This is a genomic window from Flavobacterium sp. J372, assembly GCF_024699965.1.
Taxonomy (GTDB): Bacteria; Bacteroidota; Bacteroidia; order Flavobacteriales; family Flavobacteriaceae; genus Flavobacterium.
On record NZ_JAJOMZ010000004.1, the window covers coordinates 1910782 to 1968452 of the forward strand.

The following is a 57671-nucleotide window of genomic DNA, read 5'->3' on the forward strand; positions in this document are numbered from 1 at the left end:
GAACAGATAAACGACCCTGGACATTACTCTGCGCCGGATAAAATTTCTGTACATGCCACATTAAAAGATGTATGGCTGGATTATTTTAACAATAAACAGTACTTGATTTCTCAACTGGTAAGTGGCGATACGTTACGGATTAACGGAGATGAATGCCTGAATGGAAATGGGCAGTCTGTTTTGAAATTTTCAAAGGATTTTCTCAAAAAAATTGATGAAATGAAATCAAGACGTTATGAATTAAAAAGCGTGACAGTGAATTTCATTGTGTACTGGCTTAAAGAAGGAGCAGCTCAGGAAATTAAAATAATTCTGCCCGAGCTATATTTTGAAAAAAGTACTTAAAATCAATTCATTTTAATATCATTACATAGTTAGCCTGTCTAATATTTTTTTGTATCTTTGCATAAATTTTTAATTTAAATTTCTTGCATTGGTATGTGATTTTCAATATCTTTATTTAAAGAATAACACGATGAAAAAATCAACAGAACTCAAAAAACATCTTAGGCGAGGGAACGTATATAGACGAATAATCTTGAAAAATGGTCTAATTCGGTTGATAGACACCTCACTGAACTTGTAAGTGAAGGAACGTTACAAAAGCTTTCGCAAGGCCTATATTATTACCCAAAAGAAACAGCTTTTGGAATAGTCCCCCCTGATGAGAAAGTTTTGGTTCGTAGTTTTCTAAAGGACAGTAAATTTCTCCTCACATCGCCGAACGACTATAACAGGCTTGGAGTTGGTACAACTCAGCTTTACAACAAAAGGGTTGTTTATAACAAGAAACGACATGGCGAACTTGGAATTGGGAGGTCGAAAGTTTTTCTTTCATATAAAACCCCGTTTTCCGAAAGAAGTAACTCAGGAATTTTTACTTGTGGATTTGGTTAATAATCTTGATGCGCTTGCCGAAGACACTAACCTGGTTTTATCAAAAGTTCAAAGTAAGGTTAGGACATTGGATATGGAAAAACTTCGCCAAAACGTGAAAGCCTATGGTAGTGTGAAAGCGAAAAAGCTATTTCTACCGATGCTAAACACACAATGTAATCAAAACTATGCCTAAGAAGTATCTTCATGAACATCCGGATTTTGTAAGCCTACTGGAAATTATAGAAAAAGAAACAGGAATTCAGATTCAGCTAATCGAAAAAGATTACTGGATCATGCACGTGCTTTATGGGTTGCAAAAGCAAGGTTTAAATTTTGAATTAAAAGGAGGTACATCATTATCAAAAGCATATAAAATAATAGACAGGTTTTCGGAGGACATGATATACACATCAAACCGCCTGCGGATTTAGCAGTAGACGAAAATCCGAAGAAGATTAAAGATGAAAGTGTTCAGTCACGGAAAGAATATTACGATTGGCTTGCAAATAATATTAAAATCGATGGTATTATTTCGGTAGAGCGGGACTATGATTTTGATGACGAGTCTTATTATCGTAGCGGCGGCATCAGGTTATACTATGAGTCAAAAAAAGGTTATGTAAAAGGCCTAAAAGATGGTATTTTGCTTGAAGCTGGCTTTGATACGGTAACACCTAATTCAAAAATCTCAATAAGTTCTTGGGCATACGACAAGGCTGAAGCCAATGCAAAAGTTTCTGTTCTCGACAATAGAGCATTTGAGGTCGCCTCTTATCATCCTGGTTATACTTTTGTTGAAAAATTACAAACAATTGCGACAAAATACAGGCAGTAACAAAATGGTGCCGAAGTTCGCCCAAACTTGATGCGCCAATATTATGATGTATATTCTTTATTAGCGAATAAAGAGGTTCAGGAATTCATCGGTACAGTGGAATATTTTGAACATAAGAAGACCCGCTTTCCAAAAGCTGACCTTGAAATACCAATTGTAAAAAATGAGGCCTTTCTTTTAAATAATCCTGAAATCAGGGATGCATTTAGAAAACGCTATATAGCAACTGCTTCATTATATTATAACGGTCAACCTGAATTCAATGATTTATTGGAGCGCATAAAATCGAATATTGAAAAATTATAATGTCTTGGAAATAGATTCAATATGAAAGCATATAATAATCATTAAATTCAATGTATAAAATCAGTACCTTTGTGTATCGATTTAGTTCATTCAACATCAGATTTGCAGGCTTGCTTAAAAGATATTTAGTTGATTTGTGGCAATTTCATGGCAATAATGCTTTACGAAATTCAAAAAATACAGCATTGACGCGGGTTTAGAAAATAGGTTCTAATCCCTCATCGCCCACCATAAAGGACAAAGAAGTTTTTTTACTCTTTGTCCTTTTTTTATGCTTGTCTAACAGTATTACAATCTACAAACCCAATTCAGCTATCACTTTCTTCGGCAACTTAGCCTTAACTAGCTCATAAGATTGTTTTATAAGAAACTCCGTTTCAAATTGTTTTAGTCTTTCAATATCAATAACCGTGACCCATTTATTTTTGGCGAAGTAGGGGGCAGGCTTGAAGTTTTCGCGGGTGCTGATTCGTCATAGTCGTCAGCGTGGACCTTAAACGCGATAGATGTCGGCAGGGCTTCAAGGTCAATCACACAGAACATTTTGCGCGCAATCATAAAGACCAAGTCACTCTTCCATTTAATTTCGCTTTCCACATGTGGCAGGGCGTTGCAAATCTGCTGAATCTGATTGATGTCCATTACAGCATTTAAAACACAATCAGGTTAATATCAGCATACTTTAATCCAAACCAGTCGGCAATCGAGCGATTGGTAAGCAGCCCGTGGTAATTGTAAATGCCATGCTTTAATCCCGGGTTGCAGCGTATGGCACTTTCTATGCCGCCGTCTTCTGCAATTTGCAATAAAAACGGACTAATAATATTGCTGATAGAAATAGACGCTGTTTTACTGTAACGTGACGGAATATTAGGAACACAGTAGTGTATGACGTTATTTTTTACAAATGTCGGCTTTTCGTGGGTTGTAACCTCGCTGGTTTCAAAACAGCCACCGGTATCAATGCAAACATCTATGATGACCGACCCGCGTTTCATGTGTTCCACCATCGTTTCGCTTACTATTATCGGCGTACGGTTTTTGCCGCGCATGGCGCCAATGGCCACATCACAACGCATAAGGGCTTTAAGTAATGATTTTTCCTGGATGGTTGAAGTAAATATACGTTGGTTAAGGTTATTCTGCAGGCGGCGCAGTTTCGTAATGCTGTTATCAAACACCTTGACGCTGGCGCCAAGACCTAATGCAGTCTTTGCGGCAAATTCAGCAACAGTACCTGCGCCGATAATCACGACTTCGGTAGGTGGTACCCCCGTAATATTACCCAACAACAGGCCTTTACCTATTTTCTGGTTGATCATAAGCTCGGCAGCAATGAGTACAGAGGCCGTACCTGCAATCTCGCTAAGTGATTTTACGGCGGGGTAGGAGCCGTCTTCGTCTTTTATAAACTCGAAGGCCAGGGCGGTGATTTTCTTTGCTGCAAGGGCCTCAAAATACTCTTTTTTCTGTGTTTTTAATTGTATAGCGGATATGACAATTGTTTCCGGGTTCATCATCCCAATCTCTTCCAACGTAGGCGGTTCAACCTTTAATATCATAGGGCAGCCCAGTACTTTTTTTGTATCGTGTGTAATTTCTGCACCGGCGTCGCTGTAATCTTTATCACAGTAGCTTGATGTAAGGCCTGCACCTGCTTCAATCATCACCCTGTGTCCGTGTGATGTAAGTGAATTTACAGCATCTGGAGTGAGGCAAATGCGGCGTTCCTGGTATGATGTTTCTTTGGGTATGCCAATAAACAGGTCACTGCGCTGCCTGCCCACTTCAAGTTTCTCTTCCTGTGGCAGCAATTGTTGTTTTGTAAATGGTGTAAGCGACATGGTTGGTTTTGCTTTGGTGGCTTCTAATTTACAGAAAAAAAGTATAGGTTATGTAACTATTTTACAGTAAGATGCCTCTTGCCGTCGGGTAACTGTTTTATGGTTATAGAGGTATGGTCAAGCGGGATAAGGTTGGGCGTTTTCTCGGGCCATTCTATAAGGCATAAATTTCCGGAATAGAAGTATTCGTCAAGCCCCATATCATAAGCCTCTGTTTCACTGTTTAACCGATACAGATCAAAATGGTACAGCGTATCACCTGCCTCGGTTTCGTATTCGTTCACAAGCGAAAAAGTCGGGCTTGATGTCATTGAGGTAACGCCAAGCTGCCTTGCTATTGCCTTGATTAGCGTTGTTTTGCCAACACCCATGCCTGCATGAAAAAGCATGGTTTTCTTTACGTTATGTGACAGTATCTGTTTTGCTGCACTGTCTATCTCCTCTAGTGAGAATGTGATTTCCATATAATATCCCTGCTTATTTAGGGTTGAACACCAGGAACGGAATTATCATCTCCTCAAGCGAAATACCTCCGTGCTGGTAAGTATTACGATAATAGCTTACATAATGGTTAAAATTATTCACATAAGCCAGGAAGAGGTCCGTTTTTGCAAAGATATAAGAACTGCTCATGTTTATGGTAGGCAGCTGTATGGTTTTTGGGTCTTTTACATGATAAACATCACGGTCTTCAAACGTAAGGCTGCGGCCGGTTTTATAGCGCAGGTTCAGGCTGGTGTTACGGTCGCCGATAACCTTGCTTGGGTTCTTTACATTAATGGTGCCATGGTCGGTAGTCAGGATGAGCTTCATGCCAAGTTGCTGCGCCTGCTGAATCATTTCAAGCAGCGGCGAATTACGGAACCAGCTCAGCGTAAGCGAACGGTACGCTTTATCATTGCTGGCGAGTTCTTTCACCACATCCATTTCTGTCTTGGCGTGAGACAACATGTCAACAAAGTTGTAAACTATTGTAGTAAGGTCATTGTCCTTCAGCCCGCGGAAATTCTCTACAAGCTTTCTTCCATCGCGGAAGTTTGTAATTTTATAATACTCCTGCTTAAGGTTGCTAAGTCCCAGGCGGCGCAGCTGATCGGTCAGGAATTCAGCTTCATAGAGGTTCTTACCGCCTTCATCAACATCATTTTTCCAGTACTGTGGTAGTTTTTTCTCCATTTCAAGCGGAGTCAGGCCTGAAAATATAGCATTACGCGCATATTGTGTAGCTGTTGGAAGGATTGAGAAGTAGGCAGACTCTTTTTCTAATTTGTAATGGTTCGCTACAACACTTTCAAAAGCTTTCCACTGGTCATAGCGAAGGTTGTCAATAACCACAAATAGTATAGGCTCTTTCTTCTTCAGTTCCGGAACAACAAGCTCACGGAAAAGGTTGTGCGAGAGTACCGGTTTGTCGGCTTTCGGCTCAAACCAGTCTTCGTAATTGTTTTCGATGAATTTAAAAAACTGTGAGTTTGCCTCAAGCTTTTGTGATTCCAGTATCTCTACCATGCTTTGGTCTTCAATACCTTCCAGTTCCATTTCCCAGAATATCAGGCGGCGGTAAAATTCAACCCACTCTTCATAGGTGCGCACCATCGACATATCCATAGATATCTTCCGGAATTCCTTTTGGTAGTCAAGCGTAGTCTTTTCTGAAACAAGCCTTGAATTATCAAGGTTTTTCTTCAGAGAAAGCAATATCTGGTTAGGATTCACTGGCTTTATGAGGTAATCGGCAATTTTAGAGCCTATGGCTTCCTCCATAATGTATTCTTCTTCGCTTTTAGTGATCATCACCACCGGAACCGAAGCCTTTTTTTCTTTTATTTCGGCAAGAACTTCAAGCCCGCTAAGGCCCGGCATATTCTCATCAAGGAAGACGATGTCAAAGTTATCCTCATCAAACATATCTATGGCATCCTGGCCATTATTAGCTGTGGTGACCTTATAATTTTTCTTTTCAAGGAAAAGTATGTGGGGTTTCAGCATGTCTATTTCATCATCAACCCAAAGTATCTTTATCTCATTCATATTTATGAGGAATTTCTGTAATAAATAACTACGCTAAGGTAGATTTATTTTATGCTTTTTGTGCTAATTTTTTTATAAAAAGAGAAATAGCTTTTTAGCTGCTAAGCCACTAAGCTTTAACGAGAGGCTAAGGAGCTTAGAAGCTGAAAGCTTAGCAGCTTCCTCTCGAAAAAAAAGGCCTGCAAATATTTCTTTGCAGACCCTTCCTTCAATAACCTAAGTAACAAAAAATAACGTTATTATTGTTTTCCGGTAGTTGAAGTGTTTTTATTTGTAGTTGTGGCGGGCTCTGTTTTTGGCGGCCTTGCGGCATCACGCCTGTTAGCTTTCATATCCTCAGTCTGCTGTTTTTGCAGTTGCCGGGAGTTGTCTGGTAGCTTATCATTATCGGCCCGTACCTCTGCTGCAACTTTAGCGTCGCGCTGCACCTGCCTCTCTGTAACCACGGGTGGTTCCTGGTTTAGCCTTTCCTGTTCTTCATTTATCTGGGCTGCTGCTGCCAGTGAAAGTAATAACGCAGCTGTTACGAGTATATTTTTCATGTCGCGTGTGTTTACGTATATAAAATTAAGCAGAAGATTTTACAGCTTATACCTTGATATTCAACATTAACCAATCTTTAACGGTATCTATTAAATTAACTTAAAGCTTCTTACAGCCCACTGAACCAATATTATTATCTTTGTTTAAAATTGCCTGAAGTGAGCGAAATCAATAAGCTTAAGATACTCAATGACCCAATTTACGGGTTTATATCCATTACTAATCCTCTTGTTTACGACCTGATACAGCACCCGTATTTCCAGCGGCTGCGCAGGATATCCCAAATGGGTATGACTTATCTGGTATATCCCGGGGCGCACCACACGCGTTTCCATCATGCGCTGGGATGTATGCACATCATGCAGAAGACCGTTGCGGTGCTTCGCTTTAAAGGTGTTGATATATCAGATGAGGAAGAAAACGCGCTTTGCATTGCTATACTTTTGCACGATATAGGTCACGGGCCGTTCAGCCACGCCATGGAACACAGCATTGTAGAGAATGTAAGCCATGAAAGCATTTCGCTGCTGTTTATGGACAGGCTTAATGAAATATTTGACGGACAGCTATCTCTCGCGATAAAGATTTTCAGGGGGCAATACCACCGCAAATTCATGTTGCAGCTTATCTCCAGCCAGCTTGATATGGACCGTATGGACTATCTTAAACGCGACAGTTTTTATAGTGGTGTAGCTGAAGGCAATATAAACAGCGAGCGCCTTATCCAGATGCTGAATGTGCAGGACGATATGCTTGTGATAGAGGAGAAGGGAATCTATTCGGTTGAGAAATTCCTTGTGGCACGCAGGCTAATGTACTGGCAGGCTTACCTGCACAAAACCAGCGTAGCGGCAGAGCTTATGCTTACCAAAGTGTTGAAACGCGCTAAGCAGCTTACCCAGCAGGGCATATCGCTGGAGTGCAGCAGGCCGCTGAAGTTTTTCATGGAAAACCATATTTCCCTGGAAGATTTTGATAATACAATTCTCGATACTTTCTCACGCCTGGATGATTTTGACGTAATTTCAGCTATTAAAGAATGGCAATACCACGACGATTATGTACTGGCCGAACTTTGCCGGATGATTATAAACCGTGACTTGCCCAAAATCAAGCTCCATGCCCAAAAAGTTAGCAAAGAAGAGGTAGTGAGGTTAAGGTTGCAGCTAATGGAAAGAACCGGGCTTACAGAAAAAGATGCTGCTTATTTTGTTTACCGTGGCACTATTAAAAACCAGGCGTATAATAAAAAGGAAGAACCTATACACATCCTTAAAAAAGACGGCACTATTGAAGACGTAGCCGAAGCGAGCGACCAGCTGAATCTAAAGGCACTTTCTAAGCCGGTTACCAAATATTACCTGTGTTATCCAAAATCCCTTAACTTTTAATTAAATTTTATATTTTTGTCGGGATGAAATTTACAGCAGCGCAAATAGCAGGTATTTTGGAAGGCGACGTGGTGGGAAACCCTGGGGCTGAAGTATACAAGCTGGCTAAAATTGAAGAAGGCACTGACGGTTCGCTTACATTTCTGGCAAATCCAAAGTACCAATCCTATATATATTCTACAAAAGCAACTATTACAATAGTTAACCGCACTTTTGAGCCTGAAAGTGAAATAACTACTACACTTATAAAGGTTGACGACGCCTATAAAGCATTTTCTAAGCTGCTTGAATACTACAATCAGGTAAAGCTCATGAAATCAGGTATTGAGCAGCCTTCTGTAATTTCAGAAAATGTTACTTACGGTACAGATCTTTACCTGGGCAGTTTTTGTTACCTTGGCAAAAATGTAAAGATTGGCAACAACGTAAAAATATACCCCAACACTTTTGTTGGCGATAATGTAACCATTGGCGATAACTGCATATTATTTGCAGGTGTACGTGTTTACAGCGAGACCGAAATTGGCAATAACTGCACATTTCATTCAGGCGCCATCATAGGCTCAGACGGGTTTGGCTTTGCCCCTAACGAAAACGGGGAATACAACAAAGTGCCGCAAATAGGCAATGTGATCATAGAAGATAATGTTGACATAGGCGCATGCACTACTATTGACAGGGCAACGCTTGGCTCAACGATCATAAAAAGAGGCGTAAAGCTTGATAACCAGATACAGATAGCACACAATGTTGTTATTGGCGAGAATACCGTAATAGCATCGCAAACAGGTGTTGCCGGCTCTACGAAGATTGGCAAGAACTGCATTATCGGCGGGCAGGTAGGTATTGTAGGGCACATTACAATTGGCAATAATGTACGTATACAGGCGCAATCTGGTGTTGGTAAAAGCATTCCTGACGGTGAGGCTGTACAGGGAAGCCCGGCGCTCGGCTATTCAGATTTTAATAAATCATACGTACACTTCAGGAATCTTCCTAAAATAGTATCTGATATTGAAGACCTTAAAAAAGGAAATGAGTAATATAAAGTTCATATAATGGTTAAACAAACCACAATCCAAAACGAAGTTTCATTAAAGGGCGTAGGGCTGCACACCGGTAAAGAAGTAACAATCACCTTTAAGCCCGCACCGGTAAACAACGGTTATACTTTTGTACGTGTTGATCTTGAAGGACAGCCTGTTATAGAAGCCGATGCCAATTATGTAGTAAACACGCAGCGCGGCACCAACCTTGAAAAGAAAGGTGTAAAAATCCAGACATCAGAGCACGTGCTTGCAGCATTTGTAGGTTGTGATGTTGACAATGTGATAATAGAGCTTGATGCCAGCGAACCGCCTATTATGGACGGTTCTTCAAAATTCTTTGTGGAAGCCATTGAAAAAGCCGGGGTAGTTGAACAGGATGCCGAGCGTAATGTATATGTTGTAAAAGAAGTTATATCTTATATTGATGAGGCCACAGGCAGCGAGATCATCGTTATGCCGGCTGATGATTACCAGGTAACGGCGATGGTAGATTTTGGTACTAAAGTGCTTGGTACACAGAATGCTACAATGAAGAATATCAGCGAATTTAAGTCGCAGATTGCTGACTCGCGTACATTCAGCTTCCTGCATGAGTTGGAAACATTGCTGAACAACGGACTTATAAAAGGAGGAGATCTTAACAACGCCATTGTGTATGTTGATAAGGAAATTTCGCCTGAAACAATGGAAAGCCTGAAGGTGGCTTTTGGTAAGGATAATATATCGGTAAAACCAAACGGAATACTTGATAACCTTACGCTGCATTACCCTAATGAGGCTGCAAGGCACAAGCTGCTTGACGTAGTGGGCGACCTGGCGCTTATCGGCACAAGGATAAAAGGTAAGGTTATTGCCAACAAGCCCGGGCATTTTGTGAACACGCAGTTTGCCAAGAAATTAAATAAAATCATCAAGATAGAACAGCGCAACCAGGTACCGGTGTATGACCTGCACAAAGAGCCGCTAATGGACGTGAATAAGATCATGACCATGCTCCCGCACCGCCCGCCGTTCCTTCTTGTAGATAAGATACTGGAAATGAGCGACAGCCATGTAGTTGGGCTTAAGAACGTGACCATGAATGAGAGTTTCTTCGTGGGCCACTTCCCGGGTGCTCCGGTAATGCCGGGCGTACTTATTGTGGAAGCCATGGCACAAACGGGTGGAATCCTGATATTGAGCAGTGTGCCTGACCCGGAGAACTACCTGACATATTTTATGAAGATTGACGGTGTGAAGTTTAAGCACAAAGTATTGCCGGGCGATACCCTGGTTTTTAAGTGCGACCTGATATCACCTATACGCCGCGGAATATGCCACATGCAGGCCCATGCCTATGCCAACGGCAAGCTTGTAGCCGAAGCCGAACTAATGGCGCAAATTGTAAAAAACAGCTAACCTGAGAGTTTTATGAATCAACCTTTAGCATATGTACATCCCGGCGCCAAAATCGCTAAAAATGTAGTGATTGAGCCTTTTACAACTATACACAACAATGTGGAGATAGGCGAGGGCACCTGGATAGGCAGCAACGTAACTATTATGGAAGGTGCCCGTATAGGCAAAAACTGTAATATATTTCCCGGTGCGGTAATAAGCGCACCACCGCAAGACCTTAAATACCAGGGCGAAGAGACCACAGCAGAAATTGGCGACAACACTACAATAAGGGAGTGTGTAACTATAAACCGCGGTACAACCGACAGGATGAAAACCGTAATTGGCAAAAACTGCCTTATCATGGCCTACTCTCACGTAGCACATGACTGCCTTGTGGGTAATTACTGTATTTTCTCAAACAATACCAACCTTGCCGGCCATATCACTGTAGGAGATTATGTAGTGCTTGCAGGTATGGTGGCAGTACACCAGTTCTCAACAATTGGCAATCATGCTTTTGTAACAGGCGGCTCGCTTGTGCGTAAAGATGTTCCGCCGTATGTTAAGGCTGCACGTGAGCCGCTTAGCTATGTGGGTATCAACTCGGTAGGGCTTCGCAGGCGTGGCTTTACATCAGAGAAGATTACTGAAATTCAGAACATTTACCGTATTCTTTACCAAAAGAATTACAACGTAAGCCAGGCAGTTGAAATCATTGAAGCAGACATGGAGGCGACTCCCGAACGTGATGAGATTATCATGGCAATACGCAACTCGCCTCGCGGTGTAATGAAAGGTTATACAGGCGGTAACATATAAGTTGGCTGATGCTTTGAATTCAGCAATAAATTGAACGCAAACAAATTAAACATAAACTAAGAAATGGCAACTACAGCAGATATAAGGAACGGCCTGTGCATTAAATTCAACCACGATATTTACAAAATTATCGAATTCCTTCACGTAAAACCAGGTAAAGGCCCAGCTTTCGTAAGGACAAAACTTAAAAGCCTTACCAATGGCAAAGTGCTTGACAATACATTTTCAGCCGGCCATAAGATTGATACTGTGAGAGTTGAAACGCATAAGTTCCAGTTCTTATATGCTGAAGGCGACCAGTTCCACTTCATGCACGCTGAAACATACGAACAGATTTCACTGAGCAAAGATATTCTTGATGCACCGGATTTATTAAAAGAAGGTGAGCAGGTAATGGTAATCTGGAACACGGAGACTGACGCACCGTTATCTGTTGATATGCCTGCATCAGTAGTTCTTGAAGTGACTTATGCTGAGCCGGGAGTTAAAGGCAACACGGCTACCAACGCCACCAAGCCTGCAAAGGTAGAAACAGGAGCATCGGTAAACGTTCCGCTTTTTATCAATGAAGGCGACAAGATCAAGATAGATACTGCTACAGGACAGTACATGGAGCGTATTAAAGAATAAGTTAATTTGAAAATTTGGAAATTTGCTAATTTGAAGATTCAGAACCAGCATTTCCAAATTTTCAAATATTATAATTTTCAAATTAAAGAAAATGAAATTCCCAAAGACATATCCCCTTCATGAAATAGCCAAAATCATTAGCTGTGAATACGTTGGCGATGCTTCATTCCCTGTTGAAGGCATGAATGAAATTCATGTGGTTACGCCTGGTGATATTGTATTTGTGGATCATCCGAAATATTATGACAAAGCTTTGCAGTCGGCGGCTACCATCGTCCTCATCAATAAGGAGGTGGAGTGTCCTGAAGGAAAAGCATTGCTGATTTCAGACGATCCATTTCGGGATTTCAACAAACTGTCGAGGCATTTCAGGCCTTTTCAGGCGTCAAACGTATCGATAGCTGCTTCCGCAGAAATAGGCGAGGGTACTGTTATTCAGCCCAATACATTCGTAGGAAATAATGTAAAGATTGGCAGAAATTGCCTTATTCACAGCAATGTTGCGATTTATGACAATACTATAATTGGTAATAACGTAATTATACACGCGGGTACAGTACTTGGAGGCGATGCATTTTACTATAAAAAGCGACCTGAAGGATTTGACCAACTACTTTCAGGCGGGCGTGTAGTGATTGAAGATAATGTCGGGATTGGAGCACTATGTACTATAGATAAAGGGGTTACGGGTGACACAACCATAGGTGAAGGCACTAAACTGGATAATCAGGTACATGTAGGCCATGATACCATAATTGGTAAAAAATGCCTGATAGCAGCGCAAACAGGTATTGCAGGATGTGTGGTGATTGAAGACGAAGTAACGCTTTGGGGTCAGGTAGGTACAACCAGCGGCATAACCATTGGAAGTAAGGCAGTTGTACTGGCTCAAACCGGTGTAAGTAAGTCGCTTAAAGGAGAGAAAGTATATTTTGGGACACCTGTTGAGGAATCCCGGGAGAAGCTAAAACAGATGGCCAACGTAAAGCGTATACCCGAAATTTTAGAAAAGCTGAAGTGATATGAATGCAAAAGAACTTGTAACGGAATATTACAAACTTGAAGGTTTCAGGGATGTTGCCGCAAGTGAGCGGTTTATTCATGACGACCTTCAACTAAAATGGCACAGCTCTAAAGGTTACCTTGAGCTTGACAAAAATGACTTCATCGCCCTTGTTACCGAAATGGGCAAGTCATACTGTGGTTCAAGGCTGGATATCAGCCACATAGTTGCTGAGGGAGACACTGTTACTGTGCGATATACACACTATGTTTGTGCCATTGAAAACCCATCAGAAGAAATGACCCTGGCACACTTTGTAGTAATCTGGGAAGTGAGAGACAATAAACTGTACAAAGGCTACCTGATGAGCCAATTGGGTTAAAAAAATAACAATATAATCACCCAAAACCGGGCATTAATTGCTAAATTTGCAACAACCAAAAAATAACATAAAATATCATGAGTGTTTTAGTAAATAAAGATTCTAAAATAATTGTTCAGGGTTTTACCGGCAGCGAGGGAACATTCCACGCGTCGCAAATGATAGAGTACGGAACTAACGTAGTAGGTGGCGTAACGCCCGGAAAAGGCGGCACTACACACCTTGACCGTCCGGTTTTCAACACAGTGAAAGACGCTGTTGAAATTGCAGGGGCCGATACAACTATCATCTTCGTACCGCCCGCTTTTGCTGCAGATGCCATCATGGAAGCTGCCGAAGCCGGTATTAAAGTAATCATTACGATAACTGAAGGTATCCCTGTGGCAGACATGATAAAAGCATACGATTACATTAAAGGAAAAGACTGCCGTTTGGTTGGCCCGAACTGCCCCGGCGTAATTACTCCGGAAGAAGCTAAAGTAGGCATCATGCCTGGATTTGTATTCAAAAAAGGTACGGTAGGTATCGTTTCTAAGTCAGGAACGCTTACGTATGAAGCTGCAGACCAGGTAGTTAAGCAAGGCCTTGGTATAACAACTGCTATCGGTATCGGTGGTGACCCAATCATCGGGACTACAACTAAAGAGGCGGTTGAGCTTCTTATGAACGACCCTGAAACTGAGGCTATTATAATGATTGGCGAGATTGGCGGCCAACTTGAAGCTGATGCTGCAAAATGGATTAAAGCTGACGGTAACCGCAAACCTGTAATTGGCTTTATTGCAGGTGAAACCGCGCCAAAAGGCCGTACAATGGGCCATGCCGGAGCTATCGTGGGTGGGGCGGACGACACTGCCGAAGCCAAAAAACGCATCATGCGTGAGAATGGAATTCACGTGGTTGATTCGCCTGCCGAAATCGGTAAAAAAGTGAAGGAAATTTTAGGATAATCTTTACATGATATAAAGATTAAAGCCACTTGATCGAGTGGCTTTTTTTATTTAGAATCCTGTTAAAAACGGAGTGTTTTTGCTTTATACTTCTTTTTACGACCTCCAAACGCATTTTTTAACAAAACTTAATTTGTTGATTTTCAGCACAAGTATTTCTTTTATGCTGCTCTTTTCAAAGCCGTCAAGAGAAGCATTTAACAACCTGTTAACTTTTACCCTAAGAAAAATCTGCCTTTTAAAATAATCGATGAACGGCACAATTTTGAAAAGGTTTTGTAACTACCTTCTCAAAATGCCAGCGTACCTTTGCAGCAGGAAATAAAAAAGCCTCCCAGGACTGGAGAGGCATCTTCAATCATTCCCGGATATTCACCGGCAGCGGCACAGGGGGCTGGTGCGCTACAGGCTTAAAATCGTCCGGATGTTTCCAACTACACACGCGGCAGTCACAAACAGCATTCGTAAATTCTTCTTCAATTTTTCAGTGTTTTTTGGTTATCCAACACTGCAAATATATAGGCGTTTGTAATCCTTCATCATCTTCTTCTATATCTTCTCTCTAATCAGCTATAAGGTTTTCTTATAGTAGGTATTAGGTCTTAGGTCTTACGTATACAGACCGTTCTTTGACATACTGATTTAATCTTTCAGAACTGCTTAGGTGAACAGCTATGCCATCCCGATGAAGTTCCATGTCGAACGCAGCTTGCGGAGTTGAGACATCTAAAGCATGACTGTAGCAGTCACGCTGAGCCTGTCGAAGCGCCGCAAGAGTGAAGCTAGTTCCACTCTCGCGATGGTTTAGCGGTGTGTTTAGGGGAACGCGGATAACGCGCCTGCCCGAATGGTACAGGCGGGGATTTAGCAGATTCACGCAGATTTTCCAACAAGACTGTAGCAGTCACGCTGAGCCTGTCGAAGCGCCGCATAAGTGAAGCTAGTTCCACTCTTGAGAGAGTTAGCGGTGTGTTTAGGGAACGCGGTAACGCGCCTGCCCGAATGGTACAGGCGGGGATTTAGTAGATTCTCGCAGATTTTCCAACAAGAGTGAAGCAGTCACACTGAGCTTGTCGAAGTGCCACCCGAGTGAAGTAATTCCCCCTTTATAAGCAGGGGGCTAGTTCCCCTCTTGAGAGGGGTTAGGGGTGTGTTTATGGTTAGGTGTGCTATGGGCCAGAAGGCATAAAAAAAGCCGCACCGTAGTGCAGCCTCTGTATAATTCTTAGGGGAAAGAAAGCGTATTATAATTTCTGGTTGCTCTTTTTAACGATTTTTTCTATTCTTTTGTCAAGGTCACCCATCAGTTCCTCAAGCGCGCTCTCACACATCGGCAGCACTTTAGCAGGCTTCATGATAGGCACACCGCCGGCCATAACGCCCGTTTTCTTAGAGTTCTCGCCTTCAGTGATGTTAAACACCTTTTCGCCCTTCTTGTTGAAAAGCGCAATATTGGTAGTCGCCCTCATTTTTGTAGTGGCAGTACCGCCAATACCAAAGCCTTTCTGCATAGCGAAATCAATCCAGACAAACATCACGCCGTCGTACTCAGAGAACATTTTGGCCATAGCCGTTTCGTTCTTCTTGCCCCAGTTGTGGTTAATCGCCTTGTAGCCCTCAATTGTGGTATAATTGGTAGCATTGCGGTCACCCGGGTAGTCCGAAACCCATGCCTGGTACTCCGGCTTGCCTGTAACAAGCTTCTCGTCAACCAGCTCAAAAGGGAACTTCTTGGCATAATCATTAAAAAACGCCGTGTGGTAACGCTCCAATAGCGGCTGAAGGTTAAACGACGGGTCGTTGGCAAGGTCGGCAATAATTTCTGCGCCGCCCATACCCACATCGGTAAGGTCAACCGACTTATCGGCAAAAAACGTTACAACCGCAACCTTCTTCTTTTGTGCAAAGCCTGTAGTCACAACCAAAAGCATCGCTAGCACCAAAGTAATTTTCTTCATAAATAATTGTTTATTAAGATTTTAAATCGGGTGCAAAGAAAGCATAACCAAATGAATATACAATGACCTGTATGTTAAATTTTTAAGAAGCGAAAGGCATGGGCTTTACCGGCAGGCGTAATTCCCGCCCTCGCCTTTATCCCGCAAAAGTAAAGTCACACTGAGCTTGTCGAAGTGCGGCTTTACGGTAAGGTTAGTCTGAACTTGTCGAAGTATAGGCTTTGATTGCGGGGATACCGTGTCTGTCGGGGCTAGGAAGAAGCTGTTTGGTTTGCTTTTAATTTTTACTAAAACGATATTTTCGCTCTCGCTTTTGAAATGCTTCTTTGCCTCCTTCAACTATTTCAGCAATATGTTCCTTAACACCCATAGATTTTAAAATATCTTTTTTATTATTTTTTCAAATGAATTTTCTAAAGAACCATTAATGTAGTCAAATTGCAATTCACTATCATTTTCATCTTCATTTTGACCATATTGATGCGCAACTACTATATTTTCACTATCAGCATTAACAACAATATTTGGATTATGTGTCACAATAATTATCTGTCTTTGAACTTTTTTATCTTGTAAATAAGTTATTAAGTCTGTGGTAATGGAACGATTATCCAAATTATCTTCGGGTTGATCAATTAATAAAGGCCCTGGCGATTTACTTAGACCTACAATCAATTTTAAAATTACAAAGCTTGCTTTTCCGGTCGACATATTGTACAACGTGTCATTAAGTGAAGAAACTTCCCAATGATCAAAGAAGTAATCTTTCATTAAATCTTTAATTGCTGACTTGTAGTCAACATTCCTGACTAATACATATTTTTCATTATACATCAATTTAAAAATGCTCTGAAGTTGTGCTTTCACCTCTTCATAATTAAATTCAGTATTATTGTTTGTCCCAACAACAATTTCAAAATCTTTGTAAGATTTACTGATTCCATTACTAATACGAAACATATTTTCTCGAAACTTTTTTATGTTCAATCGAACACTGCCTGTAATAGTCAAACTCTTATCTTCCAGATGCTTAACACGCTCTCTGAAGTGCTCAATAAGATTCACATACTCCTGATAATTTTGGTCATATAAGTCAAAAATTTTACGGTAGTCATCTTTAACAGCTGCTCGTTTAAGTTCTATTTCTGCATTTTTTTGCTCTATCGCATTTAATCGTTCTTTGTCATCTAATATGTCTTTTTCTAACTTTAGAATTTTGTCTTTAATTTCGATACTTTTTAAATATTTTTTTAGTTCTTCATTAATATGAGATAGTTCAGTTTGTAAAGGATTTAATTGCTGTGTAATGATATTATCTTTAAAAAACGAATTGCTTTCGTCAACTCCTAGCTCAATAGATATATTTTCGATCAAAGATTTTAATTCTTCAATGGTGGAATATCGATCCTTGTAGAAATCTTTAATAGATTGTGTTGTTAAGGTACTCAGGAAAAATTCCTTTCTTGACACTTGATCATTAATCATTGATTTTAACTCATCATTATAATTCACAACTTTTTGGTAATCATTATAAATTTGAGTAATATCAAAATTTAACTTTTGCTGTCTAGCAACCAACTCGTTATAACGGGTCATCTCATCGTCAGATAGCCCTAACTCTGCTTTTAACTTTTCAATCAGCTCTTCATTAACCTTAATACTATCCTTTATAGCATCAATATTGCCCATTTTTCCTAGAGCTAATTTCAAATCTTTTAAATTAGCTTTAATATCGAAAAAGCTATTTATTAAATTTTCTCGCGCACTGTCATTGTTTTTAACCTTATGTAAAAAGCTATCGTAAATTGCTTCAAATTTTTTATCCTCTAATAATAACTCCCTTACAAGTTTATTCAATTCATTACCTTTTTTATATTTTTTTCGGCAAGTTCAGATAAATAATTTTGTGGGATATATTTGATTTCAGGCAGAATACTCGACTCATCATCTTTACGACTTACGGATTGCTCCGCGCCAGATTTAAGTGTGACTTTAAAATCAAAATTTTCAAAATTATATTTGTATTGATATGTATTGGTGTCTGGATTTTTATATTTTAAAACGCTTCTATCAGTTCGATCGGGTAGAAGAGTTTTAGCAATATTGTATAACAAAATAGATTTGCCTGAAGATTTTCCCCCAATAATTACATTTAAATTTTCATTTAGAAATATTTCTTTAGTTGTAAATCTGTTATCTTCAGTAACAAATTGAATCTTATCAATTATTAATCTTGCATCTTTCTCATCGGGCTTATCTGCTTGAATACGTACTCGATGTTCAGGCTCATAAATAATTTGTTTAAACCCCTCAAATGTGATATCAGCTTTAATCCATGTAAAGTTTTTTCCAATATCATTAATAGTATGAGCATCACTACAATAGATAACAGGTTTTGCAAGCAAATTATAAATATGGCGTTTACCAACTGTATTTAAAAAGAAGTCACTGTCTTCTTTTTTTGAAAAAATAATTGAACTCTTTTGGTCAAGTTTTGTAGCAAGATTTATATTTCTTTCTTTATTATCTGGGCAAAATCCTCCATAACCCTTAAATGGGCCAACAAGTACAAAATCATCACCCTCTTTAAAATCGTTATGAAGAATTTTATAAAGATCATCAAAGCTAACTGTTACGGAAGCATATCCATAAGTAGCTAAGTTTTCTGGGGTACAATAAATGTTATCAGCTCTAAGGTTATTCAATTTTAGCCTCGCTAAAGTTTGATGGACCTTGGTAATATCAATTTGCGGATTGAATAGAACATGATAGTTTATGAATTCATTATCTTTATTTTTATCATTTATTCTAAATTCTATATTTGGAATTACTAAGCATCTTCCTGCCAAAGCATTTTTTACGTCGTCAATTTCTTGTTTTGAAATAAAGAAATAGTTTGTTAGTCCAATTACGGCAATATTCTCAGCTAGTATTTTATTGGCGAAATCTTGGATTGTACAATTGTAGTTATTATTTAAATTGGAAAAGGGACTATGTACATGTAGATCCCATTTTCTCCATTCTGATCCTCTCATATCGGTAAGGTAATTTTGATTATTATGCCAAATTAAAATAAATTTAACATATTTACAAGTATCTTACAAAATATAAAGATTAACTAATCCACCCCCAAACTTCCTTCTTCCGTGTAATCTCCATATACGCATGGCGCATGGCGGCGTTTTCAGGCAGCACCATACGCGGGTCGGCATGTAAAACCTGCAGCGCCTTTTCGCGGGCAAGTGCAAGAATGTCACGGTCACGCACAATGTCGGCAATCTGCAGGTTCAGCACACCACTCTGCTGCTTGCCCATAATATCGCCGGGGCCGCGCAGCTTCAAGTCAACGTCGGCAATCTCAAAGCCGTCGTTGGTGCGGCACATGGTGTCAATGCGCGTAAGGGTATCGTTGCCCAGCTTGTGGCCCGTCATCAGTATACAGTAGCTCTGCTCGGCCCCGCGGCCCACGCGCCCCCGCAGCTGGTGCAGCTGGCTCAGCCCAAAACGCTCGGCGCTCTCAATCACCATCACGCTGGCGTTGGGCACATTCACGCCCACCTCAATCACGGTAGTCGCCACCATAATGTTAGTCTTCCCGGCGGCAAAGCGCGCCATCTCGCTGTCTTTTTCGGCAGGTTTCATCTTGCCGTGCACAATGCTCACGCTGTACTGCGGCAGCGGGAAATCGCGCGAAATGCTCTCATAGCCGTCCATCAGGTCTTTATAGTCCATCTTCTCGCTCTCCTGTATCAGCGGATACACAATATACACCTGGCGGCCCTTGGCAATCTCCTCCCGCAAAAAGGCCCACACCTTAAGGCGGTTGCTGTCATACCGGTGCACGGTTTTAATAGGCTTGCGGCCGGGCGGCAGCTCATCGATCACGCTGATGTCGAGGTCGCCATACAGGCTCATGGCCAGCGTACGCGGAATAGGGGTGGCGGTCATGACCAGCACATGCGGCGGAATGGTGTTTTTGCGCCACAGCTTGCTGCGCTGCTCAACGCCAAAGCGGTGCTGCTCATCAATCACGGCAAGCCCCAGGTTTTTGAACTGCACCTTGTCTTCAAGCAGGGCATGCGTACCAATGATAATGTGCAGGCTGCCGTCTTCCAGTTGTTCATGGATTATCTTGCGGTCGGCTTGCTTGGTGCTGCCGGTAAGCAGTTTTATGTTTATACCGAGAGGTTCGGCAAGTTCGGTGAGTCCATTATAATGCTGGTTGGCAAGTATCTCTGTCGGAGCCATAAGGCACGCCTGGAAACCGTTGTCCAGCGCCAGCAGCATGCTCATCAGCGCCACAATGGTTTTGCCTGAGCCTACGTCGCCTTGCAATAACCGGTTCATCTGCGCGGGCTGGCCAAGGTCATGGCGTATCTCTTTGATAACACGCTTTTGGGCCTCGGTAAGCGCAAACGGCAGGTGGTTCTGGTAAAACTCGTTAAACAGTGTACCGACCTGCGTAAACGGGTTGCCCTTTATCTTGTGCTTGCGTATCTGGTTCTTCATGATAAGCTGCAGCTGTATGAAAAACAGCTCTTCAAACTTAAGCCGGAACTGCGCCTTGTGCAGAATCTCCTGGCTCTTCGGGAAGTGTATGTTGAACAGCGCCGCGTTCTTCGGGATGAGTTTCAGGTCGGCGAGCAGGGAAGGAGGGAGCGTCTCGGCAAACTTCGCCTGCGTTTCGGTAAAAAGCTGCATCATCATCTTGTTGACAACCTTGTTGGTCACACCGCGCTGGGTGAGCTTTTCTGTCGAAGGATAAATAGGCTGCATGGCGCTGCGCAGGCTGGCCTCGTGTTCGGCCAGGGGTTCCATCTCGGGGTGCGCCATGTTGAATGTTGCCCCAAACTGCGTCACCTTCCCGAACACCACATACGGCAAGTTTACCTTCAGGTTCTCGCGAATCCATTTCTGCCCCTGAAACCATACCAGTTCCATTTCGCCGGTGCCATCGGTAAAGGTAGCCACAAGGCGCGCCTTTTGCTTTTCGCCTACGGTCTTCAGGTGGATGACTTTCCCTACCACCTGCACCTCACTGTTGCTTGCCACCAGCTCACTGATCTTGTAGTACCGCGTACGGTCAATATACCGGTTCGGGAACAGGTTCAGCAGGTCGGCATATTTATGAATGCCCAGCTCTTTCCGGAGCAGCTCACCGCGCGCCGGGCCCACACCTTTCAGGTATTCAATAGGAGTATCGAGAGGATTGTTCATCATCGCGAAGATAAGGAAAAAGTACCTGAGAGCCTTAGTGCCTGAGTACCTGAGATTCGAGCAAGAGTGAAGCTAAATTCCCCCTTCGGGGGTTAGGGGGCTGTCATTATTTCACTAAATTAGAGGCACTAAAACAACACAATGGAAATAGGAGTAGACAGTTTTGCATCAGCTATGTATGGCAGCAACAACCTCAACAGTGCAGATGCTATGGAGCAGCTGCTTGACCGTATAGTAAAGGCTGATGAAGCCGGGCTCGATGTCTTTGGCATAGGCGAACACCACAAAAAGGAATTTTTAGATTCGGCTCCTGATGTTATCCTGGCCGCCGCGGCGGCAAGAACCAAACGGATAAAACTTGGCAGCGCTGTAAAAGTACTTAGTACTGATGACCCTGTGCGGGTGTACCAGAGTTTTGCAACGCTCGACCTGATATCAAAAGGGCGCGCCGAAATTGTTGTTGGCCGTGGCTCAGCCATTGATGCCTATCCGCTTTTCGGATTTGACCTTAAAGATTATGACGCGCTTTTCGCAGAGAAGCTTGAACTCCTGCTGAAAATACGCGATAATGAGTACGTAACATGGTCAGGGCGTTTCCGCCCACCTATGGATAACCAGCCTGTTTACCCGCGGGCGTTACAGGAAAAATTGCCGGTGTGGCTTGGCGTGGGTGGTACTCCTGAATCTTTTGTGCGTGCGGGGTCTCTGGGCCTTCCGCTTATGGTGGCAGTTATAGGTGGCGAAACACATCGTTTCAGGCCACTAATTGATTTGTATCGTGAGGCAGGTGCAGCGGCAGGCTTCTCACCAAACGAGCTTAAGGTAGGGCTGCATTCGCCCGGCTATGTTGCCGAAACCAGTGAGAAGGCTGTTGAAGAATATTATCCCGGATATGCCGAACTATGGACAAAATTAGGCATGGAGCGAGGCTGGCCACCAGTTACACCAGATAAGTTTAATCACCTGATAGCGCCAAAAGGTGTACTGGTTGTTGGCGGGCCGGAAGAGGTTGCTGAAAAATTGATAAGGCACAGCGAAGCCCTCGGAGGTATTGACCGCTTTACCTTCCAGATGGATAACGCAGGACTATCACATCAACAGTTGTTACAATCTATTGAGCTGATAGGCACAAAAGTAATCCCATTGCTGAAACAATCGGTATAAATATTTGGATTTTTAGCAGGCTATTGAGCCGGCTATGTAGTCGGACAGTCGAAAATACTAATAATCTAAAATTCTAATTTTTCACAAACTTCCTACTCATCTCACCAATCTTCAGGATATATACACCAGCCGGTAATGCACTAACGTTTATAGTCTCGTTGAACTTCTCATTCAAAACCTGCCTTCCGGTGATGTCGTAAATAGTAGTAAAGTTTTCAGTAAGGTCGGCGGTAGTGGTGATGGTGAGCGTATTGCTGGCCGGGTTAGGATACAGCGACCATGTTTTTGCCGGAGCAGTAAACTCTTCACTATCCAAAGTTGAGAATTGTAACTGTGCGGTAACGGGGGGTATGGTTTGATGTGTTGCTGTAAAAACCCGGAATTGATGATGCAACGCTCGTTTCCATTGCGGCAGTATTGGTTATATAGTTACCTGTCAATTCATTTGAAATGATAAAGTTTTCAATAACGGGCCGGTTCCAGTGTTCATCAAAAAGGTTCTGCGTGATTGGGGTATATTTTGCTGTATCGTCCATAAAATTTTTGTAGGGAGATACATTGCAGTTGCAAGCCGTACTGCTGTTTGTCCCGATAAGGAAATCATTATAATCGCCTACCAGTATTACATTCTTTGTATTATATGCTGAACCGTCTAGTATGGTTTTCAATGCTTCAGAAGCGCCCTTACGGCGGGTATAGTCGTCCAGATCTGTCTGCGCTTTGGCATGTATGTTAACCAGCGTTACAGGGATAAGGTTTATACCTGCAATAAGGTTTACATTGTAAACAGCAGGAAAGCGCCCGCTGCTCCAGTTATAGCTGTATGAATTTCCCTGAGATTGGTTTCCGGTGCTTAACTGCGTTGAGCTTACAAACTGAACACGTGCTTTTTTATACACCAATGCCTGCCTTTGGCTGCATTCACCGGTATTTGCAGGTACCATTGTAGCAGCCCAGTCATTGCTACCCAATAAATTTACCAGTGATGTAAGGGTTGGGGTATTAGGCGTATTAGATACTTCCTGTATGCAATAAATATCACTGTTCATTGCCAGCATAGCAGCAGCTACGTTTGACAGTTGTTGCGCATCGTCTGTAGGTTCAAAGTCGGCGCATCCAAGCCACTCTGTATTCCAGTTGGTAATTTTAAAGGTTGCTGTACCAGCTTGCTGTCCCGTTACTTTTACGTTTTTTATCTCCCATGTTGCGCTTTGCGTGTCGGTGCTTTGGTAACGGAAAGCTATACGTGTAGTGGCTGACTTCGCTGATGCAGGTATCATAAGGTCGCCAGATGGTATATAGTTCCACGCGTTTGCCATGGTATTGTTCATACCTGTAAGCTCTACCCAGGTAGTTGTTGCAGGGTTGCCAGTATAGTTTGCCGTTGCATAAGCTTTGTACCAGCCAAGGTTAACCCCAACATTCATAGAGCCACCAGGGCCTCGTGTATGTTCAAATGTAAGTTTGGCATTGTCAATCTGGCTTAGGTTCATTGCCGGGCTTACAAGCCAGTCTTCATTAGCAAAGCTTTGCCCGCTAAAACCACTCATTACAGCGCCGTATTGCGTACTATGGCTCCACATTTGTACGCCAGTTACACTATACCCGGTAAACGTGTTGAAGCTTGCCTGGGTAAGCAATGATTCATTAAGTATTGTGGTCTGCGCCTGTAAGCCTAAGTTTATAAAGGCAAGCGCAATTATAAGATTTATTCTGTTACGTAATGTTATAAGCATGTAAGTATGCGTATTAATTTTAAGGCGCTAACTTACAATAAACCTATTAACACACCAAGTTATCTTATTGTAAAGATGTCCTCCCAGAATCTTCGTCCGCCCTTACAGCCACCTTCAGCGCTTCAAAAGCATCATCAGCTGTAATGGTAAGCTTGTGTGAAGGGTTTTCAATTTTAGTGATAATGTCGGTCATGATATCCTGCAGGCATTTGCCATATACTTCAGATTTTGTGTGCGGAATTTCAAAAATAGCTTCAACCATGTCATCTATAGTATATGCAATACCGCCGGCGTGTATGGTGTTGCCTTTTTCTTCTTCTTCCTGGGATTCTCCCCAGCCTTCAGGGCGTGATACATCTGTAACTGAGCCGACAGGAGTGGTTTTTTCAATTTTAAGGCCGGGAATAAGATTCAGTTTATCACGGTTATCTGTGTTTACCAATGCTTTGATAGTCCCTTTCATCGGCACCCAGCCTTCAACCTCAATCCGTGCCAGGTCATATGTGAGCCTTATGGTAGTCTGTTCAAAAAATCCCGGACCGGAGAATGAATGGTAGTGGTTGGCAATGAGCCCGCCGTCATACAGCACCGTTGCCGATACCTGGTCTTCCTGCTGCTCATTCCGTTTGTGGGTAACACCGCTTACATGTTTGATTTTTTGGGTGGTAAGTGAGTTTATAATATCAAAAAAATGTACACCGTGCTCTATGAATATTCCACCTGAAATTTCTTTAGCCCAAAACCAATGCTCTTTCGGCAGTCCCTCATCTTGCGCGTAATTGTTTACAGATACATGCCTTAGTTTGCCAAAAGTTTCGTTAAGACTCAGCTCTTTCAATGCTTTCACAATTGGGTTGTACCGAAGCATATGGTCAATAGTCATCACCATTCCCGTTTCCCGTTGAGTGCGCAAAATTTCTTCAGCGCCTTCATTTGTCACGGCAATGGGTTTCTCCAGCAGCACATGTTTACCATGGCGCATGGCGGCACAGGCAACATCAACATGCAATGATGGTGGCGTAGCAATGCTTATAATGTCTATCTCATCATCGGCAATTAAATCAGCATAGCTTTTGTAATGTTTCAGGCCGCTGCGGCCAACATAGTCGCGATTATCAGAGATCGCCAAGACATTTACGCCTTCCATCTTATCCCACCAATGGTGAAGAAACCTGCCAAATCCGCCGTAGCCTATAATCCCGATGTTGTACCTTTTATTCATGCTGGGTAGTATTAATCAGATAAAGTTACATGTTAAAAGCATCTTTTTAAATGCTTTAGTAAATGATTAACGCTGTGTAAAACAGCGGGTATAGTCTGAAAGCCGAAAAATCGAATAGTTCGAACAATCTATCTGCTAAATTATTCTAAACATATACGGCGGTCTGTAAATGATAAAGTAATTTAGTTATGCAAAAATCAGACTGATATGGATATAGGTACACAGCTTGCCTGGCTTTTTATACTTGCCGTGCCCATTGCCTGCGTTGCATGGACGGTTACGCACGAAGAAGTGTTCCGCGAACCGCGGGAATATTGCGTACGCCGCAGCAGGTATGCGGACAAACTGGCTACGCGCAAATTTTTCTATCTTTTTACCTGCGAGTATTGCTTTAGCCACTATGTCACTATATTATTCCTTATCATTACCGGTTACAAGCTGTTGCTTAATGACTGGCGCGGTTATCTCATAGCCGGTTTTGCCCTGGTGTTTGTAGCTAACGCCTACATGAGCCTGTTTGCACTTCTTCGCCAATCTATCAAAAAAGAAAAGACAGAAATTAAAGTGCTGGAGAAAGAAGTAAAGAAAGAGGGGAGTTAATCCTTTACTTTTTTACGATTTTTTTCACCGTAGCGCTACCGTTTATTCCTTTAATGCTTAGCAGGTAAATTCCAGGTTGTAAGTTGCCTAATTCAACTGTATCTGAGTTTTCTTTTTCGATAAGTTTTTGGCCGGTTAAGCTGTTTAGTATATAACTTTTTACGGGCGTATTGCCTTTGATATTTACAATATTGCTACTTGGATTAGGATAAACGTAGTATTCATTCTTCTCTGAAATACTTGCAATATCATCTAATCCTAAAGCTGCTTGTACGGCTTGTAATTCTACCGTAAAAATCTCCCTGCCGTTAATATCGGTCTGTCCATCCAAAAATATTTTTCCATTGGCATAGCCCAAGATTCCCAATGGCCCTCCGTATGTTACAGGCATAATGTCTTCAGGAAAATTTACATCTATTCCCACAGCGTTGCCCACTCCTGTCGCAACCCACAAATTTTGGGTTAATGCGGATTTAGTAAAATAAAAATTATTGGCTATGCAGCTGTAATTTGAAGAAGTGTACATATTCGTATATATAACTTCTGTTCCCGCAGCTGTACCATCGCTTCGCCACAAGTCACCTGAATTTCCTGTAGCCACATACAAGTGTCCACCACATTTTTCGATCATATTTATACTTTCAGGATGTGAGGGCTTTATGAAGACCGTGCCCTGTACGGTACCATCAGATTTTGCAAGTCCCATACCTATCTCATCTTCCCAAGCATTATAATATATTTCGTCATTCATAACCGCAGAGATGTCAAATTTATTCACATTGATAAGATATGTCTTTAATAAAGTCGTCCCTGCTTGTGTTCCGTCAGTCGACCATATAGTATCAGGCCCCTGTGAGTACTGCCCTACCTTAGATATAAAAAACATTTTAGTAGTTGTAGCGCCCATAATTATTGTACTAGATGTCACAGGCATTACCATTATTGTGCCATTAGCCGTTCCGTCAGTTCGCCAAATGGCGTCACCTGTACCGTCATTAGCAATGAAATATAGCATATTGTTATATACGGCATATTGTTTCATGGAAGAATATTCGTTTTGCCTCATAACACCTGACTGAGACCCAACCCGAATATCTTTAACCATGTATGTGCCATCGGGAGTGCCATCTGTGCGCCACAACTCTTTGCCATGTACCTGGTCATTGGCATTGAAATACAATATACCATTATATTCCATAAAGAGATTATTATCCTCCCCCAAAGAGTGTGCTGCCCCTGGAGCTATGTCTTTAATCAGGCTTGTGCCTGAAGGCGTGCCGTCTGTAGCATATAATTCCATACCGGTAGAGTTGTAAGCGATACCTTTATAGACTATTTTGTTCCCCACATTGTAAAATATCTTTTTAGGAGAATAATATTCATCATAATATACATTTGCAGCTGATGTTGAGGCATTATCAAGCAAAATGAAATCATTTGAGGCATTTTGAGTAATTATTGGCTTGTTGCTTGTACCGTCTGTAAAGCGAATTGTAACAATTTCATTGCCTAGAACCGAACTGTAAATATCCCCGTATGGGTGCAATCCGTGTCGACTTCTATTTATATCAGCAACCATTTTTGTGCCGTCTGAAGTTCCGTCTGTACTCCATAATTCCCTTCCATTCTTGGTTGTTGTTCCCAAAAATAAAACTACGTTTCCGGCAGTACAAAATTTAAATGGTGACGATGTATCGGTTGCAACATTTACATCAGATAATAAACCAGTAGTTGCTTCAGTGCCTAAGCTTATATAAGGGCGATATGTGCTTGTTGAGCCGTCATAAATCCTGAAGAGTAGATAGCCAGGGCCTGTTGTGAGGTATTCTAACCTTCTATATGTGTCCGACTGATAGTTTTTTACAACCGTTGTACCTGCAACAGTACCATCAGTTTTCCACAATTGATTTTCAGAGTTGAAATCGCCTCCAAGCATGTAAACTTCGTCATTGAAGACAGCAAAATTGGTAAAATTTTGCCCTGAAGTTGAAACAGTCTTAAGCGGGTATGTACCAGCCTCACTGCCGTCACACCTCCAAAATTTCCTTATACCGCCGGCCTCACCCACGGTAAATACAAAGTACGAAGCTGTAGCGGTCCCCGGCTGGTAATTTATTGCGCTTGCCATTCCAGGCACAAATTCTTTATATAGTACTGTTCCCTGTGTGGTGCCATCACTGCGCCATAGTTCAGAGCCATTTGTTCCATTATTTGCCAGAAAATAAAAGTGGCTGCCAAAAACAATAATTTTTGATGGGCTTGAAGACGATGTCCCAGGGTTTATATCTTTCAGTAACCAAGTGCCTGCTGATGTTCCGTCGCTAACCCAAATTTCATGTCCGTATGTTGCAGTATGTGCTATATAATATAACTTATTGCCAAATGTGAAAAGCTCAAGTGAGTTATTGAATCCATTCTGCCCGAAATCAGTCAATGTTTGGGTACCTGCATCGGTTCCGTCGGTCATCCATATTTTTGTGTTACTGTTGTAATCCCGGAAAACAAAATATAGCTTATTATTATACACTGAGATATTTCCAACCGTTCCGGAAAAAAATGAGGTTGTTGTATTGATTTGCTGTGTGCCTTGCTCTGTCCCGTCACTTCGCCAGATACCATTATTTCCGTCAAAAAGAAAAGAACATCATTAATTACTACAAATTTGCTAATGTTCGAGTTTGCAAACCCTTTTACAAAATTAACTTTAGAGGTTGTGTTATCATAGTAGTATAGTCCCCAATCGTTATGATTACGGTTATATTGTGCAGAAAAATAAACCCTACTATTTGCGGGAGTTAAGTTTTGCGCATTTCCGGAACTTTGCTGGTTTATTTCAATTACTTCGGCATTAACTTGTGCTTGCGCAATGAAAGAAATAAATAGGAGAGCGATAGTAAGGTATTTTTGCATAAAAAAAATTTATTGCAATGATACACAAAAAAACTTAATCCTCCGCCTTTACCGAGCCTTCAGGCGGATATTTGATAGAACCCTTTAGCTCGTCAATCTTCCGGGTATCAAAAGACGGCAGCTGCAGTTCATGGTTTTCTTTCCAGTTGTTTACCTTGTCAGCTGACTGCTGTGCCTTTTCTTCAGATACGCCTTTATCCCGGCCTATAAAAATGGTTTGTGCCGGCACTGTGAGGCTGGTGCCGCTTTGTTCAATCACATCCATCATGCGCAGCAGTATGTCTTCCTGTACTTCCTGAAACTGGTCAAATCCCGCCGCCTCAATATAGGCCCATACTTCAATCTTTACCGAGCTTTCACCAAAACCTGTAAAACGTATCTTGGCAGGGTCAGGGTTTACGCAGGGGTGTGCATACAAAATTGCCCTTAACTCAACAAGCAAAAAACGTATCTGGTCAGGCGTGGTGTCGAGCCTGAATTGGAATGTAGGGCTGAATAAAAACCTGTCGCGGTGCGCAAAGTTTTCAATGTTGGTAGCTGCCAGCGCGCCATTTGGAATTGTCACTACTGTGCGTGCTCCGGTTCGCAATCTGGTAGAGCGCATGCCGATTGCCTCAACGGTGCCCGAGACATCGCCAACTTTGCAAAAGTCGCCCACACGTATAGGTTGGTCGGTTACAAGCGTTACGCTGCCTACAAGGTTTTCCACTGTTTTTTGTGCACCCAGTGCCAGGGCAATACCACCAATACCAAGTGCGGCTATATAGGTCTGCACATCTACACCTATTACCCCGAGTATGGCTATAATACCAAACAGAACAATGGCAACCTTGGCCGACCTCCTCAGGAACAATATCACCGAGATGGCAGAAATACGCTTACGCACCGTCATCCGGTTTTTGGTGTAGGTGCTTATAACGTCGCTAAGCCTCCACAGCAGTATAAGAATGGCTATTATACCTATGGTTACTGTAATAGTACTGAAACGCTGTCTTATGATTATGGAAATGCCTGCCTGCTGCGATATGATTACAAACATCCATACTGCCATGTACAGCCTTACCGGCAGGTTAAATGCATTGATACCCTCTGCTATGTGGGGTTTGTTGGCAAGCCGCCACGCTTTCGCCATCATAAAAATAATCAATGATATTATACCCCATGATACAAGGTAAGATATCAGCATTATCACAATAGCCGCCAGCCAGTGGCCTACTGGTACACCTGCCAGCGTACGTACTTCAAGTACCCGTGGCAGCACTTTTTCAATAAGCAGGTTTTCGCTAATGGTAACGTTTGAAATACCGTCAACGGTCTCCCTGGAAAAGCGCCATATTGGCGGTGCTGCTGCTGCCTGAGTATTTTCCAGCATCAGGTTAAGTACCTGCCCGTCAGCCGTTACAGAGCCTACCGCATCAAGTCCTTCTTCAAGGTCATCATCGGTTTTGCCGCTATATTTATCGCTTATTAGCCCCGTTGGTAAAATACTCCCGCCACTGTCAAGCAAGTGCTGCAGTGTTTTTACAATACGTTCCCTTTCCTTTGGCTTGTTGCGCAAAGACCGTTTCAGGTCAAGGTACTGGCTGGCACGCTGGTAGTTCTGGTCGCTCATCGCTTTCAAAAAGCCATCAACAGTACCACGCGGGGTGCGGCGGCCCAGTGAGTCAGACGGCGTTTCGGGTTTAGCCGGCTGCGTATTTTCCGCTGGTGTAAGCTGGGCGCCGGCAGCAAAGCTCAATAATAAAAATATTAGGGAAAGATATCGTTTAAGGGAAACCATAAGGGTATTGTTTTATCAGGATATAAAAATAAGGATTCTATAATGTACAACCCTATATCTTTAACTTTGCGTTTAGGGCATTATTGTTGCTTTTGGTTAGCTTTGTAAAAATTGTATTCATACATGAGAATTTTAATCCTGTACATCTTCGTTTTTTCTTCAATTGTATCGTTTGCGCAGCAAACTAAAAACGTTGATTTTAAAACATGTCAGGCTAACCTGGCATTTGATGTTCCGCAAAAGAAGGTAATGGGTACCGTTGTATACACATTCGATGTAAAAAGCAAGCCAGATACCATTTACATTGATGCGAAGAACATGAAATTTACACACGTCGCGATAAATGGTAAGGAAAGAGGAGGATGGAATTCATCATCAACGGCGTTAAAACTTTTTAAAGGGTATAAAAAAGGTAAAAACACTGTTGAATTTGCTTACGAAGCCCAGCCGAAACAAACCATGTATTTTGTGAAGGATGGCAATGATGACCAGATATGGACACAGGGGCAGGGCAAGTATACCAGCCATTGGCTGCCCAGTTTTGATGATGTGAATGAGAAGGTGGTATTTAATTTATCTGTTGAATATTATGGATATGATTATGAAAATCTTGCAAATGGAACCCTTATAGATGTAGATAAAGCAGGCCTTTCAAAAAGATACAACTATAAAATGCATAAACCCATGAGCAGCTACCTCGTGATGGTTGCCATAGGTAAATTCCGCAAATCGCGAATGGACTCTGCTAACGGTACACCAATGGAATTTTACCTGCGCCATGAAGACAGCCTTAAACGTGAACCAACGTACCGTTACAGCTATGAGATGTTCAATTTTCTGGAGGAAGAAATCGGTGTGAAATATCCCTGGGGTGTATACCGCCAGGTGCCTGTCCTTGACTTCCTGTATGCAGGCATGGAGAATACCACATCAACCATTTTCTCGCAGGATTTTGTTGTGGATGATATTGGGTTTAACGACCGTAATTACATCAACGTAAATGCACACGAGCTGGCACACCAGTGGTTTGGAGATTTAGTAACTGCCGAAAGCGGTAAGCACCACTGGCTGCAGGAAGGTTTTGCAACGTATTATGCGCTGCTGGTTGAAAAGGAACTTTTCGGTGAAGACCATTTTAATTACGAAATGTATGAGATTGCAGAACGCATACAGCAGGCATCAAAAAATGACACAATCCCTATACTGAATGAGAAGGCAAGCTCACTGTCATTCTACCAGAAAGGCGCATGGGCCCTGCATGTGCTTCGCGATGGGATAGGAGATGCGGCTTTCCGGAAAGCCGTTAAGGCATATTTGGAAAAATACTCCTATAAAAATGTAAATACCGACCAGTTTCTTGCCGAAATAAATAAAGTAAGCAGCTATGACACCGCTGCCTTCAAAAAACGCTGGCTGGAATCGCCTAAGTTTGAAGTTGAGGAAGCACTTGCCATTCTCAGCAAAAATGATTTTATGAAAGAGTACCTGGCGTTGGGAGATTTACAAGGCAAGCCGTTTGCTGAAAATAAAGAAACTTTCAGGGAAATACTGCTGTCAGACAGTTTCAGCCCTATTAAAGAAGAAGTGATTTTCCAGATGGCACAGGTGCCTTTTGCAGAGAAAGCTGAGCTTATACGCATTGCCATGAAAAGTAAAAACCTTAAGCAACGGCAGGCAGTAGCGCGTACGGTTACTACCATTCCGCCGGAGTTTGTGAATGAATATATAACACTGCTTGATGATAACTCATACATTACCCGCGAAGTTGCCCTGAATGTGTTATGCAGCAAATTCCCGGAACGCCAGCCCGAATTTTTGGAGAAGTCGAAAACTTGGGTGGGGTTTAATGATAAAAACCTCCGTATATTGTGGCTTACGCTGGCTTATAGCGCTAAAGATTATAAACCTGAACAAAAGCCTGACTTCTATGCCGAGCTATTGCAATATGCCTCACCGCGATATGAGAGTACTATTCGCCAGAATGCCCTCAACAGCCTTCTTTATATTGGAAAGCAGGATCCTATTGTGATGGAAAACCTAGTAAACGCAACAACGCACCACAAATGGCAATTCTCTAAATACGGACGTGATAACATCCGAAAGCTGCTAAAGAAAGATGGGTACCGCGGATTGTTCATGTCCATAATTCCGAACCTTCCTGAAGCTGAAAGGAAAAAGCTGGAGCAGATTTTGGCGGAGTGATTTAATAAAGAGTATTCCATTTCGACGCAGGAGAAATCTCAAATTATGACTGTTTAAGATTTCTCCGCTCCGCTGCGCTTCGGTCGAAATGGAATGACGAATTGAATTTTACCTTATTCTTTCGGTATCGCGTTCATGTCCATGTAGAAAATTTGCCAGATGTGCCCATCCGGGTCTTCAAAATAGCGGCCATACATCCAGCCGTGGTCTTCAATTTTATCACCTGTTGCGCCTGCGGCTACGGCACTGTCAACCATCTTGTCAACTTCGTGGCGGCTACCTACAGCAAGCGCTGTTATCAATTCGCTGCTTTGCCGGGCATCAGCTATGCTTTTGGTAATAAATGTAGAATAGAATTCTTCTGTAAGCAGCATGGCATAGATATTTTCACCGATAATCATGCACGTTCCCTGCTCATTAGTGAAAGTCTGGTCGAAAGAAAAGCCAATCTTGGTAAAGAAGTCTATAGAAACCCGGAGGTCTTTCACCGGGAGATTTAAAAACATTTGTTTTACACTGCTCATATTTGTTGATGTTTAAGTTATACCCAAATTTACGCATTACACAACAGCACGGGCTTGGCAAAAGAGACAATTTTAGGGGCGTTTGAGACAGTTTTCAGTCGCAGTCACGGTAAACAGGCAACTACAAAACGTTCTCCCTAAACAGTTTCAATGCGGCAACTTCCGGGTCTGTACAAAGTCCGGGGTGGGGGCGTGAGGTTTGTATGACAGAACTGCGCACTGCGGTAAGCCACCTAAAACGTTCGTCTATCTCTAGCTTCGCTATGGGGCCACCATCCTTTGCGCCTGCTGCAATGCGTTCAAATGAATCGAGATTGAGCTTTATCTGTTCAACCTCCGCCAATGGATGCAATGCTAAGAGTTTTGCTTCATCAATACTAACTAATACCTTTATGTATTTCTTTCGCTTACAATAAATTACTATGCCGGCATTAATGAACTCCTCACGCTCAACGCGCGGCACAATGCGTATTACTGCATACTCATATATGTGCTTCTCTTGCATTGATGGCCTGTTTAGTGAATATATCTGAGTTTTGTAAACGTGTCATCAGGAACTGAACGTACACATCGCGAATGGCTTCAGGTGACTTATCAAGCTCTTCCCAATGGAGCCAATCATCCGGGATAAGGTTTACAATAGCGCGTATTTTTTCTTCGGTTAAAAGCGCCTTGTATTCTGCGTCGACTTCCTGCAGTTTTGCTGCGCGTGGCAGCAGCACATGGTCTTTAATCAGTGCGAATGGTGTCTTTGCATGGCCTATAGGGTCATCAAACGAGTGATGGAAGTAAAGGCACGCGCCATGGTCTATAAGCCAAAGCTCCTGGTGCCATAGCAGCATGTTTGTATTACGGAAGGTACGGTCAACATTTGTAATATATGAATCAAGCCACACAATTTGCGAAGCCAGTTTTTCGTCAACCTGTGTTACAACCGGGTCAAAGTTGATGCCCCCCTGCAGGTAATGCAGCGCAAGGTTGAGCCCCTGGCTATTTTGCAACAAATCCTGAATTTCTTCATCTGCCTCGGTCCGGCCAAAGGCTTCATCAAGTTTGGCATAAACTAATTCCGGTATCGGCAGGCCAAGTACGCGCGCAATCTCTCCGCCAATGAGTTCTGCTACAAGCGCTTTGGTGCCATGCCCTGCACCGCGAAACTTCAGTACATAGTTAAAGCCATCATCAGCCTCGGCAATGGCAGGCAGTGAGCCGCCTTCGCGAAGTGGAGTAACATAGCGCGTAACCTCGACGCTACGCAGGGTTGGTTTGTTTTCCATAGAGTAAAAATAGCGATTACAAATAACAGGCGCAACAAAAAGCCCTGCATTTAGCAAGGCTTTTTGTTAGTGTCCCGGTTCATAAATAAGCCGTAGAAATGAGCTAAAGCGTTCATTTTCGCGTTTTATTGGTACGCCCGTCACAATACCTATCAGCAGGTTATCGGCAATGCCTACGCGCATTTGCGGGCGGATGGTCATCTCGAAATCATGCTTTGTAACCTCTTTGTTGAATTCAATCCCGACAAAATTGCGCGTACCGGGAATCATGTAGTGCACGTTGCTGTTTATCTGCCAGACGGTATGCATGCTGTTGCCTTCAAAATGATGGAAGAACTGCGGACCGGTGTATAGCAGGGTGTGGAAATTTTGCCCCCAGCGCTTTGCGGCAATAAAGAACGGGTTATATACATTTCCGGTAAAGAGCCTGCCCTTACCATAGTGGCTGAAGTCGCTAAGTTCAAACTCATGTATATAGCCGATAGCCATTGACGTAGAAATTTTCTCGTTCACAAAAAAGGAATATTGGCCAGCTAATTTCAAACTATTAAGACGGTTTCCCGGCACGTTGGCTGCCCCTTCCATTGGGTAATGAAAAGAAAAAGGAAGTTCTACCTCAAGGCCCAGCCTGTCTATTGGCGCCCATTCATATTCAACAAGGGCAGTATATTGATCATAAGTGTTATTATCTGCAAGCCCAAGCCCAACGTTCCATTCTTTTTCCCCTTTTCGTGCGCCAAGGTCGCGGATGAGGTCTATAAACAACGGCTCGGCGTGCAGTACTTTGGGTGGGTCTTTACGTTCTTCAACTTCGTGTATATAGAGGCTGTCAATAACAGTATTATCTTGTGCCGAAACAATCTGCACGGCAAAAAGCACGGCCAATAGCGCCATGCGAAACATATTTTTCATTTTGATTGTAAGATTAAGTAATAGTAAATTCTTGTGCCAAAAGGCAATTGTAGATTATATATTACTTAAGCTTCGGGTGGGGGAGAGTGTATTTCTGTAAGGATGTCTCCGGCTGATGTTACATTGTGGAAAGTATCTTTCCTTACATCTCCTGAAAATGAAGGTATATTTTCAGTTATTGAAGGCAAAACGAAAAAGTCAATGCTAAAAGCAGTTTTTTTTGCAATTGAATCATCACTATCACATTCATCATATTCAGCAATGACATTCTCCTCAAAGAAAACTTTTTCGAGAAGGTATTCTACAATACTTTCCTGTTTATTATAGGTTAAGTCCTCGGCACTTCCCCGGATGGCAGTACTTGGCGTATCAATACTGATATTAAGCACGTGCAGCGCCAATAAGGCGCATAACAACCTGCCGGTAAATATCTGCCTGATGTACTTCATATGGCAAATATACGGCACAACCTTTTACAAATCAATAACAACCTGGTTTCTAACAATATCTTCAAATGTTTCCCGTTGGCGAATAAGGTGCCCTTTGCTGTTATGCCACAGCACCTCAGCAGGACGCGTTCGGGAGTTATAATTGCTTGCCATTGAGAAGCAATAGGCCCCGGCATTGCGGAAACACAGGATGTCACCTTCGGTTATTTCTGCTATGCGGCGGTTGCTGGCAAAAGTATCGGTTTCACAGATGTAGCCTACTACACTGTAAAAGCGCTCTTTACCTTTTGGGTTGCTTATGTTTTCTATATGGTGCTGCGAACCGTACAGCATAGGGCGGATGAGATGGTTAAACCCGCTGTCAACTCCTGCAAAAACGGTTGAAGTAGTCTGCTTCACCACATTTACCTTTGCCAGGAAGTAGCCAGCCTCGCTTACAAGAAACTTGCCGGGCTCAAAGGCCAGTGTGAGTTCGCAACCATACTTTTTACAGAACTCATTAAAGCGCCTGGTAAGCTTTTTGCCCAACTCTTCAACATCGGTCTCTATATCGTCTTTTTTATACGGAACTTTAAACCCGCTGCCAAAATCAAGAAACTCCAGTTCTTTAAAATGCGTTGCCGCTTCAAAAAGAATTTCGGCCGCGTAGAGAAATACTTCAATATCAAGTATATCGCTGCCGGTATGCATGTGTATGCCGTTAATGTGCATTTTGGTATTCTCAACAATGCGCAGCAGGTGCGGCATCTGGTGAATGGAGATACCAAATTTACTGTCAATATGCCCCACAGAAATGTTGCTGTTGCCTCCTGCCATAACGTGTGGATTGATACGTATGCAAACCGGTGTGTCAGGGTGTTTAGCGCCAAACTGCTCGAGTATGGAGAGATTATCAATATTTATCTGTACACCCATTGCCGCTACTTCTTCAATCTCTTCCATCGAAACGCCGTTTGGGGTATAAATTATATCATGCGGAGCAAAACCTGCTATCAGGCCCAGCTGTACTTCCTGGATGGAAACAGTATCCAGCCCGGAGTTCATTTGCCTGAGCAGCTTTAAAACTGAAATATTAGACAAAGCCTTTACAGCATAGTTTATGCGGAGGCTCTTTACTTTAGAGAAAGCATTTGTAAGCCGTGTATATTGTGATTGGATTTTTTCAGCGTCATAAACATATAGCGGACAGCCGAATTCAGTTGCAAGTGACAGCAGGTTTTTTGTTTCCATAATTACAAGTTTAGGCAAAGTTATGGTGCTATACTTCGCTAAAACAAATAATTACGGAAGAATAATAAAAATATAACAAAATGTTATAAAATTTATAATTATGAAAATTCTGATTTCAAACATCTAACCAGTAGTCGTAATTCATAATTCGTAATTATTAAGCTGCTACTTCTGCAATATCTTCTGTAGTAAGCAATTCTAATAAAGCTTTTTCCTGAGCGTTCATTTCCTGCCCCGCATCAAAGTTTTTAGGTACATACTTCCATAGCGTGCCTTTTTCGTAAGATGCAATTACCGTAGGATGCACGTAATATTTTTTACAAACTGTCCGGGTATTGCCAAGCTTTTGGGCAACTGAGTCAAGTACGTTCACAACTTTACGTTTACAATCTGTAATGCCGCCATGCTCGCCCAGTTCGTGGAAACTGCACAGTGCATTAAGGCTGCCAGCCCATGCCCGGAAATCTTTTGCTGTAAAGTCTTCACCCGTAATTCCCTTAATGTAGTTATTTACGTCAGCCGAGCCGATGGTGTGGTGCGTGCCGTCATCATCATAATACTGAAAAAGTTCATGCCCCGGGATTTCCTTACACTTCTTAACGAGGTTAGCCATCTTTCGGCTTTGCAGCTTTATTTTATGCTTTACGCCTTTTTTCCGGTAAAGTCAAATGTGACGGTTGAACCCTCAAACTTCACGTGCTTATCACGAAGAGTAGTAAGCCCAAACGAACCATACAGCTTTTTATAGGCATCATTCCCTATCCGAATGTTCGTCAGTTCTATAAGCCGTACTACCAGCGCCACAACTTTTTCATAAGGCAGGCCTTTACGGTTCAGGTCTTTATCTACCTGTTCGCGGATAGCTGGCAAAGCTAGTGCAAACCGCCTGAGCCTGAAAAATTTGCTTTGGTTGCGTATTTTGTTCCACTCGGGGTGGTAACGATATTGCTTACGCCCTTTGGCATCAATACCTGTAACCTGCAGGTGTCCGTTCTCAAAAGGTGAAATCCATACGTTTTCCCATGCCGGCGGTATTACAAGCATTTTTATACGTTCAAGCACAGCTTTGTCACGCACGGGTGTGCCAAGCTCATCCGCATAAGCAAAACCGCCGGACTTACGCTTTCTGTAAAAACCTTTATCTGTGTTAAGGTAATAGCGAAGGCCAACGGCTTTGGCGGTTATTTTAGGGTCTCGCCCTATCTTTTCAAGTTTCTTGTGAAGCCTTTTCATTATGATTCACATCCTGTGTCGCGGCCTTTAATGCTCAGGTTGTGCAGCATCATGGCAGCACTGCCTTCGCTATAGGCCATGTGCCCTGCTACAAATACTCCTTTTTCTCCGTCTTTAGATTTTATACCGTAAACGGTAGCCTCGTCACCCGGGTCGGTTTCACCTTCGTAGCGGTAAATTTCAACAATTTCAAATTCGTCGCAATGTTCTTTTATACGGTCCTCCTCAAGGTTAAAATCGGTTGTAAAGCCTTTATCGGCCAGGTCCTGCAAGGCCTTAGAAACCGTTGCGTAGTGATACATCTGTCTGTCCATGATTGTAAGTTTTATGGTTGTTTTGTTCCTGAATTAAAATTACGGCTTTACCGTTTTTACCGCTGCCAATGAAATGTTAAATGTAAAAGAGGAAAATTCTTATAGAATCGACTACTCGAATTTTAGATTTTTAGATTGCAAGACTGGACATAAATGAAACTGTCGAAATATCGAATGGTCGAAAAATCTAATAATCGAAATAAGTATCTTTGCCGGAAAGCAGGCCGCCTTATCGCTTCCGTTAATTCGGGGGAGGAAAGTCCGGGCACCGGAGGGCAGCATAGCGGGTAACGCCCGCCACCTTCGTTTAGGCGAGGGGAGGACAAGTGCAGCAGAAAGTATGTACAGGTAATGCTGTAGTGAAACCAGGTAAACTCTATGCGGTGAAATGCCATGTATACCGGCTATATGTAGGGCGGCCCGCCCGATGCCGGGGGTAGGCAGATAGACCACGGCAGCAATGCCGGGGCCAGATAAATGATAAGGCTTCTTTACAAACGAGAGGACAGAACCCGGCTTACAGGCCTGCTTTTTTTATTTCATCAGAACATTAACAACACCTTATGCCGTCTTTAAGATAAGCTAAACACTTGCAGTTGTACCTTTACAACATGAGCAGGATGGCATAGCCAGTCAAAAACGGTCAAACGAAGATGACGGGTAGTCAGTATTGCCGATGGAGGCTGTAAGGGGCGCTGCACTTTCCACCCGTTCGTGCAGGGCAAAAACCTACGCCGGCGCGCAAGCGGAAACCGGTCAGCAACACGGCATGTGATCACGGCATGCGGAATTCCTGAACTAAACTTTTTAAGACTGCCGGAGAGGTTTTGCTTCTCCGGCAGTTTTTGTGTATTTTGCTATCAAATAAAATTCGCATCTTTCGTTATATTTGATTTAAAAAGTCAAAATGGAGCCAATTTATTTAGATGAAGAGTTTAAAGCTATGTGGAGGTATGCATTAGATCAAGCTAAAACTGATAGAGAAAGATATTTCAATTGGATAAAAGAAGAAATAAATATAGCTATAAAACTGATAAACAAATACGACAAAATTTATATTTTAGGAGCTTTAGGAGCAAAGCTTATTGCTGCATCACCTACATTGTATAATCAGATGTTAGAAGATTATAGAGGGGAAGATCAAGAGCATGCTGATAGAGAAAAGCTTATTCCCAATGATGAAATTGAAGTTTTATTAGAATATGCATTGAATATAGCATCAGCATCAGAAAATGAAAATAAAAACGTAGTTCCAAATGAAGAGGAAATTAATGAAATCATAGAACAGTTGTCGAAAATAAAAATGAACATTGGTTTTTATGAAATGTCTGCAGATAACCCAAAAGGAGGCAATGAATTTGATCACTGGCTAAAAATCACTGTTATGGAAGACGCAATGCACGTTAGAGGAGATGGCTATCAATCTCACATATCTGAAGTGTATGAAGAAACATTCAAACCCCATGATGATTTTTTAAATCGTTATTATGGCTTTACTTCAAAAGATATTTTTAATATTATAAAAAGGTTTGATGTACTAGTTTCGTCTAAAATAGGGAATGCCTTTGGTAGTGCGCTTGCTCACCAAAGATTCATGGAGTGGAGTGAACAAAATAATCAAGAGATGGTTATTGAAAAAATGATTGCAACAGGTAAGCATTTTATTCAGCAATTCATGGAAGATAATTTAGACTTATATGATGAGAGAAATCCTGAAACATTATCCTTATTACCATTGGATTACATTGAAGGCTATAACAGACTTTTTTGGGTGATTCCTCAAGGAGAGAAAGAGGAAAAAATATTTAAACTATTTTCACATGAATTTGGTGATAATAAGCCTTTTCTTGAAGGCAAATTTGGAGGATTTATATTGGGTGATACCGTGGCGCAAACAAAACCATTGGTAAAGTATGAAGAAAAATATTACTGTTTTTCTTTAAGTCTTCCATTTAGAAATATATTTAATATAACAGCCGGATTATTACAATTAGCTGATAATGTTTATTATGAACATTCTTTTAAAGGCAACTCTTTTTCGGGTTCCCGTGATAATTATATAGAAAGAAAATCCAAAGAACTGTTTGAAAAGCTGCTACCTTCTGTGAAATTTTATCACTCTCTAAAATATAACATTATTGAAGATGATATGCCTAAAGAGCCTGAATTGGACATTTTAGGCGTTGGAAATGAAGCTTTATACATAATTGAGGTTAAAGCTGGCGAGCTTAACAAAAAGCACCGAAGAGGAGCAATACTAGGTTTGAAAGATAGATTACGTGATACGGTAAATGAAGGCTCATATCAATGTTATAGGGCTGAAAATTACATCGTAAAAAATGAAAGTCCTGAATTTCGATATGTTGCCGACGGAAAGCAAAATACTCTAGCAATAGATAAAACAAAGCCGTATCGATATGTAAAGATTTCTGTGATGTTTGAGCATCTGTCCGCAGTTTCAGTAAATCTTGCATATTTAATTAAAACTGGAGTGCTTAGCGATAGTTATAAATGGACATGGATTATATCGCTATATGACTTAATGATTTTCTCAGACCTGATTGACACTGAAGATGACTTCAAAAAATATCTTGATAATAGAATAGCACTATATGAGAGAGATGATATTGAGTTTGAGGATGAAATTGATATTCTTGGCTATTTATTTGAAAATAATTTTAGGTTACCTGAAAAAAATAATGAAGAGAAAATATTTATAAAATCATATAGAGATGAAATTGATAAATATTACAACAAAAAAGATGTAGGGATGTGCGGACTGCAAAAGCCTGCCAAAAAAGGCGGTTAAATACCTAACTTCTCAATCACCACCCCAACCATCAAAACATTCGGCAGGTAAGGCCCGCTGAAGCCATGTTGTACAGTAACTTTATAAGTGCCTGACTTAAACGGGACGCTCTTTTTAATAATTTGCTTCAGATCACAGATGTCGCCAGTGCAGCTGCCGAGGTCTTTGCCCGATTTTGTTCGCAGCTCAAGATTGGCCATGACAGTTTCAGTAGCGCCGTCCGGGTTGGTTATTGCTATGGCTACCGGAAGATTGGTATAACCCGGATTGTACACATGTGAAAAGTTAAGCACCAGCTTGCCTGTAGAAATATCTTCGCCCAGCTCAAGGCTGAATGATTTTACATCGCTTTGCATCCAGCGGTTATCTTCAAAGTTTTTGGTGCTGTCGCTTACAACTGCATCGCTGCATGAGAGAAACGGAACTATAAGTAAAATCAGGAGCAGCTTTTTCACAATGGGTTATTTAAGTTCGCTTTCAAAGTCAGGGCTTAGCAGGTCGGCAAAGGCATTTTTAATTGTACCATCAGGGTTCAGTACAATGGTCCTGTCTATTTTAGTGAATACCCAGTCTTCACGAAGGCGTGCAAAATCTGTAGCGCGCAGCTGCGTTGCCGCAGAAAAATCATAGCGTGTAACAACCCTTTTCCATTGCTCATCACTGTCTACATTTACGGCTATAAAATTAAGCGCCGGGTATTTCTTTTTCAGGCTTACAACCTTCTTGTATATTTCTTCAAACTGCACCTTTGCCACTGTGGTCCAGAAGAAAACTATGGTTGTACCTTTAGCCAGCACATCTGTTGACTGTCCGTTTTGGGTAACCAGCGGAATTTGCGGCAGGCGGCTCCCCGGGTTTAGCTTAGCTATGGCGCGGCCCATTTTATGTATTTCGTTGGTATCGCTTTTATCCGTAGAAAGTTGCAGGTATTTTTTCAGGAAAGTACGGTTATGCTGAATGTTCCTGTCTTCCAGCAAGTAAGAAAAGGCAATATTGTCAAGCACACCGTTTCTTATTTTTTCATTAGTAAATAATGAGTTAGCGATATCAAGTTTGGCAATATGGTCCCGCAGGGCATTTTCAGCGCTTATGCTGGCATCTTTTACGTTTTCAACCGCCCTGTTATTAAGCATTGCTGTATAATACCTCATAAAAGGCGAAAAAGTAGATAAGGCAGGATTATTCAGGTTTATATTTTTCCTGAAATCATAATAATCTTTAGGCAGCTGCGGCCTTACATCCCGCCCGGTACGTCTTTCATGCACATAAGGGTAATATTCCCTTTTAGTGTAATAATTCAGGTCAACACGCGCTTTTGCATAGAAATCAAATCCGTCACTCCACTGAATGGTTTTTTTACTTTTTTCGTAAAAATTCTTCCGCCTCGCATAAGTTGAGTCAATATCCCGCAGGAATTTTGAAAGCTCTTTATCATAAGACATCAATCCTGAAGACCTGTCTTTTTCATGTGCGAGCGCAAGTTCCATCATAAAGTTATTTTTGGCTTCGCCACGGCCACTGAAAACTATTGACTGGTCAAAGTCCCGCGCGTTGATTGAGACCATTAGGCTGTCATTCTTATCAAAGTAAACATACTGGTACTCCGGCTCATGCTTAAAATTGTACATACCGGGCGTAAGGGAGTCAAACTTTACAATGAAGCGGTTGTTTTTGTCAAGCAGCAGTGTATCAATTACAGTATTGCCCCGGCTGAATAGCACATAACGCGTTTGCGGGTTCTGCACTTCGCCGCCAAAATATGCGGTATAGTTATCATCGCTCCTGTTGCATGACAGCAGGAGCGGCAGTAAAACCAACACAAGTAAAAAATAGCAAGGTTTGTGCATAAAACACTTTTGGGCTAATTGCAAATGTATTTTTTACGAAAGTGAAGGCTTGTTAAAAAGCTGTTAAAATAATTTAAATGCTGCATACCCTGTTAAACAAAAGTGCGAGCGGTTATTTTTCATACTTTTGCAAAAATTTTTTAAGATGCTTACAGTTTCAAATTTATCGGTTCAGTTTGGCAAACGCGTTTTGTTTGATGAGGTGAACACCACCTTCACCCAGGGCAACTGTTACGGTGTTATCGGCGCAAACGGCGCAGGTAAATCTACCTTCATGAAAATACTTGCAGGCGATATGGACCCAACATCCGGGCACATACACCTTGAGCCAGGCAAGCGCATGAGCGTACTTAACCAGAACCACAATATGTTTGATGAATATACTGTGCTTGAGACGGTTATGATGGGTAACAAGATGCTGTATTCAGTAAAGAAGGAGATGGATGAGATATACCTGAAGCCTGATTTTAGCGATAAAGACAGTGACAGGGTAGGTGAGCTGCAGGTAATTTTTGAAGAAATGAACGGCTGGAATGCCGATAGCGACGCCGCTGCTTTGCTTAGTAACCTTGGTATTGGTGAAGAATACCACTATACCCTAATGGGCGACATGGATAGTAAGCTGAAAGTAAGGGTGTTATTGGCTCAGGCATTGTTCGGTAACCCGGACGTGCTGGTAATGGACGAACCTACCAACGACCTTGACTTTGAAACGATTGCATGGCTTGAAAATTTCCTTGCAAACTATGAGAATACTGTAATAGTTGTATCGCACGACAGGCACTTCCTTGATGCTGTTTGTACCCACATTTCAGATATTGATTTTGGCAAGATCAACCAGTACTCAGGTAATTATACGTTTTGGTATGAGTCGAGCCAGCTTGCCGCAAAGCAGCGTGCCCAGCAGAACAAAAAGGCTGAAGAGAAAAAGAAGGAGCTTCAGGAATTCATTATGCGTTTCAGCGCCAACGTGGCAAAATCCAAGCAGGCTACCAGCCGTAAAAAGATGCTTGAAAAACTTAAGGTTGATGATATTAAGCCTTCAAGCCGCAGGTATCCTGCCATTATTTTTGAGCAGGAACGTGAAGCGGGAGACCAGATTCTTAACGTAAGCGGCCTAAGCGCATCTATCGACGGCGAAGTATTGTTTAAAGATGTTGACCTGAACATGGCAAAAGGTGATAAGATTGTTGTAGTATCTAAAGATTCACGTGCAACATCGGCTTTCTACGAAATATTAAACGGCAACCTTAAACCTGACAGCGGCACATTTGACTGGGGTATCACTACAATACAATCATACCTTCCGGCAGATAACCATGAGTTCTTTGAGAATGACTTAACGCTTGTTGACTGGTTGCGCCAATGGGCTAAAACTGAAGAAGAGCGCGATGAGGTGTACGTTCGCGGTTTCCTAGGTAAAATGCTTTTCAGCGGCGAAGAAGCGCTGAAGACAGGCAGGGTATTGTCGGGTGGTGAAAAAGTAAGGTGTATGCTGTCGCGCATGATGATGCTTCGCGCTAATGTGCTTATGCTTGATGAGCCTACCAACCACCTTGACCTTGAAAGTATTACAGCATTCAATAACTCGCTTAAGAATTTCAAAGGTTCAGTGTTATTTACAACGCATGACCACGAGTTTGCACAAACCGTTGCCAACCGTGTGTTAGAGCTTACGCCAAACGGTGTAATTGACAGATATATGACCTTTGATGATTACCTTGACGATGATAAAGTGAAGGAACTCAGGAAGAAAATGTATGATTAAAAAAATCCCGTAAGTTTTTGGCTTACGGGATTTTCTTTATGCTATCGTCTGAATTTGCTTATCAGCCAAAGTATTAAAGCAATTACGGCAACTACTATAATTATGCCTACCCACATTCCGGCCTGGAAGATGTCGCCTATAACTTCGCAGCCGGTTACAAGTGAAAGCAGCATAGCGAAAAAGCTGAGTTTAAAGATCCTGTTGTTCATGATGTTTATCTTTAGGTTATTGATACATAAAGGTATGCAGATGCATATTGCGCAATAGTTAACAAAAATGTAATTGTAATAATATTAAGACAGAACATAATTGAGCCTGTATTTTTCAGCAACGGTATTTTTGCCTATTTTTACAAACCAAACACACAACCCCAGCACACATGAGCCGCAAAATATTGCTTACTGCCAAAGAAGTCAATATCATACTGCACCGCTTTGCCTGCCAGCTTATTGAGAAGCATCTTGATTTTAAGGAAACCGTACTTATTGGGCTGCAGCCAAGGGGTAAATTCCTTGCAGAACGTATAAAGTCGATTCTTGAAAATGAGTATGGCGTTCAAGGTATACAACTTGGCTTTCTGGATATTACCTTTTTCAGGGATGATTTCCGCAGAAGCGAAAAGCCGCTTGAAGCCAACCGTACAGAGATAGATTTCCTTGTGGAAAACAAACAAGTGGTATTTATTGATGATGTATTGTATACAGGGCGCAGCATCAGGGCGGCGCTTACAGCGATACAGTCGTTCGGTAGGCCGTCGGGCATTGAGCTTCTTGTATTGGTTGACAGGCGCTTTAGCCGCCACCTGCCCATTCAGCCCGACTATCGGGGCAGACAGGTAGATGCCATTAATAATGAAAAAGTAAAAGTATGCTGGAAAGACAATGACGGGGAAGACCAGGTGTACCTTGTTTAGATTTAACTACTGCAACACAGAATGAAAGAACTGAGCGTAAACCATTTACTCGGGATAAAATACATCACAAAAAGCGATATTGAGCTTATTTTTGAAACGGCCGACCAGTTTAAGGAAGTAATCAACAGGCCGATTAAAAAGGTACCATCGCTAAGAGATATTACCATAGCCAATGTTTTTTTTGAGAACAGTACCCGGACAAAATTATCTTTTGAACTGGCACAAAAACGCCTGTCAGCAGATTTAATCAGCTTCTCGGCGGCACAATCTTCCGTGAAAAAAGGTGAAACGCTGATAGATACTGTGAATAATATCCTTGCCATGAAGGTAGACATGGTGGTAATGCGCCATGAAAAGCCGGGAGCCGCACATTTCCTCGCCAATAACGTGAAAGCAAGTATAGTGAATGCCGGTGACGGTGCCCATGAGCACCCCACCCAAGCGCTTTTAGACGCTTTTACAATACGGGAGAGGCTTGGCGGTGTTGAAGGCAGGAAAGTGGTTATAGTGGGCGATATTCTGCATTCCCGTGTGGCATTGTCAAACATATTTGCCCTGCAGATGCTGGGCGCTGAAGTGAAAGTTTGCGGGCCTAAAACGCTTATCCCGAAATATATCGAATCACTTGGGGTAAAAGTAGAGCCGAACCTGCGCAAGGCGATGGAATGGGCTGATGTAGCGAATATGCTCCGGGTGCAGAATGAAAGGCTTGATGTGAACTACTTCCCTTCAACGCGTGAATATGCACAGCAATACGGTGTAGATAAAGCCTTTCTTGATTCGCTTGATAAAGAAATAGTGATTATGCATCCCGGGCCAATAAACCGGGGGGTAGAGATAAGCAGCGATGTGGCGGATTCGCAGCAGTCGGTAATACTTGACCAGGTAGAGAATGGAGTAGCGGTACGGATGGCGGTAATATACCTGCTTGCAGAAAAGATAAAGAATTAAAGGATTGCGAATTAAAATCTTAAAAGACATATAATTAGGTTCAGCCGAAATCTTAAACTTTGTATTTTAGCTAAGCAACTAAGAAACTCAGGAACTCAGCAGCTTTAAAATGAAAACAGAACAAAAAGGACATACTACTATAATTCGTGATACACAAGGCGACCTGGCCACTTTCTGTGAAAAAATCACAGCAGAATATAATAGTTTTAAAGGCAGTAATATAATTCTTGATATCACTCGTGATAAAGGCCTTGATTTAAATGATGTGCTTGCTTTTTTGCAGCTATCAAACAAACACCGTAAAGCAAAAAAGTCTTTTGTTGTTGTGGCATCAGGCCTTGACTTTAACGACATGCCCGACGAGATGGTTGTGGTTCCTACATTACAGGAAGCACATGACATCATTGAAATGGAAGAAATTGAGCGTGATTTGGGCTTCTGATTTCAGATTTGTGATTTCAGATTTCAGATTGTTTGCTTCAGGTAAATTTAGATTTCATACCAGGAATTTAAAATTCAAAATTCAGAATTTAAAATAATAAATATTGAACCTAACCATCCTTGGCTGCTATGCCGCAACACCGCGTACCCTCACAAATCCTACTTCACAGGTGTTGGAAATGAAGGGCAGGATGTTCCTTATAGATTGCGGCGAGGGCACGCAGGTTCAGCTTCGGAAGAATAAAATAAAGTTCTCAAAAATTTGCCATGTTTTCATTTCTCACCTGCATGGCGATCATGTGTACGGACTTATAGGTTTAATTTCCACATTTTCATTGCTTAACCGCCAGCAGGATTTGCACGTTCATGGGCCAAAAGGCGTAAAAGAAATCATTTTGCTTCAGTTGAAATTATCTAACTCATGGACAGGCTATAACCTTTATTTTCATGAGCTGGAAGGTGATGAGCCGCAAGTGGTGTTTGAAGATGAGAAAGTTATTGTAACCACACTGCCATTAAAGCACAGGATATATACAAACGGGTTCCTGTTTCAGGAAAAACCGGGAGAGCGAAAGCTCAATATTGCTGCAGTACAGCATTATGGTATTGAAACTTGTTATTACCAGAAAATAAAGAGTGGCGGAGATATAAAACTGGATGACGGCAGGGTGATCCCGAATGCTGAACTGACCTTTGACCCGCCGCAGCCAAAGAGCTATGCTTTTTGTTCAGATACTATGTATAAAGAAGATTTGCTGCCACTGCTTAATGGTGTTGATGTGATTTACCATGAAAGTACCTTTCTTGAAAGTGAAGCCCATTTGTGTGAGCGCACCATGCACTCAACCGCAAAACAGGCAGCATCTATTGCCAGGCAGGCAAATGCAAAGCAGCTTATTTTAGGACATTTTTCAACCAGGTACAGCTCGATTGAGTTATTTAAAGAAGAAGCCTCTGAAATATTTGAAAATGTACATTTGGCAGATGACGGGAAAGTATTTAACTTCGATTATTAGAATTTTAGATTATTAGAATTTTCGACAGTATGTTCAGATTCATCCTGCAGTCTAACAATCTAAAATACCAACGTACCAAAATTCTAGACAATGAACGACCTAAGCAATTACCGCAGATCATACGAGAAAAGCCAGCTGCTTGAAGCTACCGTGCCTGATTTCCCTATCGAGCTATTTACAATGTGGTTTCAGGAAGCCGAAAAGGCCGGGATTTCAGGCGAAGTCAACGCTATGACAATATCATCAATAGGTCTGGACGGCTACCCAAAATCACGTATTGTTTTACTGAAAAGCTTTAGCGAAGAGGGCTTTACTTTTTTCACGAACTATAATTCAGAGAAAGGGAAAGCCATAGCTGCCAACCCTAATGTTTGTTTATCGTTCTTTTGGCCGGAAGTTGAGAGGCAAGTAATAATAAAGGGACGCGCTGAAAAGGTTGATGAATCAGTTTCAACAGCGTATTTCGACAGCAGGCCTGAAGGCAGCAGGCTGGGGGCTATCATTTCGCCTCAGAGTGAAGTTATCCCGTCACGTGAATTCCTTGATGGGAAACTTACAGAAGATTTGCCGCTGCAAAGGCCGGAACACTGGGGTGGCTATCTTGTAAAACCGGTTGAAATTGAGTTTTGGCAGGGAAGGGCCAACCGCCTTCATGACCGTATGAGGTATAAGCTTACCATTGACGGCACTTGGCAGCGCGACAGGCTGGCGCCATAACCTATAAAATTTTAATACCGAATTAACATATTTTAGGCAACTGCCAGAAAGAATTTTTCAGACATTTAATTAATTGACAATTAAATTTTTAGCGTATGAAAAATCTTATTCTGATACGTCACGCCAAATCAAGCTGGGATGCTCCGCTTACAGATAAAGACAGGCCGCTAAGCAAGAGGGGTATAAGTGATGCCCACCTCATGGCGGGGAATATTGATGGTTACCTGCCAAAATCATTTGTTATGTGGAGCAGTACGGCACAGCGCGCTAAAAATACAGCACATATTTTTGCAGAAAGCCTTTCGGTGCCCGAAGAAACAATCATATTTAAAGACGACCTCTATACCTTTGAAGAAAAGAAGCTTGAAAATGTAATTAAAAGCTGCGATAACCAATTTGATAACCTAATTCTTTTTGGTCATAATAGCGCGATTACTAATTTTGTTAATATCTTTGGAAATCTGCCGATAGATAATGTACCTACGGCAGGTTTTGTGTCTCTTTCTTTCGACAATGATAGTTGGGAAGATATAAGCAGGGGGACAACAGAAAAGGTATTGTTTCCAAGCGATTTAAAGAAATATGATTCACCATACACCGGTAAACAGGTATATTGACAGAGAAAAAAGCTGGCTGGCATTTAACGCCAGGGTATTACAGGAAGCCGGGGATGAAAACGTCCCGTTACTTGACAGGCTTCGTTTTTTAGGGATATTTTCAAACAACCTTGATGAGTTTTTCCGTGTACGCTATGCTGCTATACGCCGACTGCGTGAAGAAGGCCATAGTGGCGAAAAGGAGCTTAACGGGATTTCTGCGCAAAAACTCCTGAAAGAGATAACCGATATCGTTATTGAGCAGCAAAGCGAGAGCCTTCGCACCCTTAGCGTAATTGAAAAAGAGCTCGAGAAGGAAAATATCTTCATGGTTAATGAGAGAGAGCTTAACAAGGAGCAGGAAAATTACCTTAAAGATTTCTTTATTCAGCGTGTGGGCCCCGAGCTTGTAACCATTATACTTAATGATCTTGACGAGTTTCCGCTGCTGAAAGACACATCGGGATACCTTGCCGTAAAACTTGTGATGAGGCCCGCAAATGCCGAAGAAGAAATAAACAGGCAGGTGCGCTATGCCGTAGTAGAAATTCCTAAAACAATAAACCGCTTTGTGGTTTTGCCTTCGCCTGATGAGCGGCAGTTCATCATAATGCTTGACGATGTTATCAGGCAAAACATCCAGAGTATCTTCAATATATTTGATTACGAGAGCATCTCTGCTCATATGATAAAGATAACCCGCGATGCCCAGCTTGATATTGACAGTGACCAGAGCAAGAGTCTGATGGAGAAAATATCCAGCAGCGTAAAAGACCGCAGGATTGGTGAAGTGGTACGTTTTGTATATGACCAAGCTATAGAGAAAGACACTCTTGATTTCTTCCTCACGCGAATGGAAATTGATACCACGGACAGCGTTATACCTGGAGGCCGTTACCACAACCGCCGTGATTATATGGATTTCCCCAACCTGGGGAGGTATGACCTGCTGTACAAGAAAAATGTGCCGCTGCCAATACCGGGGCTGAGCCTTGAAGGAAGTATCCTGCAACGGATAAAGCAGAAAGACTACCTGTTGAATGCGCCCTACCAGTCATTTGCTTATGTTATAAAATTCCTGCGTGAAGCCGCGCTTGACCCTAAAGTTTTCTCTATCAAAATTACCCTGTATCGCCTTGCAAAGAATTCGCAGATAGTTAGTTCACTTATAAACGCCGCGAAGAATGGCAAGAAAGTGACAGTACAGATAGAACTTCAGGCAAGGTTTGATGAAGCAAGCAATATTTCTTATGCCGAAATGATGCAAACAGAAGGCATCAACCTTATTTTTGGTGTTAAAGGCCTGAAAGTTCACAGCAAGGTTTGCGTGGTTGAAAGGCTTGAAGAAGGCAAAGTAAAGCGATACGGCTTTATATCAACCGGTAATTTTAATGAGGCTACGGCAAAGGTGTATACCGATGTAACGCTGTTTACCAGCTTCACCCCGATAATGAAAGAGGTCTCGAAGATATTTGACTTTTTTGATGTGAATTACCGTGTTCACCGTTACAAGCATTTGTTTGTATCGCCGCACTATACCCGTTCAAAATTCTACAAGCTTATTGAGCGTGAGATACTGAATGCAATTGCAGGCAAGCCGGCATTTATGAAGCTGAAAATGAATAGCCTGACTGACCTGCGGATGATTGACAAATTGTATGAGGCGGGGCGTGAGGGCGTCAGGATACAACTGCAAATACGCGGTATTTGCTGTTTGATACCGGGCGTACCCGGAATGAGCGACAATATTGAGGCGATTAGCATTGTTGATAATTACCTGGAGCATTCACGCGTATATATATTTGGCAATGCGGGTGAGCCGGAAGTGTTCATATCATCGGCAGATTTTATGACACGTAACCTTGACGCAAGGGTAGAGGTGACCTGCCCAATTTATGACCCCGAGATTAAAAATGAACTTATAGACAATTTTGACATTGGCTGGAAAGGTAATGTAAAAGCCAGGCTGCACAGCGAAAACATGGAAAACAAATACCGCAAGCGCCCTGACGAGAAGGTATTCCGCGCACAGCTGGAAACCTACAACTACTACCGCAACAAGCTTGATGTGATTTATGAACAATTATAAGAAGCTGCTTAGCTTTTTTTAGCTCAGCCGCTGAGTAGCTCAGCCGCTTTATAGTTTTAAAATGATTTCAATAAAAAAATATGCTGCTATAGATATTGGCTCAAACGCCATGAGGCTGCTTGTAAGCAATATCGTAGAGCAGGAGGGCAAGGAGCCCCAATTCAATAAAAGTTCGCTTGTGCGCGTTCCTATCCGCCTTGGGCAGGATGCCTTTACGGTAGGTGAGATAACTGAGGAAAACATCAGCCGGATGGTTGATGCCATGAAAGCCTATAAGCTTTTGATGAAAGTGCACAAGGTGGAGCGATATATGGCCTGCGCTACATCAGCCATGCGGGAAGCTTACAATGGCAAGGAAGTAGTGGAAACTATTGAGCGTGAAGCAGGCGTAAAGATTGAAATTATCGATGGCAAAAAGGAAGCGGCCATTATCGCCTCGACCGACCTTCACCATTTCCTAAAGGCTGAACAGACGTATCTTTATGTTGATGTTGGTGGTGGCAGCACAGAGTTTTCATTGTTTGATAACGGTAAGATCATAGCTTCAAAATCATTTAAGAACGGTACGGTACGGCTGCTGAATAACATGGTGAATGAGGTGGTATGGCAGGAAATAGAAAAATGGATTAAAGCCGTTACAGCGCCTTATGATAATATAGTAATGGTAGGCTCAGGCGGTAACATCAATAAGCTGTTTAAGCTGTCGGGCAAAAAGCAGGAGAAGCCACTCTCATATTTTTATGTAAACTCACAATACCAGTTCCTGAACAGTATGACATATGAGCAGCGTATTGCAGAGCTGGGCCTGAACCCTGATAGGGCCGATGTTATCATCTACGCTACCCGCATTTACCTCAACGCCATGAAGTGGAGCGGCGCCCGCAACATTTATGTGCCGAAAATAGGGTTATCTGACGGGATTGTGAAGGCGATGTATTATAATGAGATATGATTTTTGAAAATTACCTCTTAAGCAATATAAATTTACAACAACAGGAAATACTGTTCATCAGCAGTCGTGCCCAAACTGTAACGCTTCGCAGGAACGATCTCATATTACAAGCAGGAGATATTTGCCGCCACAAAATATTTGTAGCAAGCGGATTACTGCGAACATATAGCATTGACGCCAACGGCAATGAGCATATCCTGCAATTTTCGCCAGAGCATACCTGGACGCTTGATGTTGAAAGTTATGACAAGGCTATACCATCTGTAGTTAACATTGGCGCTGTAGAGCCTAGCGAAATATTGATTTGGGAAAAGAATGATTTTGAGAACATTCGTGCAGAATTACCATCGTTCAGGAAATTTGCGGAAGAGCTTATATCGAGAAACATTTATTACAACCGCCAGCGCATGCTTACAACGCTGAGCGCCACACCCGAAGAAAAATATCAGGATTTTATCATTCGTTTTCCAAATCTACTGCAGCGCCTACCCCTGCGTATGATAGCATCTTATCTGGGTATTTCCCTTAAAACCCTAACGCGTATACGTCACGCACAACTGCAGCGCTGACCCTCAAAAAGGGTCAAATGACCACATTTTTCAATGTAGCTTTTACTTGCTTTGTAGTATTGAAATTTAAAACTATGCGAGTATTTGTTACAGGAGCCACGGGTTTTGTAGGCTCTGCAGTTGTAAATGAGTTATTATCTGCCGGGCACAGTGTGCTTGGCTTATCCCGCTCTGCTGAAGGTGCGGAAAGGTTAAAAGCGATGGATGCTGAAGCCTGTGTTGGTGATGTAAACAATCCCGAGACACTTGCGAAATGCGCATCAGAATGTGATGCTGTTATCCATACAGCTTTCAACCATGATGACTTTACCAGGTACAAACAAAACTGCGAAGACGACAGGCAGGTTATTGAAGCATTGGCCGAAAGCCTTGCAGGTACCTCAAAGCCGCTGGTTGTTACCTCCGGTATTGGTGTATTGCATTATGACCGTATAATAACTGAAGATGATGTTGTGCCAAGCTCAGATGTTATGCCACGCGCAGCTACTGAAGAAGCAGCTATTGCAGCCGCTGCTAAAGGTGTTAATGCTTATATTGTAAGGTTGCCGCCAACCGTGCATGGCAAAGGTGACCGTGGTTTTATACCTATGCTGACAGGCATGGCTAAGCAAAACGGTACATCAGCTTACATTGGCGAAGGAGAAAATTTATGGCCGGCAGTACACAGGCTTGACGCTGCAAAAGTTTACAGGCTGATTGTAGAAAAACAACCGGAGCAGAGGGTTTACCATGCCGTGGCAGAGCAGGGTATTGCATTTAAAGAAATCGCAACAGAGATAGGCAAAGGCCTTAACCTGCCTGTTGAGAGTTTATCTCCGGCCGATGCAGAAAAGCACTTTGGTTGGTTTCTGCATTTCGCGGGTATGAGCTGTGAGGCCTCATCATCTAACACGCAGGCCACATTGAGATGGAAACCCAGCCAGACAGAACTTCTTGACGATTTGGAATGGAATTACTTTTAAAATAAAAATCCCGAAGCTCTCACTTCGGGATTTTTGTTTTCGGCAGTGTCGTATATTTTAGCTAAGCGCTTTCTTAACCTGGTCTGCCGCTTCCTGGAATTGCGTAGCAGAAAGGATTGGCATGCCTGAGTTGTCAATGATTTCTTTGGCAAGCTCGGCATTAGTACCCTGCAGGCGCACTATAATAGGCACTTTTATAGAGTCGCCCATGTTCTTGTACGCATCAACAACACCCTGTGCAACACGGTCACAACGAACGATACCGCCAAAGATGTTGATAAGGATAGCCTTCACGTTAGGGTCTTTAAGGATGATGCGGAATGCAGTCTCAACCCTCTTGGCATCGGCCGTACCACCCACGTCAAGGAAGTTTGCTGGCTCATAGCCTGCATATTTTATAAGGTCCATAGTTGCCATGGCAAGGCCTGCGCCATTTACCATACAACCAACTGTACCGTCAAGGTCAACATAGTTAAGGCCTACCTCTTTCGCTTCCACCTCGATAGGGTTCTCCTCACGGATGTCGCGCATGTCGGCATATTTCTTCTGGCGGTAAAGAGCGTTGTCATCAATAGTAACTTTAGCATCAACCGCCATTATCTTATTGTCAGACGTTTTAAGCACCGGATTGATCTCAAACATTGAGGCATCACTTTCGATGTACGCTTTATAAAGCGCAGCAACGAATTGAGTCATTTCTTTGAAAGCAGTTCCGCTAAGGCCAAGGTTGAAGGCAATCCTGCGCGCCTGGAAGCCCTGTAGGCCAACAGCCGGGTCAATCTCTTCAGTAAAGATACGGTCAGGCGTGTGTTCTGCAACCTCCTCGATATCCATACCGCCTTCGGTAGAATACATGATCATGTTGCGGCCACGGCCACGGTTAAGTAGCACCGACATATAGAATTCTGAAGTTTCACTCTCGCCAGGGTAGTATACATCTTCAGCAATAAGCACTTTGTGTACTTTTTTGCCTGTTGGAGGCGTTTGCGGCGTTACAAGGTTCATCCCGATGATCTGCTCTGCCAGTTCCTCTACCTGCTGTAGGTTCTTAGCCAGCTTCACACCGCCGCCTTTACCACGGCCACCTGCGTGTATCTGTGCCTTAACAACGTGCCAGCCTGTGCCGGTTTCAGCTGTAAGCTGTTTTGCAGCAGCAACAGCTTCAACAGCATTGCTTGCTACGATGCCGCGCTGTACGCGCACACCATGGCTCGCCAGTATTTCTTTTCCCTGATATTCGTGTAAATTCATGAGTTAATGCGTTTATCTTATTAAAGTGCAACAAAAATAGCAAAATATGCGTAATCGTTAGCAATGTGTCAGGACTTTTTCGCTTCCAAAAAAATAATTTTTTAACATTCACGCAACCCTTCTTACAAATCTGCATCTTACAAATAAACCAATCGCTATGAAAAGAATTTACACTTTACTATTACTGCTGGCACCTGTGCTGCTGGCAACTTCGTGTCAGGATGATGACGCTGTTTTGCAAAATGCGGCCGCTGTTGAACAGCCACAGCAGCCTGAAGAACCGCAACAGCCGGAAGAGCCCCAGCAGCCGGAAGAGCCGCAAACCGCACCTGCAGGCAGCTGGAGCTTGGTAAACGTATCAGGAAGTATTGCCGGAGTGAGCCACGATTTCCCTCAAGGGCAAATTGTCTGGACATTTAATGCTGACAGTACAATTGATGTAGTCAATAACAACCCTGACCAGTCTGTTGAAGATTTCCTTGACTCAGGAAACTTTGCCTACGGTTATTTCCCGAATGAAAACCCAACCGCAACGTGTACCGACGATTTCTTTGTATGGTGCTTTGTTTTGGGCTGCCAGCAGGTTGACGGTGATGTTATGACAATCACACAGCAATTTGCCGACGGCTATACGCTGACATTCCGCAAGAATTAAAGATAACATTTTAGAAGGTGTGACCCGGGAATACTGTAAAGCCACGTTGCTTATGCAGGCCCCGGGTTTTGTTTTTGTTTCAAGTTTCAAGTTTAAAGTTTGCTTCACCCGTTCGGCTATCGCCTCGGGTCAGGTTGCGCGTTGTCCCGCAACTGAAAACTGTGACTGCGACTGAAGACTACTTGAGGCTTGTACCATTTGGCTATTTGTGATTTGGAACTTGTGATTTGGAATTTCTTTGAATATATTTGCCTTCTTCTATGGAACAATTCATCGTATCAGCCCGCAAATACCGTCCCCAGACATTTAAAGATGTGGTGGGCCAGCAGGCTATTACCAATACGCTGCTCAACGCCATAGAAAATAACCACCTGGCACAGGCATTGCTTTTTACAGGCCCGCGGGGTGTGGGTAAAACCACCTGTGCGCGTATACTTGCCCGTAAAATCAATCAGGAAGGTTATGATGACCCGTATGAGGATTTTGCATTCAACGTGTTTGAACTTGATGCTGCCAGTAATAACTCGGTTGATGATATACGCAGCCTTATAGATCAGGTACGCATACCACCGCAAACGGGCAAATACAAAGTATATATCATTGATGAGGTGCATATGCTCTCCCAAGCTGCCTTTAACGCTTTCCTGAAAACGCTGGAAGAGCCGCCCCGTCATGCCATTTTTATACTGGCTACTACCGAGAAGCATAAGATTATTCCAACAATACTGTCTCGCTGTCAGATATTCGATTTTAAACGAATAACGGTAAAAGATGCCAAAGAGCACCTTGCCGATGTGGCCCGCAGCCAGGGGATAAATTTCGAAGACGATGCACTACACATCATAGCCCAAAAAGCTGATGGCGCCATGCGTGATGCACTCTCGATATTTGACCGTGTAGTGAGCTATTGCGGAAACAACCTTAGCCGCCAGGCTGTTACCGAAAACCTGAACGTACTTGATTATGAGTATTATGTGAAGGTGACTGACCTAATTCTTGAAAACCGCATTCCGGAATTGCTATTGGCGTATAATGATATTCTTGCCAAAGGTTTTGACGGGCACCATTTTGTGGCAGGGCTTGCTTCGCACTTCCGCGACCTGTTGGTTTGCAAAAACCCGGCAACACTTGTATTGCTTGAAGCCGGTGAAGCCGCCCAGGCGCTTTACGCATCGCAGGCGCAGCGCGCAAGCCACGACTTTTTAATGAAAGGAATTGACTTGGCCAACGAGTGCGACCTTAAATACAAAGTAAGCCAGAACCAGCGCCTGCTTACCGAACTTTGCCTTATGCAGCTTGCCTCCATCACTTTTGACGGAGAAAAAAAAAAAGCTGACCAATTTATAATCCCCGCGCATTATTTTA

58 protein-coding genes and 1 other RNA gene (2 of these 59 only partly in view) are annotated in these 57671 nt (G+C 42.5%); 31 read left to right on the forward strand and 28 right to left on the reverse strand.

The features are described from left to right. The 5 genes from LRS05_RS09480 to LRS05_RS09500 form a co-directional block, all read left to right on the forward strand. On the forward strand, positions 1-345 hold the end of the coding sequence (locus LRS05_RS09480; RefSeq protein WP_257868103.1) for an ATP-dependent helicase. Its footprint begins 1662 nt before the window's first position; the window shows 345 of its 2007 coding nt (coding positions 1663-2007); its start codon lies beyond the left edge, outside the window; its stop codon occupies positions 343-345. Between the two features lie 451 nt (positions 346-796). After that, positions 797-1072, forward strand: a complete 276-nt coding sequence (locus tag LRS05_RS09485) for a hypothetical protein (protein WP_257868104.1) — start codon at positions 797-799, stop codon at positions 1070-1072. Beyond that, complete coding sequence (locus tag LRS05_RS09490; protein ID WP_257868105.1) at positions 1065-1310, forward strand: nucleotidyl transferase AbiEii/AbiGii toxin family protein; 246 nt, start codon at positions 1065-1067, stop codon at positions 1308-1310. Before LRS05_RS09485 ends, LRS05_RS09490 begins: the two co-directional genes overlap by 8 nt. Before the next feature lie 23 nt (positions 1311-1333). Next, positions 1334-1714, forward strand: a complete 381-nt coding sequence (locus LRS05_RS09495) for a nucleotidyl transferase AbiEii/AbiGii toxin family protein (protein ID WP_257869260.1) — start codon at positions 1334-1336, stop codon at positions 1712-1714. A gap of 30 nt (positions 1715-1744) precedes the next feature. Then, complete coding sequence (locus LRS05_RS09500; protein WP_257868106.1) at positions 1745-2020, forward strand: hypothetical protein; 276 nt, start codon at positions 1745-1747, stop codon at positions 2018-2020. Between the two features lie 387 nt (positions 2021-2407). Here the strand turns inward: LRS05_RS09500 and LRS05_RS09505 are convergent, their stop codons facing one another. From LRS05_RS09505 to LRS05_RS09525, 5 genes are all read right to left on the reverse strand, one after another. Continuing rightward, positions 2408-2662: an MmcQ/YjbR family DNA-binding protein gene (locus LRS05_RS09505; RefSeq protein ID WP_257868107.1), complete on the reverse strand. Its 255-nt coding sequence runs from the start codon at positions 2660-2662 to the stop codon at positions 2408-2410. A gap of 8 nt (positions 2663-2670) precedes the next feature. Continuing rightward, on the reverse strand, positions 2671-3864 hold the full coding sequence (locus tag LRS05_RS09510; RefSeq protein ID WP_257868108.1) for an alanine dehydrogenase: 1194 nt from the start codon (positions 3862-3864) through the stop codon (positions 2671-2673). Between the two features lie 56 nt (positions 3865-3920). Continuing rightward, on the reverse strand, positions 3921-4328 hold the full coding sequence (gene tsaE, locus LRS05_RS09515; protein ID WP_257868109.1) for a tRNA (adenosine(37)-N6)-threonylcarbamoyltransferase complex ATPase subunit type 1 TsaE: 408 nt from the start codon (positions 4326-4328) through the stop codon (positions 3921-3923). 13 nt (positions 4329-4341) lie between these two features. Beyond that, complete coding sequence (locus LRS05_RS09520; protein WP_257868110.1) at positions 4342-5895, reverse strand: bifunctional response regulator/alkaline phosphatase family protein; 1554 nt, start codon at positions 5893-5895, stop codon at positions 4342-4344. A gap of 239 nt (positions 5896-6134) precedes the next feature. Beyond that, complete coding sequence (locus LRS05_RS09525) at positions 6135-6437, reverse strand: hypothetical protein (protein WP_257868111.1); 303 nt, start codon at positions 6435-6437, stop codon at positions 6135-6137. Between the two features lie 159 nt (positions 6438-6596). Between LRS05_RS09525 and LRS05_RS09530 the strand changes: the two genes are divergently transcribed. The 8 genes from LRS05_RS09530 to sucD all read left to right on the forward strand — a co-directional run bounded on the left by LRS05_RS09530 (position 6597) and on the right by sucD (position 14042). Continuing rightward, positions 6597-7829: an HD domain-containing protein gene (locus tag LRS05_RS09530; RefSeq protein ID WP_257868112.1), complete on the forward strand. Its 1233-nt coding sequence runs from the start codon at positions 6597-6599 to the stop codon at positions 7827-7829. Positions 7830-7852: 23 nt separating this feature from the next. Continuing rightward, positions 7853-8872, forward strand: a complete 1020-nt coding sequence (gene lpxD / locus LRS05_RS09535; protein ID WP_257868113.1) for a UDP-3-O-(3-hydroxymyristoyl)glucosamine N-acyltransferase — start codon at positions 7853-7855, stop codon at positions 8870-8872. 15 nt (positions 8873-8887) lie between these two features. Next, a complete protein-coding gene (locus LRS05_RS09540) occupies positions 8888-10276 on the forward strand; it encodes a bifunctional UDP-3-O-[3-hydroxymyristoyl] N-acetylglucosamine deacetylase/3-hydroxyacyl-ACP dehydratase (protein WP_257868114.1) in 1389 nt (462 codons plus the stop codon). Positions 10277-10288: 12 nt separating this feature from the next. After that, a complete protein-coding gene (lpxA, locus tag LRS05_RS09545) occupies positions 10289-11077 on the forward strand; it encodes an acyl-ACP--UDP-N-acetylglucosamine O-acyltransferase (protein ID WP_257868115.1) in 789 nt (262 codons plus the stop codon). Positions 11078-11140: 63 nt separating this feature from the next. Next, on the forward strand, positions 11141-11707 hold the full coding sequence (gene efp / locus LRS05_RS09550) for an elongation factor P (protein ID WP_257868116.1): 567 nt from the start codon (positions 11141-11143) through the stop codon (positions 11705-11707). Between the two features lie 91 nt (positions 11708-11798). Beyond that, positions 11799-12728 carry a UDP-3-O-(3-hydroxymyristoyl)glucosamine N-acyltransferase gene (locus LRS05_RS09555; protein ID WP_257868117.1) on the forward strand — a complete coding sequence of 310 codons (930 nt, stop codon included), beginning with the start codon at positions 11799-11801 and terminating at the stop codon, positions 12726-12728. A gap of 1 nt (position 12729) precedes the next feature. Further along, a complete protein-coding gene (locus LRS05_RS09560; protein ID WP_257868118.1) occupies positions 12730-13092 on the forward strand; it encodes a nuclear transport factor 2 family protein in 363 nt (120 codons plus the stop codon). A 77-nt stretch (positions 13093-13169) separates the two neighbouring features. Further along, the gene (gene sucD, locus LRS05_RS09565) at positions 13170-14042 is read left to right on the forward strand and encodes a succinate--CoA ligase subunit alpha (protein ID WP_257868119.1); all 873 of its coding nucleotides are present in this window, start codon (positions 13170-13172) and stop codon (positions 14040-14042) included. 1244 nt (positions 14043-15286) lie between these two features. Here the strand turns inward: sucD and LRS05_RS09570 are convergent. The 4 genes from LRS05_RS09570 to recG all read right to left on the reverse strand — a co-directional run bounded on the left by LRS05_RS09570 (position 15287) and on the right by recG (position 21220). After that, entirely contained in the window at positions 15287-16000 is a 714-nt protein-coding gene (locus LRS05_RS09570) for a hypothetical protein (protein WP_257868120.1), read from the reverse strand. A gap of 375 nt (positions 16001-16375) precedes the next feature. Continuing rightward, positions 16376-17857 (reverse strand): hypothetical protein, encoded by a 1482-nt coding sequence (locus tag LRS05_RS09575; protein WP_257868121.1) that lies wholly within the window; start codon positions 17855-17857, stop codon positions 16376-16378. Continuing rightward, complete coding sequence (locus LRS05_RS09580) at positions 17854-19035, reverse strand: hypothetical protein (RefSeq protein ID WP_257868122.1); 1182 nt, start codon at positions 19033-19035, stop codon at positions 17854-17856. Before LRS05_RS09580 ends, LRS05_RS09575 begins: the two co-directional genes overlap by 4 nt. A 79-nt stretch (positions 19036-19114) precedes the next feature. After that, complete coding sequence (recG, locus tag LRS05_RS09585) at positions 19115-21220, reverse strand: ATP-dependent DNA helicase RecG (RefSeq protein WP_257868123.1); 2106 nt, start codon at positions 21218-21220, stop codon at positions 19115-19117. A 138-nt stretch (positions 21221-21358) separates the two neighbouring features. On the opposite strand from recG, the gene LRS05_RS09590 reads away from it, so the two are divergent. Then, positions 21359-22381 carry an LLM class flavin-dependent oxidoreductase gene (locus LRS05_RS09590; protein WP_257868124.1) on the forward strand — a complete coding sequence of 341 codons (1023 nt, stop codon included), beginning with the start codon at positions 21359-21361 and terminating at the stop codon, positions 22379-22381. Positions 22382-22454: 73 nt separating this feature from the next. Here LRS05_RS09590 and LRS05_RS09595 read toward each other — a convergent pair whose 3' ends face one another. From LRS05_RS09595 to LRS05_RS09605, 3 genes are all read right to left on the reverse strand, one after another. Then, complete coding sequence (locus LRS05_RS09595) at positions 22455-22697, reverse strand: T9SS type A sorting domain-containing protein (RefSeq protein ID WP_257868125.1); 243 nt, start codon at positions 22695-22697, stop codon at positions 22455-22457. Beyond that, the gene (locus tag LRS05_RS09600) at positions 22690-24117 is read right to left on the reverse strand and encodes an endonuclease/exonuclease/phosphatase family protein (protein ID WP_257868126.1); all 1428 of its coding nucleotides are present in this window, start codon (positions 24115-24117) and stop codon (positions 22690-22692) included. The genes LRS05_RS09595 and LRS05_RS09600 overlap by 8 nt, the downstream gene beginning before the upstream one ends. 64 nt (positions 24118-24181) lie before the next feature. Further along, complete coding sequence (locus LRS05_RS09605; RefSeq protein ID WP_257868127.1) at positions 24182-25339, reverse strand: Gfo/Idh/MocA family protein; 1158 nt, start codon at positions 25337-25339, stop codon at positions 24182-24184. A 207-nt stretch (positions 25340-25546) separates the two neighbouring features. Between LRS05_RS09605 and LRS05_RS09610 the strand changes: the two genes are divergently transcribed. After that, complete coding sequence (locus LRS05_RS09610) at positions 25547-25939, forward strand: hypothetical protein (protein ID WP_257868128.1); 393 nt, start codon at positions 25547-25549, stop codon at positions 25937-25939. A gap of 4 nt (positions 25940-25943) precedes the next feature. On the opposite strand, the gene LRS05_RS09615 is transcribed toward LRS05_RS09610, so the two are convergent. From LRS05_RS09615 to LRS05_RS09625, 3 genes are read right to left on the reverse strand one after another with little or no spacing between them, the layout of a single operon-like run. Next, positions 25944-28406: an ELWxxDGT repeat protein gene (locus LRS05_RS09615; RefSeq protein WP_257868129.1), complete on the reverse strand. Its 2463-nt coding sequence runs from the start codon at positions 28404-28406 to the stop codon at positions 25944-25946. Next, positions 28403-28849, reverse strand: a complete 447-nt coding sequence (locus tag LRS05_RS09620) for a hypothetical protein (protein ID WP_257868130.1) — start codon at positions 28847-28849, stop codon at positions 28403-28405. The genes LRS05_RS09615 and LRS05_RS09620 overlap by 4 nt, the downstream gene beginning before the upstream one ends. A gap of 34 nt (positions 28850-28883) precedes the next feature. Next, on the reverse strand, positions 28884-30629 hold the full coding sequence (locus LRS05_RS09625; protein WP_257868131.1) for a mechanosensitive ion channel family protein: 1746 nt from the start codon (positions 30627-30629) through the stop codon (positions 28884-28886). Positions 30630-30752: 123 nt separating this feature from the next. Between LRS05_RS09625 and LRS05_RS09630 the strand changes: the two genes are divergently transcribed. Continuing rightward, positions 30753-32831, forward strand: a complete 2079-nt coding sequence (locus LRS05_RS09630) for a M1 family metallopeptidase (RefSeq protein ID WP_257868132.1) — start codon at positions 30753-30755, stop codon at positions 32829-32831. A 113-nt stretch (positions 32832-32944) separates the two neighbouring features. On the opposite strand, the gene LRS05_RS09635 is transcribed toward LRS05_RS09630, so the two are convergent. The 9 genes from LRS05_RS09635 to LRS05_RS09675 all read right to left on the reverse strand — a co-directional run bounded on the left by LRS05_RS09635 (position 32945) and on the right by LRS05_RS09675 (position 38770). Next, a complete protein-coding gene (locus LRS05_RS09635) occupies positions 32945-33355 on the reverse strand; it encodes a VOC family protein (protein ID WP_257868133.1) in 411 nt (136 codons plus the stop codon). Positions 33356-33476: 121 nt separating this feature from the next. Next, positions 33477-33860: a DUF3037 domain-containing protein gene (locus LRS05_RS09640; protein WP_257868134.1), complete on the reverse strand. Its 384-nt coding sequence runs from the start codon at positions 33858-33860 to the stop codon at positions 33477-33479. After that, positions 33838-34632 (reverse strand): HipA family kinase, encoded by a 795-nt coding sequence (locus LRS05_RS09645; RefSeq protein ID WP_257868135.1) that lies wholly within the window; start codon positions 34630-34632, stop codon positions 33838-33840. Before LRS05_RS09645 ends, LRS05_RS09640 begins: the two co-directional genes overlap by 23 nt. Before the next feature lie 66 nt (positions 34633-34698). Next, positions 34699-35544, reverse strand: a complete 846-nt coding sequence (locus LRS05_RS09650; RefSeq protein WP_257868136.1) for an HAEPLYID family protein — start codon at positions 35542-35544, stop codon at positions 34699-34701. Positions 35545-35609: 65 nt separating this feature from the next. Next, a complete protein-coding gene (locus LRS05_RS09655) occupies positions 35610-35993 on the reverse strand; it encodes a hypothetical protein (protein WP_257868137.1) in 384 nt (127 codons plus the stop codon). 24 nt (positions 35994-36017) lie between these two features. Beyond that, entirely contained in the window at positions 36018-37223 is a 1206-nt protein-coding gene (lysA, locus tag LRS05_RS09660) for a diaminopimelate decarboxylase (protein WP_257868138.1), read from the reverse strand. Positions 37224-37380: 157 nt separating this feature from the next. Next, positions 37381-37836 (reverse strand): hypothetical protein, encoded by a 456-nt coding sequence (locus LRS05_RS09665; protein WP_257868139.1) that lies wholly within the window; start codon positions 37834-37836, stop codon positions 37381-37383. Positions 37837-37865: 29 nt separating this feature from the next. Next, positions 37866-38456: a DNA topoisomerase IB gene (locus LRS05_RS09670; RefSeq protein ID WP_257868140.1), complete on the reverse strand. Its 591-nt coding sequence runs from the start codon at positions 38454-38456 to the stop codon at positions 37866-37868. Next, positions 38456-38770: a hypothetical protein gene (locus LRS05_RS09675; RefSeq protein ID WP_257868141.1), complete on the reverse strand. Its 315-nt coding sequence runs from the start codon at positions 38768-38770 to the stop codon at positions 38456-38458. The genes LRS05_RS09670 and LRS05_RS09675 overlap by 1 nt, the downstream gene beginning before the upstream one ends. 216 nt (positions 38771-38986) lie before the next feature. Between LRS05_RS09675 and rnpB the strand changes: the two genes are divergently transcribed. Continuing rightward, positions 38987-39306, forward strand: an RNA gene (rnpB, locus tag LRS05_RS09680) — RNase P RNA component class A. A 371-nt stretch (positions 39307-39677) separates the two neighbouring features. Next, positions 39678-41579 carry a hypothetical protein gene (locus tag LRS05_RS09685; RefSeq protein WP_257868142.1) on the forward strand — a complete coding sequence of 634 codons (1902 nt, stop codon included), beginning with the start codon at positions 39678-39680 and terminating at the stop codon, positions 41577-41579. Here LRS05_RS09685 and LRS05_RS09690 read toward each other — a convergent pair. Both LRS05_RS09690 and LRS05_RS09695 read right to left on the reverse strand, forming a co-directional pair. Then, positions 41576-42034: a gliding motility lipoprotein GldH gene (locus tag LRS05_RS09690; RefSeq protein WP_257868143.1), complete on the reverse strand. Its 459-nt coding sequence runs from the start codon at positions 42032-42034 to the stop codon at positions 41576-41578. The two genes, LRS05_RS09685 and LRS05_RS09690, sit on opposite strands and share 4 nt — an antisense overlap. Positions 42035-42040: 6 nt before the next feature. After that, entirely contained in the window at positions 42041-43426 is a 1386-nt protein-coding gene (locus LRS05_RS09695; RefSeq protein ID WP_257868144.1) for a hypothetical protein, read from the reverse strand. A 145-nt stretch (positions 43427-43571) separates the two neighbouring features. On the opposite strand from LRS05_RS09695, the gene LRS05_RS09700 reads away from it, so the two are divergent. After that, positions 43572-45194 (forward strand): ABC-F family ATP-binding cassette domain-containing protein, encoded by a 1623-nt coding sequence (locus tag LRS05_RS09700; protein WP_257868145.1) that lies wholly within the window; start codon positions 43572-43574, stop codon positions 45192-45194. 41 nt (positions 45195-45235) lie between these two features. Here LRS05_RS09700 and LRS05_RS09705 read toward each other — a convergent pair whose 3' ends face one another. Further along, positions 45236-45403 carry a hypothetical protein gene (locus LRS05_RS09705; protein WP_257868146.1) on the reverse strand — a complete coding sequence of 56 codons (168 nt, stop codon included), beginning with the start codon at positions 45401-45403 and terminating at the stop codon, positions 45236-45238. A 170-nt stretch (positions 45404-45573) separates the two neighbouring features. Here LRS05_RS09705 and pyrR point away from each other — a divergent pair, with 170 nt between their 5' ends. The 10 genes from pyrR (at position 45574) to LRS05_RS09755 (ending at position 54400) form a co-directional block, all read left to right on the forward strand. Beyond that, positions 45574-46107, forward strand: a complete 534-nt coding sequence (gene pyrR / locus LRS05_RS09710) for a bifunctional pyr operon transcriptional regulator/uracil phosphoribosyltransferase PyrR (protein WP_257868147.1) — start codon at positions 45574-45576, stop codon at positions 46105-46107. A gap of 21 nt (positions 46108-46128) precedes the next feature. After that, complete coding sequence (locus tag LRS05_RS09715) at positions 46129-47058, forward strand: aspartate carbamoyltransferase catalytic subunit (RefSeq protein WP_257868148.1); 930 nt, start codon at positions 46129-46131, stop codon at positions 47056-47058. Positions 47059-47167: 109 nt separating this feature from the next. Continuing rightward, positions 47168-47500: a ribonuclease Z gene (locus tag LRS05_RS09720; RefSeq protein WP_257868149.1), complete on the forward strand. Its 333-nt coding sequence runs from the start codon at positions 47168-47170 to the stop codon at positions 47498-47500. 103 nt (positions 47501-47603) lie between these two features. Then, positions 47604-48515 carry a ribonuclease Z gene (locus tag LRS05_RS09725; protein ID WP_257868150.1) on the forward strand — a complete coding sequence of 304 codons (912 nt, stop codon included), beginning with the start codon at positions 47604-47606 and terminating at the stop codon, positions 48513-48515. A gap of 90 nt (positions 48516-48605) precedes the next feature. Beyond that, positions 48606-49232 carry a pyridoxamine 5'-phosphate oxidase gene (pdxH, locus tag LRS05_RS09730; protein ID WP_257868151.1) on the forward strand — a complete coding sequence of 209 codons (627 nt, stop codon included), beginning with the start codon at positions 48606-48608 and terminating at the stop codon, positions 49230-49232. Positions 49233-49327: 95 nt separating this feature from the next. After that, positions 49328-49849 carry a histidine phosphatase family protein gene (locus LRS05_RS09735; protein WP_257868152.1) on the forward strand — a complete coding sequence of 174 codons (522 nt, stop codon included), beginning with the start codon at positions 49328-49330 and terminating at the stop codon, positions 49847-49849. Beyond that, complete coding sequence (gene ppk1, locus LRS05_RS09740) at positions 49815-51917, forward strand: polyphosphate kinase 1 (RefSeq protein WP_257868153.1); 2103 nt, start codon at positions 49815-49817, stop codon at positions 51915-51917. The genes LRS05_RS09735 and ppk1 overlap by 35 nt, the downstream gene beginning before the upstream one ends. Before the next feature lie 61 nt (positions 51918-51978). Then, the gene (locus LRS05_RS09745) at positions 51979-52869 is read left to right on the forward strand and encodes a Ppx/GppA phosphatase family protein (RefSeq protein WP_257868154.1); all 891 of its coding nucleotides are present in this window, start codon (positions 51979-51981) and stop codon (positions 52867-52869) included. Continuing rightward, positions 52866-53438: a Crp/Fnr family transcriptional regulator gene (locus LRS05_RS09750; RefSeq protein WP_257868155.1), complete on the forward strand. Its 573-nt coding sequence runs from the start codon at positions 52866-52868 to the stop codon at positions 53436-53438. Before LRS05_RS09745 ends, LRS05_RS09750 begins: the two co-directional genes overlap by 4 nt. A gap of 17 nt (positions 53439-53455) precedes the next feature. Next, positions 53456-54400: an SDR family oxidoreductase gene (locus LRS05_RS09755; protein WP_257868156.1), complete on the forward strand. Its 945-nt coding sequence runs from the start codon at positions 53456-53458 to the stop codon at positions 54398-54400. A gap of 57 nt (positions 54401-54457) precedes the next feature. Here the strand turns inward: LRS05_RS09755 and sucC are convergent, their stop codons facing one another. Then, positions 54458-55651, reverse strand: coding sequence for an ADP-forming succinate--CoA ligase subunit beta (sucC, locus tag LRS05_RS09760; protein ID WP_257868157.1), 1194 nt, complete (start codon positions 55649-55651; stop codon positions 54458-54460). Positions 55652-55808: 157 nt separating this feature from the next. On the opposite strand from sucC, the gene LRS05_RS09765 reads away from it, so the two are divergent. Then, on the forward strand, positions 55809-56306 hold the full coding sequence (locus LRS05_RS09765) for a hypothetical protein (RefSeq protein ID WP_257868158.1): 498 nt from the start codon (positions 55809-55811) through the stop codon (positions 56304-56306). A 260-nt stretch (positions 56307-56566) separates the two neighbouring features. Then, positions 56567-57671, forward strand: partial view of a DNA polymerase III subunit gamma/tau gene (locus LRS05_RS09770; protein WP_257868159.1) — the 5' portion only. Its footprint extends 653 nt past the window's final position; 1105 of the gene's 1758 nt are visible here — the first part of the coding sequence; it begins with the start codon at positions 56567-56569; its stop codon lies off the right edge, out of view.

Excerpts from the sequence above, each read along its gene's own strand:
- LRS05_RS09485 (WP_257868104.1), top strand. The coding sequence starts at position 797 with ATGGCGAACTTGGAATTGGGAGGTCGAAAGTTTTTCTTTCATATAAAA.
- LRS05_RS09490 (WP_257868105.1), top strand. The coding sequence starts at position 1,065 with ATGCCTAAGAAGTATCTTCATGAACATCCGGATTTTGTAAGCCTACTG.
- LRS05_RS09500 (WP_257868106.1), top strand. The coding sequence starts at position 1,745 with ATGCGCCAATATTATGATGTATATTCTTTATTAGCGAATAAAGAGGTT.
- LRS05_RS09505 (WP_257868107.1), bottom strand. The coding sequence starts at position 2,662 with ATGGACATCAATCAGATTCAGCAGATTTGCAACGCCCTGCCACATGTG.
- LRS05_RS09510 (WP_257868108.1), bottom strand. The coding sequence starts at position 3,864 with ATGTCGCTTACACCATTTACAAAACAACAATTGCTGCCACAGGAAGAG.
- tsaE (WP_257868109.1), bottom strand. The coding sequence starts at position 4,328 with ATGGAAATCACATTCTCACTAGAGGAGATAGACAGTGCAGCAAAACAG.
- LRS05_RS09520 (WP_257868110.1), bottom strand. The coding sequence starts at position 5,895 with ATGAATGAGATAAAGATACTTTGGGTTGATGATGAAATAGACATGCTG.
- LRS05_RS09525 (WP_257868111.1), bottom strand. The coding sequence starts at position 6,437 with ATGAAAAATATACTCGTAACAGCTGCGTTATTACTTTCACTGGCAGCA.
- lpxD (WP_257868113.1), top strand. The coding sequence starts at position 7,853 with ATGAAATTTACAGCAGCGCAAATAGCAGGTATTTTGGAAGGCGACGTG.
- LRS05_RS09540 (WP_257868114.1), top strand. The coding sequence starts at position 8,888 with ATGGTTAAACAAACCACAATCCAAAACGAAGTTTCATTAAAGGGCGTA.
- lpxA (WP_257868115.1), top strand. The coding sequence starts at position 10,289 with ATGAATCAACCTTTAGCATATGTACATCCCGGCGCCAAAATCGCTAAA.
- efp (WP_257868116.1), top strand. The coding sequence starts at position 11,141 with ATGGCAACTACAGCAGATATAAGGAACGGCCTGTGCATTAAATTCAAC.
- LRS05_RS09555 (WP_257868117.1), top strand. The coding sequence starts at position 11,799 with ATGAAATTCCCAAAGACATATCCCCTTCATGAAATAGCCAAAATCATT.
- LRS05_RS09560 (WP_257868118.1), top strand. The coding sequence starts at position 12,730 with ATGAATGCAAAAGAACTTGTAACGGAATATTACAAACTTGAAGGTTTC.
- sucD (WP_257868119.1), top strand. The coding sequence starts at position 13,170 with ATGAGTGTTTTAGTAAATAAAGATTCTAAAATAATTGTTCAGGGTTTT.
- LRS05_RS09570 (WP_257868120.1), bottom strand. The coding sequence starts at position 16,000 with ATGAAGAAAATTACTTTGGTGCTAGCGATGCTTTTGGTTGTGACTACA.
- LRS05_RS09580 (WP_257868122.1), bottom strand. The coding sequence starts at position 19,035 with ATGAGAGGATCAGAATGGAGAAAATGGGATCTACATGTACATAGTCCC.
- recG (WP_257868123.1), bottom strand. The coding sequence starts at position 21,220 with ATGATGAACAATCCTCTCGATACTCCTATTGAATACCTGAAAGGTGTG.
- LRS05_RS09590 (WP_257868124.1), top strand. The coding sequence starts at position 21,359 with ATGGAAATAGGAGTAGACAGTTTTGCATCAGCTATGTATGGCAGCAAC.
- LRS05_RS09600 (WP_257868126.1), bottom strand. The coding sequence starts at position 24,117 with ATGCTTATAACATTACGTAACAGAATAAATCTTATAATTGCGCTTGCC.
- LRS05_RS09605 (WP_257868127.1), bottom strand. The coding sequence starts at position 25,339 with ATGAATAAAAGGTACAACATCGGGATTATAGGCTACGGCGGATTTGGC.
- LRS05_RS09610 (WP_257868128.1), top strand. The coding sequence starts at position 25,547 with ATGGATATAGGTACACAGCTTGCCTGGCTTTTTATACTTGCCGTGCCC.
- LRS05_RS09615 (WP_257868129.1), bottom strand. The coding sequence starts at position 28,406 with ATGACCGACGGAACCGATGCAGGTACCCAAACATTGACTGATTTCGGG.
- LRS05_RS09620 (WP_257868130.1), bottom strand. The coding sequence starts at position 28,849 with ATGCAAAAATACCTTACTATCGCTCTCCTATTTATTTCTTTCATTGCG.
- LRS05_RS09625 (WP_257868131.1), bottom strand. The coding sequence starts at position 30,629 with ATGGTTTCCCTTAAACGATATCTTTCCCTAATATTTTTATTATTGAGC.
- LRS05_RS09630 (WP_257868132.1), top strand. The coding sequence starts at position 30,753 with ATGAGAATTTTAATCCTGTACATCTTCGTTTTTTCTTCAATTGTATCG.
- LRS05_RS09635 (WP_257868133.1), bottom strand. The coding sequence starts at position 33,355 with ATGAGCAGTGTAAAACAAATGTTTTTAAATCTCCCGGTGAAAGACCTC.
- LRS05_RS09640 (WP_257868134.1), bottom strand. The coding sequence starts at position 33,860 with ATGCAAGAGAAGCACATATATGAGTATGCAGTAATACGCATTGTGCCG.
- LRS05_RS09645 (WP_257868135.1), bottom strand. The coding sequence starts at position 34,632 with ATGGAAAACAAACCAACCCTGCGTAGCGTCGAGGTTACGCGCTATGTT.
- LRS05_RS09650 (WP_257868136.1), bottom strand. The coding sequence starts at position 35,544 with ATGAAAAATATGTTTCGCATGGCGCTATTGGCCGTGCTTTTTGCCGTG.
- LRS05_RS09655 (WP_257868137.1), bottom strand. The coding sequence starts at position 35,993 with ATGAAGTACATCAGGCAGATATTTACCGGCAGGTTGTTATGCGCCTTA.
- lysA (WP_257868138.1), bottom strand. The coding sequence starts at position 37,223 with ATGGAAACAAAAAACCTGCTGTCACTTGCAACTGAATTCGGCTGTCCG.
- LRS05_RS09665 (WP_257868139.1), bottom strand. The coding sequence starts at position 37,836 with ATGGCTAACCTCGTTAAGAAGTGTAAGGAAATCCCGGGGCATGAACTT.
- LRS05_RS09670 (WP_257868140.1), bottom strand. The coding sequence starts at position 38,456 with ATGAAAAGGCTTCACAAGAAACTTGAAAAGATAGGGCGAGACCCTAAA.
- LRS05_RS09675 (WP_257868141.1), bottom strand. The coding sequence starts at position 38,770 with ATGGACAGACAGATGTATCACTACGCAACGGTTTCTAAGGCCTTGCAG.
- LRS05_RS09685 (WP_257868142.1), top strand. The coding sequence starts at position 39,678 with ATGGAGCCAATTTATTTAGATGAAGAGTTTAAAGCTATGTGGAGGTAT.
- LRS05_RS09695 (WP_257868144.1), bottom strand. The coding sequence starts at position 43,426 with ATGCACAAACCTTGCTATTTTTTACTTGTGTTGGTTTTACTGCCGCTC.
- LRS05_RS09700 (WP_257868145.1), top strand. The coding sequence starts at position 43,572 with ATGCTTACAGTTTCAAATTTATCGGTTCAGTTTGGCAAACGCGTTTTG.
- LRS05_RS09705 (WP_257868146.1), bottom strand. The coding sequence starts at position 45,403 with ATGAACAACAGGATCTTTAAACTCAGCTTTTTCGCTATGCTGCTTTCA.
- pyrR (WP_257868147.1), top strand. The coding sequence starts at position 45,574 with ATGAGCCGCAAAATATTGCTTACTGCCAAAGAAGTCAATATCATACTG.
- LRS05_RS09715 (WP_257868148.1), top strand. The coding sequence starts at position 46,129 with ATGAAAGAACTGAGCGTAAACCATTTACTCGGGATAAAATACATCACA.
- LRS05_RS09720 (WP_257868149.1), top strand. The coding sequence starts at position 47,168 with ATGAAAACAGAACAAAAAGGACATACTACTATAATTCGTGATACACAA.
- pdxH (WP_257868151.1), top strand. The coding sequence starts at position 48,606 with ATGAACGACCTAAGCAATTACCGCAGATCATACGAGAAAAGCCAGCTG.
- LRS05_RS09735 (WP_257868152.1), top strand. The coding sequence starts at position 49,328 with ATGAAAAATCTTATTCTGATACGTCACGCCAAATCAAGCTGGGATGCT.
- ppk1 (WP_257868153.1), top strand. The coding sequence starts at position 49,815 with ATGATTCACCATACACCGGTAAACAGGTATATTGACAGAGAAAAAAGC.
- LRS05_RS09745 (WP_257868154.1), top strand. The coding sequence starts at position 51,979 with ATGATTTCAATAAAAAAATATGCTGCTATAGATATTGGCTCAAACGCC.
- LRS05_RS09750 (WP_257868155.1), top strand. The coding sequence starts at position 52,866 with ATGATTTTTGAAAATTACCTCTTAAGCAATATAAATTTACAACAACAG.
- LRS05_RS09755 (WP_257868156.1), top strand. The coding sequence starts at position 53,456 with ATGACCACATTTTTCAATGTAGCTTTTACTTGCTTTGTAGTATTGAAA.
- sucC (WP_257868157.1), bottom strand. The coding sequence starts at position 55,651 with ATGAATTTACACGAATATCAGGGAAAAGAAATACTGGCGAGCCATGGT.
- LRS05_RS09765 (WP_257868158.1), top strand. The coding sequence starts at position 55,809 with ATGAAAAGAATTTACACTTTACTATTACTGCTGGCACCTGTGCTGCTG.